This is a genomic window from Nocardia seriolae NBRC 15557 (assembly GCF_007990715.1).
Classification (GTDB): Bacteria; Actinomycetota; Actinomycetes; order Mycobacteriales; family Mycobacteriaceae; genus Nocardia; species Nocardia seriolae.
In genome coordinates this window covers 1-56,944 of record NZ_BJWY01000021.1, presented here as the reverse complement: position 1 = coordinate 56,944, position 56,944 = coordinate 1, and the positions used below count along the sequence as shown (strand labels likewise).

General features: G+C 68.8%; 57 protein-coding genes (1 of these 57 cut by a window edge). 39 read left to right on the top strand and 18 right to left on the bottom strand.

What is annotated here, in order from left to right; translation table 11 throughout:
- Positions 1-642 carry the 5' portion of a MerR family transcriptional regulator gene (locus tag NS2_RS09855; RefSeq protein ID WP_036548589.1) on the bottom strand. 300 nt of this gene lie to the left of the window's left edge, so 642 of the gene's 942 nt are visible here — the first part of the coding sequence; the start codon lies at positions 640-642; the stop codon falls past the left edge of the window.
- Between the two features lie 116 nt (positions 643-758).
- Between NS2_RS09855 and NS2_RS09850 the strand changes: the two genes are divergently transcribed.
- Together NS2_RS09850 and NS2_RS09845 are read left to right on the top strand one after the other, a co-directional pair.
- A complete protein-coding gene (locus tag NS2_RS09850; protein WP_147207134.1) occupies positions 759-4,484 on the top strand; it encodes an AAA family ATPase in 3,726 nt (1,241 codons plus the stop codon).
- 185 nt (positions 4,485-4,669) lie between these two features.
- Complete coding sequence (locus NS2_RS09845; RefSeq protein ID WP_033086084.1) at positions 4,670-5,311, top strand: HAD family acid phosphatase; 642 nt, start codon at positions 4,670-4,672, stop codon at positions 5,309-5,311.
- Between the two features lie 203 nt (positions 5,312-5,514).
- Here NS2_RS09845 and NS2_RS09840 read toward each other — a convergent pair whose 3' ends face one another.
- Positions 5,515-6,432 (bottom strand): NmrA family NAD(P)-binding protein, encoded by a 918-nt coding sequence (locus NS2_RS09840; RefSeq protein ID WP_071811709.1) that lies wholly within the window; start codon positions 6,430-6,432, stop codon positions 5,515-5,517.
- A gap of 422 nt (positions 6,433-6,854) precedes the next feature.
- Between NS2_RS09840 and NS2_RS09835 the strand changes: the two genes are divergently transcribed.
- A complete protein-coding gene (locus NS2_RS09835) occupies positions 6,855-7,568 on the top strand; it encodes a TetR/AcrR family transcriptional regulator (protein WP_231993002.1) in 714 nt (237 codons plus the stop codon).
- A gap of 182 nt (positions 7,569-7,750) precedes the next feature.
- Here the strand turns inward: NS2_RS09835 and NS2_RS09830 are convergent, their stop codons facing one another.
- A complete protein-coding gene (locus tag NS2_RS09830; RefSeq protein WP_143161249.1) occupies positions 7,751-8,005 on the bottom strand; it encodes a hypothetical protein in 255 nt (84 codons plus the stop codon).
- A gap of 231 nt (positions 8,006-8,236) precedes the next feature.
- On the opposite strand from NS2_RS09830, the gene NS2_RS09825 reads away from it, so the two are divergent.
- On the top strand, positions 8,237-9,169 hold the full coding sequence (locus tag NS2_RS09825; RefSeq protein ID WP_145961802.1) for a hypothetical protein: 933 nt from the start codon (positions 8,237-8,239) through the stop codon (positions 9,167-9,169).
- Positions 9,170-9,171: 2 nt separating this feature from the next.
- On the opposite strand, the gene NS2_RS09820 is transcribed toward NS2_RS09825, so the two are convergent.
- Both NS2_RS09820 and NS2_RS09815 read right to left on the bottom strand, forming a co-directional pair.
- Positions 9,172-9,816 carry a peptidase inhibitor family I36 protein gene (locus NS2_RS09820; RefSeq protein ID WP_052086030.1) on the bottom strand — a complete coding sequence of 215 codons (645 nt, stop codon included), beginning with the start codon at positions 9,814-9,816 and terminating at the stop codon, positions 9,172-9,174.
- Between the two features lie 178 nt (positions 9,817-9,994).
- Positions 9,995-10,384 (bottom strand): DUF2237 family protein, encoded by a 390-nt coding sequence (locus NS2_RS09815; RefSeq protein WP_033086087.1) that lies wholly within the window; start codon positions 10,382-10,384, stop codon positions 9,995-9,997.
- Between the two features lie 215 nt (positions 10,385-10,599).
- On the opposite strand from NS2_RS09815, the gene ftsY reads away from it, so the two are divergent.
- The 6 genes from ftsY to ffh all read left to right on the top strand — a co-directional run bounded on the left by ftsY (position 10,600) and on the right by ffh (position 19,262).
- Positions 10,600-12,468: a signal recognition particle-docking protein FtsY gene (gene ftsY / locus NS2_RS09810; RefSeq protein ID WP_033086088.1), complete on the top strand. Its 1,869-nt coding sequence runs from the start codon at positions 10,600-10,602 to the stop codon at positions 12,466-12,468.
- A 261-nt stretch (positions 12,469-12,729) separates the two neighbouring features.
- On the top strand, positions 12,730-14,079 hold the full coding sequence (locus NS2_RS09805; RefSeq protein ID WP_096490457.1) for an ammonium transporter: 1,350 nt from the start codon (positions 12,730-12,732) through the stop codon (positions 14,077-14,079).
- Between the two features lie 5 nt (positions 14,080-14,084).
- Positions 14,085-14,423 carry a P-II family nitrogen regulator gene (locus tag NS2_RS09800; protein ID WP_033086090.1) on the top strand — a complete coding sequence of 113 codons (339 nt, stop codon included), beginning with the start codon at positions 14,085-14,087 and terminating at the stop codon, positions 14,421-14,423.
- A gap of 255 nt (positions 14,424-14,678) precedes the next feature.
- Positions 14,679-17,126 carry a [protein-PII] uridylyltransferase gene (locus NS2_RS09795; protein WP_045436283.1) on the top strand — a complete coding sequence of 816 codons (2,448 nt, stop codon included), beginning with the start codon at positions 14,679-14,681 and terminating at the stop codon, positions 17,124-17,126.
- A 209-nt stretch (positions 17,127-17,335) separates the two neighbouring features.
- Entirely contained in the window at positions 17,336-17,644 is a 309-nt protein-coding gene (locus NS2_RS09790; protein WP_033086091.1) for a hypothetical protein, read from the top strand.
- A gap of 52 nt (positions 17,645-17,696) precedes the next feature.
- Entirely contained in the window at positions 17,697-19,262 is a 1,566-nt protein-coding gene (gene ffh, locus NS2_RS09785) for a signal recognition particle protein (RefSeq protein ID WP_045436280.1), read from the top strand.
- 48 nt (positions 19,263-19,310) lie between these two features.
- On the opposite strand, the gene NS2_RS09780 is transcribed toward ffh, so the two are convergent.
- Entirely contained in the window at positions 19,311-20,060 is a 750-nt protein-coding gene (locus NS2_RS09780; protein ID WP_033086093.1) for an SDR family oxidoreductase, read from the bottom strand.
- Positions 20,061-20,161: 101 nt separating this feature from the next.
- On the opposite strand from NS2_RS09780, the gene NS2_RS09775 reads away from it, so the two are divergent.
- Positions 20,162-21,142, top strand: coding sequence for a helix-turn-helix transcriptional regulator (locus tag NS2_RS09775; RefSeq protein WP_033086094.1), 981 nt, complete (start codon positions 20,162-20,164; stop codon positions 21,140-21,142).
- Positions 21,143-21,240: 98 nt separating this feature from the next.
- On the opposite strand, the gene NS2_RS09770 is transcribed toward NS2_RS09775, so the two are convergent.
- Positions 21,241-22,179: a hypothetical protein gene (locus NS2_RS09770; protein ID WP_033086095.1), complete on the bottom strand. Its 939-nt coding sequence runs from the start codon at positions 22,177-22,179 to the stop codon at positions 21,241-21,243.
- A 116-nt stretch (positions 22,180-22,295) separates the two neighbouring features.
- Here NS2_RS09770 and NS2_RS09765 point away from each other — a divergent pair, with 116 nt between their 5' ends.
- Together NS2_RS09765 and NS2_RS09760 are read left to right on the top strand one after the other, a co-directional pair.
- On the top strand, positions 22,296-22,688 hold the full coding sequence (locus NS2_RS09765; protein ID WP_033086096.1) for a hypothetical protein: 393 nt from the start codon (positions 22,296-22,298) through the stop codon (positions 22,686-22,688).
- Positions 22,689-22,957: 269 nt separating this feature from the next.
- The gene (locus NS2_RS09760) at positions 22,958-23,695 is read left to right on the top strand and encodes an MBL fold metallo-hydrolase (protein WP_033086097.1); all 738 of its coding nucleotides are present in this window, start codon (positions 22,958-22,960) and stop codon (positions 23,693-23,695) included.
- A 26-nt stretch (positions 23,696-23,721) separates the two neighbouring features.
- On the opposite strand, the gene NS2_RS35925 is transcribed toward NS2_RS09760, so the two are convergent.
- The gene (locus NS2_RS35925; protein WP_162836601.1) at positions 23,722-23,886 is read right to left on the bottom strand and encodes a hypothetical protein; all 165 of its coding nucleotides are present in this window, start codon (positions 23,884-23,886) and stop codon (positions 23,722-23,724) included.
- Between the two features lie 73 nt (positions 23,887-23,959).
- Here NS2_RS35925 and NS2_RS09755 point away from each other — a divergent pair, with 73 nt between their 5' ends.
- The 9 genes from NS2_RS09755 to NS2_RS09720 all read left to right on the top strand — a co-directional run bounded on the left by NS2_RS09755 (position 23,960) and on the right by NS2_RS09720 (position 29,900).
- Entirely contained in the window at positions 23,960-24,886 is a 927-nt protein-coding gene (locus NS2_RS09755) for a LysR family transcriptional regulator (protein ID WP_033086098.1), read from the top strand.
- Positions 24,887-24,935: 49 nt separating this feature from the next.
- Positions 24,936-26,036 (top strand): amidohydrolase family protein, encoded by a 1,101-nt coding sequence (locus tag NS2_RS09750; protein ID WP_033086099.1) that lies wholly within the window; start codon positions 24,936-24,938, stop codon positions 26,034-26,036.
- 250 nt (positions 26,037-26,286) lie between these two features.
- Entirely contained in the window at positions 26,287-26,433 is a 147-nt protein-coding gene (locus NS2_RS35920; protein ID WP_155239821.1) for a hypothetical protein, read from the top strand.
- Positions 26,434-26,600: 167 nt separating this feature from the next.
- Positions 26,601-27,182, top strand: coding sequence for a Uma2 family endonuclease (locus NS2_RS09745; RefSeq protein WP_071811712.1), 582 nt, complete (start codon positions 26,601-26,603; stop codon positions 27,180-27,182).
- Positions 27,183-27,624: 442 nt separating this feature from the next.
- A complete protein-coding gene (gene rpsP / locus NS2_RS09740; protein ID WP_033086100.1) occupies positions 27,625-28,071 on the top strand; it encodes a 30S ribosomal protein S16 in 447 nt (148 codons plus the stop codon).
- The gene (locus tag NS2_RS09735; protein ID WP_029930032.1) at positions 28,071-28,313 is read left to right on the top strand and encodes an RNA-binding protein; all 243 of its coding nucleotides are present in this window, start codon (positions 28,071-28,073) and stop codon (positions 28,311-28,313) included. Before rpsP ends, NS2_RS09735 begins: the two co-directional genes overlap by 1 nt.
- Positions 28,314-28,850 carry a ribosome maturation factor RimM gene (gene rimM / locus NS2_RS09730; protein WP_033086101.1) on the top strand — a complete coding sequence of 179 codons (537 nt, stop codon included), beginning with the start codon at positions 28,314-28,316 and terminating at the stop codon, positions 28,848-28,850.
- 4 nt (positions 28,851-28,854) lie between these two features.
- The gene (gene trmD / locus NS2_RS09725; RefSeq protein ID WP_033086102.1) at positions 28,855-29,571 is read left to right on the top strand and encodes a tRNA (guanosine(37)-N1)-methyltransferase TrmD; all 717 of its coding nucleotides are present in this window, start codon (positions 28,855-28,857) and stop codon (positions 29,569-29,571) included.
- A gap of 2 nt (positions 29,572-29,573) precedes the next feature.
- A complete protein-coding gene (locus tag NS2_RS09720) occupies positions 29,574-29,900 on the top strand; it encodes a DUF732 domain-containing protein (RefSeq protein ID WP_033086103.1) in 327 nt (108 codons plus the stop codon).
- A 6-nt stretch (positions 29,901-29,906) separates the two neighbouring features.
- Here the strand turns inward: NS2_RS09720 and NS2_RS09715 are convergent, their stop codons facing one another.
- Both NS2_RS09715 and NS2_RS09710 read right to left on the bottom strand, forming a co-directional pair.
- On the bottom strand, positions 29,907-31,088 hold the full coding sequence (locus NS2_RS09715; protein WP_071344441.1) for an outer membrane protein assembly factor BamB family protein: 1,182 nt from the start codon (positions 31,086-31,088) through the stop codon (positions 29,907-29,909).
- Positions 31,089-31,195: 107 nt separating this feature from the next.
- Positions 31,196-32,410 (bottom strand): outer membrane protein assembly factor BamB family protein, encoded by a 1,215-nt coding sequence (locus NS2_RS09710; protein ID WP_033086105.1) that lies wholly within the window; start codon positions 32,408-32,410, stop codon positions 31,196-31,198.
- A gap of 193 nt (positions 32,411-32,603) precedes the next feature.
- Here NS2_RS09710 and NS2_RS09705 point away from each other — a divergent pair, with 193 nt between their 5' ends.
- Entirely contained in the window at positions 32,604-35,009 is a 2,406-nt protein-coding gene (locus NS2_RS09705) for a Tex family protein (protein ID WP_052086033.1), read from the top strand.
- 231 nt (positions 35,010-35,240) lie between these two features.
- Here NS2_RS09705 and NS2_RS09695 read toward each other — a convergent pair whose 3' ends face one another.
- Together NS2_RS09695 and NS2_RS09690 are read right to left on the bottom strand one after the other, a co-directional pair.
- Positions 35,241-35,621 (bottom strand): bleomycin resistance protein, encoded by a 381-nt coding sequence (locus NS2_RS09695; protein ID WP_033086106.1) that lies wholly within the window; start codon positions 35,619-35,621, stop codon positions 35,241-35,243.
- A 206-nt stretch (positions 35,622-35,827) separates the two neighbouring features.
- Positions 35,828-36,037 (bottom strand): TOBE domain-containing protein, encoded by a 210-nt coding sequence (locus tag NS2_RS09690; protein WP_033086107.1) that lies wholly within the window; start codon positions 36,035-36,037, stop codon positions 35,828-35,830.
- Positions 36,038-36,201: 164 nt separating this feature from the next.
- Between NS2_RS09690 and NS2_RS09685 the strand changes: the two genes are divergently transcribed.
- The 10 genes from NS2_RS09685 to dprA all read left to right on the top strand — a co-directional run bounded on the left by NS2_RS09685 (position 36,202) and on the right by dprA (position 46,288).
- The gene (locus NS2_RS09685; RefSeq protein ID WP_052086052.1) at positions 36,202-37,131 is read left to right on the top strand and encodes a hypothetical protein; all 930 of its coding nucleotides are present in this window, start codon (positions 36,202-36,204) and stop codon (positions 37,129-37,131) included.
- Between the two features lie 36 nt (positions 37,132-37,167).
- Complete coding sequence (locus tag NS2_RS09680; RefSeq protein ID WP_033086108.1) at positions 37,168-38,859, top strand: alpha-keto acid decarboxylase family protein; 1,692 nt, start codon at positions 37,168-37,170, stop codon at positions 38,857-38,859.
- 310 nt (positions 38,860-39,169) lie between these two features.
- Entirely contained in the window at positions 39,170-40,234 is a 1,065-nt protein-coding gene (locus NS2_RS09675) for a hypothetical protein (RefSeq protein WP_033086109.1), read from the top strand.
- Positions 40,235-40,398: 164 nt separating this feature from the next.
- On the top strand, positions 40,399-40,740 hold the full coding sequence (rplS, locus tag NS2_RS09670) for a 50S ribosomal protein L19 (RefSeq protein WP_033086110.1): 342 nt from the start codon (positions 40,399-40,401) through the stop codon (positions 40,738-40,740).
- Positions 40,741-40,838: 98 nt separating this feature from the next.
- Complete coding sequence (lepB, locus tag NS2_RS09665) at positions 40,839-41,657, top strand: signal peptidase I (protein ID WP_373456058.1); 819 nt, start codon at positions 40,839-40,841, stop codon at positions 41,655-41,657.
- A 30-nt stretch (positions 41,658-41,687) separates the two neighbouring features.
- Positions 41,688-42,425, top strand: coding sequence for a ribonuclease HII (locus tag NS2_RS09660; RefSeq protein WP_071812325.1), 738 nt, complete (start codon positions 41,688-41,690; stop codon positions 42,423-42,425).
- Positions 42,426-42,468: 43 nt separating this feature from the next.
- A complete protein-coding gene (locus NS2_RS09655) occupies positions 42,469-42,774 on the top strand; it encodes a DUF2469 domain-containing protein (RefSeq protein ID WP_019929973.1) in 306 nt (101 codons plus the stop codon).
- An 85-nt stretch (positions 42,775-42,859) separates the two neighbouring features.
- Complete coding sequence (locus NS2_RS09650) at positions 42,860-43,216, top strand: YraN family protein (RefSeq protein WP_033086111.1); 357 nt, start codon at positions 42,860-42,862, stop codon at positions 43,214-43,216.
- A gap of 1 nt (position 43,217) precedes the next feature.
- Positions 43,218-44,726 (top strand): YifB family Mg chelatase-like AAA ATPase, encoded by a 1,509-nt coding sequence (locus NS2_RS09645; protein ID WP_036551265.1) that lies wholly within the window; start codon positions 43,218-43,220, stop codon positions 44,724-44,726.
- 341 nt (positions 44,727-45,067) lie between these two features.
- Positions 45,068-46,288, top strand: coding sequence for a DNA-processing protein DprA (dprA, locus tag NS2_RS09640; RefSeq protein ID WP_052086034.1), 1,221 nt, complete (start codon positions 45,068-45,070; stop codon positions 46,286-46,288).
- Positions 46,289-46,323: 35 nt separating this feature from the next.
- Here the strand turns inward: dprA and NS2_RS09635 are convergent, their stop codons facing one another.
- The 3 genes from NS2_RS09635 to NS2_RS09625 are packed head-to-tail and all read right to left on the bottom strand — an operon-like array spanning position 46,324 to position 50,291.
- Positions 46,324-47,721 carry an aspartate ammonia-lyase gene (locus NS2_RS09635; protein ID WP_228102892.1) on the bottom strand — a complete coding sequence of 466 codons (1,398 nt, stop codon included), beginning with the start codon at positions 47,719-47,721 and terminating at the stop codon, positions 46,324-46,326.
- 45 nt (positions 47,722-47,766) lie between these two features.
- Positions 47,767-48,789: an asparaginase domain-containing protein gene (locus tag NS2_RS09630; protein WP_052086035.1), complete on the bottom strand. Its 1,023-nt coding sequence runs from the start codon at positions 48,787-48,789 to the stop codon at positions 47,767-47,769.
- A complete protein-coding gene (locus NS2_RS09625; protein ID WP_081985683.1) occupies positions 48,786-50,291 on the bottom strand; it encodes an amino acid permease in 1,506 nt (501 codons plus the stop codon). The genes NS2_RS09630 and NS2_RS09625 overlap by 4 nt, the downstream gene beginning before the upstream one ends.
- 191 nt (positions 50,292-50,482) lie before the next feature.
- On the opposite strand from NS2_RS09625, the gene NS2_RS09620 reads away from it, so the two are divergent.
- The 5 genes from NS2_RS09620 to NS2_RS09600 all read left to right on the top strand — a co-directional run bounded on the left by NS2_RS09620 (position 50,483) and on the right by NS2_RS09600 (position 54,695).
- Positions 50,483-51,160, top strand: a complete 678-nt coding sequence (locus tag NS2_RS09620; protein ID WP_222594864.1) for a FadR/GntR family transcriptional regulator — start codon at positions 50,483-50,485, stop codon at positions 51,158-51,160.
- 419 nt (positions 51,161-51,579) lie between these two features.
- Entirely contained in the window at positions 51,580-52,503 is a 924-nt protein-coding gene (locus NS2_RS09615; RefSeq protein ID WP_052086036.1) for a tyrosine recombinase XerC, read from the top strand.
- Positions 52,504-52,522: 19 nt separating this feature from the next.
- Positions 52,523-53,314: an N-formylglutamate amidohydrolase gene (locus NS2_RS09610; RefSeq protein WP_033086115.1), complete on the top strand. Its 792-nt coding sequence runs from the start codon at positions 52,523-52,525 to the stop codon at positions 53,312-53,314.
- Positions 53,315-53,399: 85 nt separating this feature from the next.
- Entirely contained in the window at positions 53,400-54,161 is a 762-nt protein-coding gene (locus tag NS2_RS09605) for a siderophore-interacting protein (RefSeq protein WP_033086116.1), read from the top strand.
- Positions 54,162-54,332: 171 nt separating this feature from the next.
- On the top strand, positions 54,333-54,695 hold the full coding sequence (locus tag NS2_RS09600; RefSeq protein ID WP_033086117.1) for a GatB/YqeY domain-containing protein: 363 nt from the start codon (positions 54,333-54,335) through the stop codon (positions 54,693-54,695).
- Between the two features lie 222 nt (positions 54,696-54,917).
- Here the strand turns inward: NS2_RS09600 and NS2_RS09595 are convergent, their stop codons facing one another.
- From NS2_RS09595 to NS2_RS37320, 3 genes are all read right to left on the bottom strand, one after another.
- Positions 54,918-55,433 carry a DUF1990 domain-containing protein gene (locus NS2_RS09595; RefSeq protein WP_033086118.1) on the bottom strand — a complete coding sequence of 172 codons (516 nt, stop codon included), beginning with the start codon at positions 55,431-55,433 and terminating at the stop codon, positions 54,918-54,920.
- A 160-nt stretch (positions 55,434-55,593) separates the two neighbouring features.
- Positions 55,594-56,115, bottom strand: coding sequence for a M23 family metallopeptidase (locus tag NS2_RS09590; protein WP_052086037.1), 522 nt, complete (start codon positions 56,113-56,115; stop codon positions 55,594-55,596).
- A gap of 81 nt (positions 56,116-56,196) precedes the next feature.
- On the bottom strand, positions 56,197-56,322 hold the full coding sequence (locus NS2_RS37320) for a hypothetical protein (RefSeq protein WP_259466207.1): 126 nt from the start codon (positions 56,320-56,322) through the stop codon (positions 56,197-56,199).
- A 394-nt stretch (positions 56,323-56,716) separates the two neighbouring features.
- Between NS2_RS37320 and rpsB the strand changes: the two genes are divergently transcribed.
- Positions 56,717-56,944, top strand: a 228-nt coding sequence (gene rpsB, locus NS2_RS09585) for a 30S ribosomal protein S2 (RefSeq protein WP_147207135.1), incomplete at its 3' end; no start/stop codon positions are given.

The following is a 56,944-nucleotide window of genomic DNA, read 5'->3' as shown; positions in this document are numbered from 1 at the left end:
GAGGGCGTGGTGGAGACCGGTGTCATCGCCTGCCGTGCGCTGCTCGGCCTGGTATTCGGCCATGCGGCGGACGGCGGCGCGGAAGTCGTTGTCCTGTACCAGTTCGACCAGGTCCATCCAGGCCCCGACCTGCTCCGGGCTGGGGTCATCGGGTAGTTCCGGCATGCTCGAGCGAAGGAGCTCGACCACGGCGGGGTTGCCGTCGACCGCGCCGAATGTCTCGCCGACGAAATCGTGGACGATGCGGTCGCGTTCGGCTTCGGACAATTGGACCAATTTGTGCATGAATTCCATCTCCTTCTCGTCTGATTCCCGCTTGGCAACCGCGCGCAGGACCGCGCGGCGCAGCCGAAGCACGCGGATCTGTGTATCCACCGCCTCGGCGTGGGCGACGGCGACATCGGTCAGGGATGTCTCGCGGGAAAGCACCCGGCGGACGGTCGCCAGGTCCATGCCGAGTTCGCGCAGGGTGCGGACCAGTTCGAGGCGGGCGAGCGCTTCGAGGTCGTAGAGGCGGTAGCCGGCGGGGGTGTGGGTGGTCGGCGGAACGATGCCCTGGTCGGAGTAGAAACGGATGGTCTTGACCGTCAGGCCGGTTCGGTCGGCCAGGGCTCCGATGGTGTAGAGCGTTTCGTCGTCCATGGGTCCCACCTTCGTGCTTCCCCTTGGTGGAGAGTCAAGAGCAGGAATGACGCAGATGGGACGCGGGGTTCGGCATACTCGGGGCAATCGCGGGGGAGCGGGTAGTCTGAGCCGCTGTGCACCTGAAGAGTCTGACGTTGAAGGGGTTCAAGTCCTTCGCGTCCGCGACGACGTTGCGATTCGAGCCGGGGATCACCTGTGTGGTCGGGCCGAATGGGTCGGGGAAGTCGAATGTTGTCGATGCGCTCACCTGGGTGATGGGTGAGCAGGGCGCGAAGGCGCTGCGGGGCGGGAAGATGCAGGACGTCATCTTCGCCGGGACCGCGGGCCGCGCGCCGCTCGGTCGTGCCGAAGTCACGCTGACCATCGACAACTCCGACGGGGTGCTGCCCATCGAGTACTCGGAAGTGTCGATCACGCGGCGCATGTTCCGCGACGGGGCGGGCGAGTACGAGATCAATGGGAACTCGTGCCGATTGATGGATGTGCAGGAGTTGCTCAGCGACTCCGGTATCGGGCGCGAGATGCACGTCATCGTCGGGCAGGGGCAGCTGTCGGCGATTCTGGAGTCGCGGCCCGAGGATCGGCGCGCCTTCATCGAGGAGGCCGCGGGCGTGCTCAAGCACCGGCGGCGCAAGGAGAAGGCCGTCCGCAAGCTGGACGCCATGCAGGCCAATCTGGCCCGGCTCACCGACCTCACCACCGAATTGCGCAGACAGCTCAAGCCGCTGGGCCGGCAGGCCGAGGTGGCGCGCCGTGCCGCGACCGTCCAGTCCGAACTGCGTGATTCCCGATTGCGTCTCGCCGCCGACGATCTGGTGACCCGCCGCCGCGAACTGGAGAGCCAGCAGAGCAAGGAAGCCTACGCGCGCGAACAGCACGTCAATGTGCAGGCCGAGCTGGATGCCGCCAATGCCGCATTGGCACAGCAGGAATTCGAGCTGTCCAAGCTGACCCCGAGCGCCGAGGCGGCCGCCCAGACCTGGTTCCAGCTGTCCGCGCTGACCGAACGCGTCAATGCCACCATCCGCATTGCCCGCGACCGCGCCCGCAATCTCACCATCGAGCAACCGACCGGCACCGGCCGCGACCCGGAACAGCTGGAGCGCGAGGCGGATCGGGTCGAGGCCGAAGAGGCCGAACTGCGCGAAGCGGTCGAAATGGCCACCGAGACCCTGGAAGCCGCCCGCGAACAGCTGCACGAACGCGAACATGCCGCCAAGGCCGCCGAACAGGCCCACCTCGCCGCCGTGCGCGCCATCGCCGACCGCCGCGAGGGCCTGGCCCGGCTCTCCGGCCAGGTCGACACCCTGCGCATTCGCGCCCAGTCCGTGGACGGCGAGATCGCCCGCATGTCCACCGGCATCGCCGAGGCCCGCCGCCGCGGCGAGGAGGCCGATGCCGAATTCGAGGCCGTCCAGGGCGCACTCGGCGAACTCGACGCGGGCGAGGAGGGCCTCGACACCGCCTACGAACACGCCGCCCAGGCCCTGGCCCTGGCCGACCAGCGCGTCACCGAACTGCGCGAACGCGACCGCGAGGCGGGCAAACGCGTCGCCTCCCTCGGCGCGCGCATCGAGGCCCTGAACATGGGCTTGCGCCGCAAGGACGGCGCGGCCTGGCTCCTCGAACACCGCACCGAGGGCTTGCTCGGTCCCCTGTCCGGATTGCTCCGCGTCCACGGCGGTTTCGAGGCCGCGGTGGCCGCCGCCCTCGGCCCCCTGGCCGACGCCGTGGCCGCCGACACCGGCCCCTCCGCCCACGCCGCGGTCCGCGCCCTCAAGGAAGCCGACGGCGGCCGCGCCGCCCTGGTTTTCGCCGACGCCGGTGCTCGACCGTCCGCCGTGCTCGGACAGCCGGGTGGCGGCGCGCCCATCGACCCGAACGGGCCGGGTGCCTTCGCCCCGGTCGGCGGCGTGGCGGGGCAGGCTGGGATCGGATCGAATACCGGTGCGGGGCAGGACGATTCGCGACTACCGGCGGGTGCGCGGTGGCTGGTCGAGGTAGTGGACTGCCCGGCGAATCTGCGTGCGGCGATCACCGCGCTCACGGCGGGCATTGCCGTCGCCGACGATCTGGCCACCGCGGCGCGTGTCATCGCCGAGCGCCCGGAGCTGCGCGTGGTTACCCGCGAGGGTGATCTGACCGGCAGCGGGTGGGTGCTCGGCGGCTCCGATCGGGCGCCCAGTCAGCTCGAGGTGCAGGCCGAGATCGATTCGGCCAAGCAGGAATTGGAGTCGTGGCAGCGCCAGGCCGAGGAGCTGGAGGCGGCGCTGGCGGGGGCGCTGGCCGAACAGACCGACCGCAAGGAGGCCGTCGACCACGCGTTGCTGGCGCTGCACGAGTCGGATCAGGCGCTGGTCGCCATCTACGACCGGCTCGGGCGGCTCGGGCATTCGGCGCGGACCGCGCAGAAGGAATGCGACCGGCTGCTCGCGCAGCGCGCCGATGCCGAGACCGGCCGTGAGGACACCCTCGCCAAGCTGGCCGAGCTCGAGGACCGGCTGCGTCACGCGGAATCCGAACAGGCCGAGATGGATCCGGAGGCCGCGGGCACCGAGACCGCCGGATACGCCCGCGAGGAGGCCGCCGCCGCGCTCGCCGAGGCCCGCTCCATGGAGGTGGAGGCCCGGCTGGCCGTGCGCACCGCCGAGGAGCGCGCGGAATCGGTTCGCGGCAAGGCGGATTCGCTGCGCCGCGCCGCGCGCGCCGAACGCGAGAACCAGGCCCGCGCCGAACGCGCCCAGGCCGCCCGGCGGCAGGCCGCCGCCGTCGCCGCCGTGGTCGCCGAATCCGCCGAGAAGGTGGCCGCCGAACTCGAGCGGGTCGTCGCGCAGGCTTCGGCCCGCCGCGACGAATTGGTGCGCCGCCGTGGCGAATTCGCCGCCCAGGTGGACCAGACCAAGGAGCGTTCGCGTGCCCTGAACACCCAGCTCTCCCAGCTCACCGATGCCGTGCACCGCGACGAGGTGGCCCGCGCCCAGGCGGCGCTGCGCATCGAACAGGTCGAGACCAATATCGCCGAGCAATTCGGCGTCAGCCTCGACGACCTCATCGCCGAATACGGCCCGGACGTCCCCATGCCGCCCACCGCGCTGGAGCTGATGGAGTACGAGCAGGCCCGCGAGCGCGGCGAGACGGTCAGCGAGCCCCAGCCCATGCCCTACGACCGCGCCACCCAGGAACGCCGCGCCAAGCGCGCCGAGAAGGACCTGGTCACCCTCGGCAAGGTGAATCCCCTTGCGCTGGAGGAGTTCGCGGCCCTCGAGGAGCGCTACACCTTCCTCAACACCCAGCTCGAGGACGTCAAGAAGGCCCGCCAGGACCTGCTGGATGTGGTCTCCGAGGTGGATGAGCGCATCCTGCAGGTCTTCACCGAGGCCTACGAGGACGTCGAGCGCGAGTTCGAGGGCGTGTTCTCCCGCCTGTTCCCCGGCGGCGAGGGCCGGCTGCTGCTCACCGATCCCGCCAATATGCTCACCACCGGCGTCGAGGTCGAGGCCCGCCCGCCGGGCAAGAAGGTCAAGCGGCTCTCGCTGCTCTCCGGCGGCGAGAAGTCTTTGGCCGCAGTGGCTTTCCTGGTGTCGATCTTCCGCGCCCGCCCCTCCCCGTTCTACGTCATGGACGAGGTCGAGGCGGCGCTGGACGACACCAACCTGCGCAGGCTCATCGGCCTGTTCGAGCAGCTGCGCGAGAAGAGCCAGCTGATCGTCATCACCCACCAGAAGCCGACCATGGAGATCGCCGACGCGCTCTACGGCGTGAGCATGCGCGGCGACGGCATCACCCAGGTGATCTCGCAGCGCCTGCGCGGCGAGAACCTGGTCGGCGCAAGCTCGTGAGGCGCTGCGTGGCACTGTGATGCCCCGTGCGGCAACACGGCGGCCGGATCATCGCTTCCGCTTGCGACGACTGAGCTTCTGCCGGTGACGATCGATTCGAATATTCGTCTCGCTCAGCGGGATTGCGGCCCGCGACAAAGTGAAACGCCTGCGCGTCGCACAATGTGGGCGCTAGCGTCCGCCGCATGAGACGCTTCATCTCCGTACTGGCCGTCGGCATCGCCGTCGGCCTGGTCGCCCCGCTGCCCGTCGCCCTGGCCGATTCCGGATCCTCCGGATCGGCCTCGGGCTCGGGCACCGGATCCCTGTCCGGCTCCGGCGGCAGCGCCAATCTGCCGCCCTACAGCCAGTGGATCAGCGACGTCACCACGGTCGCCGCCGCCGCGAAGACCTACCTGCGCGCCGCGCTGCCCGGAACCACCAAGCCCGCCATCGTCTTCGACGTCGACAACACCGTGCTCGAGACCAGCTACCACCCGGGCCCGATCACCCCGGCCATCCCGCCCATCCTGCAACTGGCGCAGTGGGCCAAGAGTCAGGGCGCGGCCATCATCTTCGTGACCGGCCGGCCCGCGCTCATGAACTTCTACACCCAGATCAACCTGTCCTCGGTCGGCTATTCGGTGGACGGCCTCTACGGTGGCGGCCTCACCACCGGCTCCAGCGGCGCGGCCGCCCTCGCCGACTACAAGACCGCCACCCGTGCCGCCATCGAGGGCCAGGGCTACACCATCGTCGCCAATATCGGCAACAGCGCCTCCGACCTGTCCGGCGGCCACGCCCAGCAGACCTTCAAACTGCCCGACTACGACGGCGCGCTGGCCTGATCCGGTTCCCGGAGAACCTGATCGGCCCCGGCCGACCGGATCTGATGCCCGGTAAGCTGGATCGGATACCAGAGAGCAGAGTCGGATATCCGGCGAGTGGGATCGGACGTCCGGCGAGGAGGCCACCGCGCGGCTTCCTCGCCGGATTGCGGCCTGCTCGTCGGATTACGCTCTCCCGTTGGATTTCAGCCTCGGCGCGGGTCTCAGCCCTCGGCCGACAGCGATTTCAACCGCGCCGCACCGGTTTCCGCCAGCCACGCGTCGAGAGTCCGCAGCCCGGGATGGATTTCGCGCAGCGCCGCGATATCGGCGTGCCAGCCCTGGCCCTCCCGCGACAGCCGCCAAGCCGCCGCCACCTCCGGGCCCATCGCCTCGGCCTCGGCTTCCGACGCCTCCCGGTAGCGCACCGGCTGCCCGATGGCGGCGCTGATCGCCGCGGCGGCGGCCGGCATGGTGAGCGCGTCACCCGCCAATTCGAGGGTCTCGCCGTGGAATCGGGCCGGATCGTCGAAGGCCAGTTGTGCGAACACGGCGATATCGGCCACAGCGACGGCCTGGATCGGCCGGTCGGCCGGGAACAGCTGTTTGTGCACACCGTCATTGATGCCGTCCACCGGGTATCCCCGCATGAAGTAGTTCTCCATGAACCGCGCCGGACGCAGGATCGTCCAGTGCAGGCCGCTGTTCCGCAGCGCCTCCTCCACCTGCCGCTTGCCCTGCGCACCCCACTTGCCGTCATCGGTATAGGAGGCGACGGTGGTGAACACGACGAATTCCACGCCCGCCGCCTGCGCGGCCTCGATGAACCGGGTACCGCGTTCGACCTCCAAACCGACATCCCAACCGTTCGGCCCGAAGGTGGCGGGCGGCACCAGGAAGGCCGAATCCACCCCTGTCAGCGCGGCCCCCAGACCACCCGGCTCGTCGAAATCCCCGACGGCCAGTTCCGCGCCCGCCGCCGCGAGCTCCCGCGCCGCAGGCGATTCCGCATCCCGCACCAGCGCCCGCACCCGCCGCCCGACGGCCAGCAACCGCCGCGCGGTCGCGCCACCCTGCTTACCGGTCGCGCCGGTCACCAGGATCAGATCACTGCGAGTAGACGATTCATTCCGAGAAGACACTGCCGCCCGTTCGTTCGGTAGTATTCGGGTCGGTCGACCCGCATCCGGACGCTAGAACCGCCCCGTTTCCGTTGGCCAGCAACGGAAAGGACCCGCGTAACGAAATGCCCGCACCCACCCCATCCCGCCCCACATCGACGGTGCGCACCCCAGCTGCGGCGCAGCCCGGTGCAGACATGGCGAGGCCCGGCGCGGACACAGCCCGGCCTGGTGCGGACACAGCCCGGCCCGGTGCGGACACAGCCCGGCCCGGTGCGGGCCCGGCCCGGCGTGGCGCGGGCACGGCCCAGGTCGGCGTGGATGTGGCCCGGCCCGGACCGGATGTGGCTCGGCCGAGTCGGGCGGCCCGGACCGGTGCGGATATCGCGCGGTTCGGTGCCGGTCCGAATTCACGCGCCGATGCTCGTCGCAATCGGGCGTTGGTGCTCGCTGCCGCGCAACGGGCCCTCGCCCAGGGCGGCGTCTCGGTCTCGCTGGCCGAGGTGGCGCGGCGCGCGGGGGTGGGCGCGGGGACGGTCCATCGGCATTTCCCGACGAAAACCGCGCTGCTGGAAGCGGTCATGCAGCAGCGCATCGACCGGCTCACCGCGCTGGCCCACCGGCTGCGCGACGCCGCCGATCCCGGTGCGGCGTTCTTCTCCTTCTGCGCCGAGGTGATCACCTCCGCGCACCGCAATCAGGCGGTGTGCGACCTGGTCAGCAATGACGGCTGGCCGCGCGAGCTGGTTCAGGACGCGGGGGCGCGGTTCCACACCGCGCTCGACGATCTGCTCACCGCCGCGCAGCGCCGGGGCGCGGTCCGGCCCGACCTGCTCCTGAGCGACGTGCTCGCCCTGTTCACCGGATGCGTTGCCATGCAACGCCTCAGCCCCGACCCGGGACTGTCGCGACCGGTCGCCCTGGTCCTGGACTCGATGCGGGCCCGCCCCGGGGCCGTAACGAAACACCGAAACCCCGTTGCGCACGGTGACGAAACGGCCGTGCGTAACGAAACCCCCGCGCCGCACTGCCCGATCTGCGCCACCCCGGTCCGGTCGACCGGCACCGGTCGCCCGCCGCGCTACTGCTCGCCCGCCTGCCGCCAGAAGGCCCATCGCCGCCGCCACGCCGCCATGGCCACGCCTGCTGTCGGGTGACCATGGCGGCTCGCGTGTGACAACCGGAAGCGCCGGTGGTCACGTGGCCGTGATGGTCAGCGTGTAGCTCGCGGCCCCGCCGCGGGAGGTGACGAGGAAGGTCCAGCTGCCCGCGGTGATCTTCTCGAAGGTCGCCGAGGTTCCCTCCGGCACAACCGTTTTCCGGTCCGGGTCGCTGATGGTCACCCGGCGTTGTCGGATGGCGAGGTGATCGAGACCGTTACCTTCGGACCCGCCGTGAAGCCGAGGACGACGGACTTGCTCCGGCCCTCGGCCACGGTTGCGGAGAAGGTGGCGTGACCACCGCCGTCGAGGGTGATGGTGGGCCCCGGCTCCGGGTCTGCGCGCGCGGTGGCGCTGAGCGCCGCTGCCAGCAGGAACGCCGCGAGCGCCAGGCCGAGACGCAGCAGTGGATGCGGCCGGTTGGGTGTGGTCATGCTCTCCCGATCGTCGGTTCCGTACCGCGGATACACGGTCGGAGCGCCCATTCGGTTCGCCTCCGCACGGCATTCCGTGAAAGCCGTTGCGGGGCTTCGTGACCTGGGTGTGTCCGAACGGATGCGAAGGTGTGACGAGACCGGTTTCAGGCCGAAATCCACTGGTAGAAGGGCATATACGGTGTCTTTGTAACAACCCGCAAACGGGCAGCGGGGCAGTACGCTCCCTGCGTGGTGTGGGTGTCGGCCGCGACGTTCGGTGTCGCATGGTGGCTCGGTCTGTATCTGCTGGCGCGGGATCCGCGAAAGCCATTGTTACGCAGGGCTGCCAGCGGTTTGCTGGTATGTGCGGCGGCGGTGGTGGCCGATCGGCTGGCGGGTGGCGAGCCCTGGTTCGACGGCGTGCGGATCGTGCTGGTGTGCGCGCCGGTGCTGGCCTTCAGCGGAGTGTTCGTGCGGCTGTTGCCCGTTCGGGCCGTCGAACGGGTCGACCGGCTGTGGCGCGTCGGGCTGTTGCCGCTGTGCGCGCTGCTGGCCATGCCCGCGGTCGGCGGCTTCCTGCCCGCCGGCTACCTGCTCGGCGCGCTCACCCTGCTCGCGCTGCTGGGCACCATGCTGGGCATGCTCGGCCAGCACGCCGAATGGTCGGAGGACGCGCGCCGATCGGCGTCCGGACTGCTCACCGTCGGCGCGCTGCTGCTCGGGCTGAGCGCGGCGCTGATCCTGTTGGGGCTCAACGTGCTGCCGCGCACCGCCATGCTCTCGGTGCTGGCCGCCGACCTGGTGGTGCTGGGCCTGGGCATCGCCGTGCTCGACGCCTTCGACGAGGGCGAGTCCCTGCGCGCGGCCATGATCCACTCGCTGGTGGTCTCGGCGGCCACCGCGGCCGTCTTCGGCGGTCAGGCCGCGCTGGCCCTGGCGCTGGCGGGGGAGCGGCCCGCCCCGGTCGCGCTGTTCTTCGGGGCCATCGCCGCCGCCATCACGCTGCAGGTGCTCAATGCCCCGCTACAGGCCAGCGCGGATCGGCTGGCCTTCGCCTCGGACCCGCAGCTTTGCGCGGCCCGGGGCGAATTACGCAGCGCCACCGACGCTTTACTGCGCAAGAGCGGTGACACCCTGCTGCACGACAACGGCGAGACCGGGCTGCCCACCACCACCGGCTGAACTCACGGGAGCTTCAGCGAATGCGAATTCTGCCGCACCGGTGACGCCGAGATCTTCAGATTGTCGACGAACTGGAAGCTGTTGCCGGTGTAGAAGGTCTTGTCGTAGAACGCGATCATCCCGCCGGTCCGGTTCCACAGCGACACCGGGTGGGCGTCGATGCGGGTCTGGTCCAGATCCGGTGCGCTGGAACGCACCACGGTCATGTGGCCCTCGCCGTTGGGCTCGTCGAACAGGCACAGCGTGCCCAGCGGGCAGCGGTCGTACCAGGCCGACTCGACCTCCACGGTGAGCGAGCTGGTGTTCGCCAGGCTGACGAAACCGGCGGGCGTGAGCCGCTTCTCGTTCGGCGCGAACCGGGTTCCGTTGCCCCGGTAGCGGTAGTCGTCGAAAGCGGTGACGTAGTGGCCCGTGCGGTTCCACACCGACTGCGTGCTCTTGTCGATCCCGACCCAGCGCAGATCGGGCGCGCCGATCCGGAACGGCACCATCTGGCCGCCGCCATTGGGCTGGGTGAACAGGCAGATGGAGCCGTCCGGGCAGCGGTCGAAGCCGGAGGCGGCGTGCGCGGGTGCGGCCACCGCCAGGCTCGCGGCCACCGCGGCGGCCCCGACGGCGAGACCGGCCAGCCGTTTCTTGATTGACATGGAATTCCCTCCCTTTGTCGCACAGCCGGTTTCGGCTGCGCGACCAGGTTGCGAGGGCAGGCCAATCAAGCCCCAACGGCGGACTATCACCGCCGCTCAGGGCTCAGCGCACGTTGTTCGCCGCGGGCTCAGCGCACGTTGTTCGCCGCGGGCTCAGCGCACGTTGTTCGCCGCGGGCTCAGAGCAGGTCGCTGACGTCGTCGGGGACGTCGACGGCGTACTTGCGCAGGGTGTCCATCGGTACGACCTCGAGGGCGTTCTCGTGGGTGGCGGCCAGCACCACCGGCGCGGCCACCCCGTCCTCGTGGGCGTGCAGCCAGCGCACCGCCACCACGCACCAGCGGTCCCCCGGCTGCAGGCCGGGGAAATTGTTCTCGGGCCGCGGGGTGACGAGATCATTGCCGATCGACTTCTGGTGCTCCAGGAACTCCGCGGTCACCACCGTGCAGACGGTGTGGCTGCCCAAATCCTCGGGGCCGGTGCTGCAGCATCCGTCCCGGTAGAAGCCGGTGAGAGGATCGGTGCCACACTCCTCGAGCGGTCCCCCAAGCACATTTCGATCGGTCACAGGGCCGATCCTATTGTCTCGGTGTCGCATTCGCCGCTCCTTCCGCACTGTGGCACGTAGTCGAGCAGACCGGTCGGTAGTTGTTGGGATCTCCAGGCCTCGCCCCGGCGTGTCGACGCCCGCGCGGCATCGCTGTGTGATACATGACACTGCTCCTCGACGCGTCGGTAGGTGTGTGAAACCGGCAATACAACCGCCTCTGAAAGGATGGGGGCGTGACGACTGCAGAAGTTTGGATCCTCATCGCCGCGATCGCCGCGGTGCTGCTCGTGGCGCTGGTGGCCGGGTACGCCCTGAACAAGCGCCGCCGCATCTCGCTGACCCCGGAGACCACCGAGACCAAGGAGGTCACCGACCGGTCCGGCGGATACCAGGCATCGCGCGGATTCAGCTTCAGCCAGGGCAGCGCCGCGGAGAAGGCGAAAGCCCCCGCGACCAAGCCCAAGCCGGTGCCCCTCCCGCCCGAGCGCACCGACGACGAGGGCCAGCCCCACGTCGGCGACGACGCCGCCATCCCGCGCGACGCCGCCAAGCGCACCATCACCAACGTCCGCCTCCCCGATCCGGTGCAGGGCCCCGAGCCCGCCCCGGCGCAGTCCGTCACACCCGCCGATTCCACCGCCGCTGCCGGTTCCGAAACCGCCGCCGATCGGACCACCGCGTCCGAGGAGTCCGACGGCGCGACGGCCGCCGACGCCGATCGGACCGCCGCCTCCGAGACGTCCGCCGACGCGAGGAAGTCCGCCGACGCCAAGGGCGCTGCCTCCGATCGCACCGGCTCCGGAAATGCCGCCGACGCGACGGCCGCCGTGGCCGACCAGGCCGAATCCGCATACGCCGCGGACGCCGATCAGTCCGCCGCGGTCGGGAAGTCCGTCGCTGCAACGGCCGCGGGCGTGCGTGAATCCGACGCCGACGCGCGGGCCGCAGCACTCGAGGCCGCCGGGCAGGCCGGGGAGGATGCCGCCGACAAGGGGGCGGGAGAGGTTGCCGAGCAGCCGCTTTCGGAGGAGGCCGCCGCGGAGGAGGCCGCCGAGGCCGCGGTTGCCGCCGCGGAGGTCGCCGCCGGTGCGGAGGCCGCTGTTGCCGCGCACGCCGGTGCGCCTGCTGCCGCGCCCGAAACGTCCGCTCCCGCCGCGGCTCCGGCCGAAATCGCCGAGATCGAGCCCACCTCCGGCCGTCTGACCCGTCTGCGGGGGCGGTTGTCCCGGTCGCAGAACGCCGTCGGCAAGTCGCTGCTGGGTCTGCTGGGCGGTGGCGATCTGGACGAGGACTCCTGGGAGGAGATCGAGGACACCCTCGTCATGGCCGATCTGGGCACGGCCAGCACCGCGGCCATTGTGGAGCGGCTGCGCGAGGAGATGGCGTCGCGCAGCGTGCGCACCGCCACCGAGGCGCGGGCAGTGCTACGCCAGGTGCTCGTCGAGGCGCTGCGGCCGGAGCTGGATCGCTCCATCCGGGCGCTACCGCACGCCGATCACCCGTCGATCCTGCTGGTCGTGGGCGTGAACGGCACCGGAAAGACCACCACCACCGGCAAATTGGCGCGCGTGCTGGTGGCCGACGGCCGCCGGGTGCTGCTGGGCGCGGCCGACACCTTCCGCGCCGCCGCCGCCGATCAGCTGCAGACCTGGGGCGAGCGCGTGGGCGCGGAGACCGTGCGCGGCAAGGAGGGCGCGGACCCCGCGGCCGTCGCGTTCGACGCCGTGTCCGCCGGTATCGAGCGCGGCGTGGACGTGGTGCTCATCGACACCGCGGGCCGCCTGCACACCAAGACCGGCCTGATGGACGAGCTGGGCAAGGTCAAGCGCGTGGTCGAGAAGAAGGCCGCGGTGGACGAGGTCATCCTGGTGCTGGACTCGACGGTCGGCCAGAACGGCCTGATGCAGGCGCGGGTGTTCGCCGACGTCGTCGACATCACCGGCGTGGCGCTGACCAAGCTGGACGGAACCGCCAAGGGCGGCATCGTGTTCCAGGTGCAACACGAGCTCGGCGTACCGGTCAAACTGGTCGGTTTGGGAGAGGGCGCGGATGATCTCGCCCCCTTCGAGCCCGGCGCCTTCGTCGACGCCCTGCTCGGATAACAAGCCCCCACCAGCATCGTTATCGAAATCAACATCATCCTCACAATGTCGTGGTAACAGTGGCGCGGTTTCGGAAACGTGACCGCAACACTGCAATCTCATCCGTTCACCTACGCGAAACGCCGCAGGATCACGGCTGAAACACCGACTGACGAATCTCATTGCAGGCTTATTCGCAGGTTGCTGCGGGGCCCAAGATGAGGAGGACAAAAGGTGGCGTACCCCATCGTTGATTTGCCGAACTCCGGCGACACAGCATGGATGCTCGCGAGCTCGGCATTGGTGTTGTTGATGACCCCCGGGCTCGCGTTCTTCTACGGCGGCATGGTCCGTAGCAAGAACGTGCTCAATATGATCATGATGTCGATCAGTGCCATGGGCATCGTCGGCGTCCTATGGGCGATCTTCGGATTCTCGACGTCGTTCGGCAATGACAAGTTCGGTCTGATCGGCAATCCGACCCAGTTCTTCGGGCTCAAGGGTCTGATCGGCTCCGACGCCCACGCGGCCGTGGCCGCCGACCCGTCGAAGGGCGTCCAGGCCGCCGATGCGATCGGCATCCCGCTGGCGGGCAACACCGCCATCCCGATGACCGTGTTCGTGGCCTTCCAGCTGATGTTCGCGATCATCACCGTCGCCCTGATCTCCGGCGCGGTCGCCGACCGCCTGAAGTTCGGTGCGTGGGCGCTGTTCGCCGCGGTGTGGGCCACCCTCGTCTACTTCCCCGTCGCACACTGGGTCTTCGACTTCAATGCCACCGACCCCGCCACCGGTGACATCATCCACGCGGGCGGCTGGATCGCCAACAAGCTCAAGGTGATCGACTTCGCGGGTGGTACCGCCGTCCACATCAACGCCGGTGCCGCCGGTCTGGCGCTGTGCCTGGTCCTCGGCAAGCGCAAGGGCTGGCCCAAGACCCCGATGCGCCCGCACAACCTGCCGTTCGTCATGCTCGGCGCCGGTCTGCTGTGGTTCGGCTGGTTCGGCTTCAACGCCGGTTCGGCGCTGTCCTCCAACGGCATGGCGGGTACCACCTTCCTGACCACCACCTTCGCCACCTGCGCCGCCATGCTCGGCTGGCTGCTCGTCGAGAAGGTCCGTGACGGACACGCCACCTCGCTCGGTGCCGCCTCGGGCATCGTCGCGGGTCTGGTCGCCATCACCCCGTCCTGCTCCTCGGTGAACGTCCTGGGCGCGCTGGCCATCGGCCTGGTCGCCGGTGTCGCCTGCGCCCTGGCGGTGGGCCGGAAGTTCAAGCTCGGCTTCGACGACTCGCTCGACGTGGTCGGCGTCCACCTCGTCGGCGGCATCATCGGCACCCTGATGGTCGGCCTGGTCGCCACCGCGGAGGCCCCGGCCCACGTGAAGGGTCTGTTCTACGGCGGCGGCTTCGACCAGCTGTGGCGTCAGGCCGTGGGTGCCGGTGTGGTGCTGGCGTTCTCGTTCACCGTGACCCTGATCCTGGCTTTCGCCATCAAGTTCACCATCGGCCTCCGCGCCACGGAGGAAGAGGAGTTCGTGGGCATGGACGAGTCGGACCACGCTGAAACGGCATACGATTTCGCTGCTGTGGGTGGTGCGGCGCGCACCGCCGCCGTCAAGGAGGCATGACGAAAATGAAACTGATCACTGCGATCGTGAAGCCGTTCACCCTGGAGGACGTCAAGACCGGGCTGGAGCAGGCGGGCGTGCTCGGCATGACCGTCAGCGAGGTCCAGGGCTACGGCCGCCAGAAGGGCCACACCGAGGTCTACCGCGGCGCCGAGTACTCGGTCGACTTCGTCCCGAAGGTTCGGGTAGAGGTGGTCGTGGACGACGCCTCCGTCGACAAGGTCGTCGAGGTCATCGTCGAGGCCGCCCGCACCGGCAAGATCGGTGACGGCAAGGTCTGGGTGACCCCGGTCGACTCGATCATCCGGGTGCGCACCGGCGAACGCGGTTCCGACGCTCTGTAACTGAAGAACGGATCGAGCGGCGGCCCGCTCCCGCCCGAACTCGGATGGGAACGGGCCGCCGTCGTGCTCACGGGAAATTAGTCGAAACAATTGCATATCCGAGGCGTCAACGCTCATGGGTCGCGGCCCGTCTCGTTCTGGACTGAGTGGAGCGGGGGAGCGAAGCGGAGGAGCGGAGGGAGGGAAGAACGAGACCTCCAGGGCCGCGACCCCGCCGGAGCGCAGCGGAGGCAAATTAGACACAGGTGGTGGGTTGTGGGTTTTCAGCAAGCACGCGACGAGAAGGCCGGGGCCGAGAAGGTTTCGAATGGCGCTTCGGATCTGGTGAGGGCCCGCGATCAACTGCTCGGTGAGCACGGCGCGAACGGGCGTGCTTCCCGCCTGGACGCCGAGGCGTTGCGCGAGGCGCTGGTGGATCTGTTCGAACTGTGGCTGACCACCAAGGGCCACGAGGTCGGCATCACCGCCGACAGCGGGCTGGCCATCGTCGCGGTGGGCGGCCTGGGCCGCCGGGAGATGCTGCCCTACTCCGACCTGGATCTGGTGCTGCTCTACGACGGGATCGACCCCAAGCGGGTCGCCGAGGTCGCCGATCAGCTCTGGTATCCGCTGTGGGACGCCCACATCAAGCTGGATCACAGCGTGCGGACCGTCCCGCAGGCGCTGCGGGTCGCCGCCGACGATCTCACCGCCGCCCTGGGCATGCTCGAGGCGCGGCACATCGTCGGCGACGAGGGTTTGAGCAGTCTGCTGATCAGCGGCGTGCGGCGGGACTGGCGTGCCGGCGTCAGATCCCGCTTCGACGCCCTGATCGAGCAGGCCCAAACCCGTTGGCGGCGCAGCGGAGACGTGGCCCACCGCGCCGAACCCGATCTCAAGAACGGCCGCGGCGGACTGCGCGACATCCAGCTGCTCGACGCCCTCGCCATCGCACAGCTGACCGACGCCATGCCGGGGCTTGGTCCGGAAGTGCCGGGCGGCGGGCTGAAACAGGCGCATCGCCGTCTGCTGGATGTGCGCACCGAATTGCACCGGGTGGCGGGCCGGGCTCGCGACCAGTTGCGGGCCCAGGACGCGGACGAGATCGGGGCGGCCCTGCGCATCGGGGACCGCTTCGACCTGGCTCGCACGCTGTCCGACGCGGCCCGCACCGTCAACTACTCCACCGACGTCGGGCTGCGCACCGCCGGGAACGCGCTGCCCCGGCGCGGGCTCGCCCGACTGCGCCGGGTCCCGGTGCGCCGACCACTCGATGAGGGGGTGGTCGAGCATTCCGGGGAAGTGGTGCTGGCCAGGGACGCGCGGCCGCAGCGCGACCCGGGACTGGTCTTGCGGGTGGCGGCGGCATCGGCGCAGACGGGGCTGCCGATGTCGGCCACCACGCTCAACCGGCTCGGCGAGGACGCGCCCGAGCTACGCGAGCCGTGGCCCAAGGAAGCCCTCAACGACCTGCTGGTATTGCTGGGCTCGGGCCGCGGCGCCGTCGACGCCGTGGAGGCGCTGGATCGGACGGGCCTGTGGGGCAGGCTCTTTCCGGAATGGGGCGTGGTGCGTGACCTGCCGCCGCGCGACGCCATGCACACCTGGACCGTGGACCGCCACCTGATGGAGGCGGTCGCCCAGGCCGGGGCGCTGTCCACCCGCGTCGCCCGCCCGGACCTGCTGCTGCTGGGCGCGTTGCTGCACGATATCGGCAAGGGGCGCACCGAGGATCACAGCGCGGTCGGCGCGGAGCTGGCCGTCTCCATCGGAAAACGGCTGGGGCTCTGGCCTTCCGACGTGCAGACGCTCTCGGCCATGGTGCGCCACCACCTGCTGCTGCCCGACACCGCCACGCGGCGCGACACCAGCGATCCCGACACCATCAAGATGGTGATCGACGCCCTCGACGGCGACCCGCACCTGCTCGAACTGCTGGCCGCCCTGGCCGAGGCCGACGCGCTGGCCACCGGGCCCGGGGTGTGGAACGACTGGAAGTCCTCGCTCATCGGCGATCTGGTCCGCAACTGCCGCCGCGCCATGGCCGGTGAGGAGCTGCCCGAGCCGACCCCGATCCCGGACGAACTGCGCGAGCGCGCCGAATCCGGTGGCGTGCACGTGGAACTGCGGCCGGGGGAGGGGCGCTACCACCACGTCGTGACCGTGGTCGCGCCCGACAATCCGGGCCTGCTCTCCGACGCGGCCGGCGTGCTGGCGGTGCATTCGCTGCGCGTGCTGTCCGCCGAGCTGGCCAGTGTGGGCGCCTCGGCCATCGACACCTTCGTCGTCGCACCGCGATTCGGTGATCCGCCGGATCCGGGCCTGCTGCGCCAGGAGCTGATCCGGGCCATCAACGGCGATCTGGATCTGGCCTCGGTGCTGGCCCGCAAGGAGCGGGACGCGGGCGGGACCGGGCCGAGCCCGTTCGCACAGGCCCAGCCCCGGGTGTTCTGGCACGACACCGCCGAGCCCGGGCGGGTGCTGCTGGAATTGCGTGCCGAGGACCGCATCGGCCTGCTGAACCGGCTGGCGGGCGCGCTGGCCGAGGCGGGGGTGAATGTGTCGTGGGCGAAGGTGGTGACCATGGGTTCGGCGGTCATCGACTCGTTCTGCCTGGATCTGGGCGAGAGCGACACGCCGCAGCGGCGAGCGGAGATCTCGGCGGCGCTGCTGGCGGTGGTGCCGCCGCAACAACCGAAGAATCCTCTCGAATCGGACAGCTGAATCGGTTCTTCCAGCTGTTTTCTGATCGATCGCCACGGACCGGGATTAACTGGCAAACCGTACGTTTGCCAGTTAATCAGAATGTTGCAGGCAATTTGCTGTAATACCGATCGGGTGATCGGCGCCACACCCTAATATTCGCGTGCAGGTCTCCATCCAGCCGTGCCCAGCAATGGGTCAACTGTCGCGAGCATGAGGGGAGCAGGTCGGTGGCAATCGAAGTCGTATCCGCGTCGATGATGACGAGCGATTTGACCTCACACATCGCCCGCTGCGTCGGCGGCGACCGTTGGGTCGTCTCGTGGCTCCCGGGCCGCACCCTCTCCGGTCAGCAGGCGGTGACCGCCATGACCATCGCCGCCACCGTCACCGAGCACACCCCCACCGACACCGAATGGGCGATGCTCGACGGGCTCGCCCTGGAGCTCGGTCTGACCGCCCGCGAATGTGTCGGGATGGTCGCCACCGAGAAGCACGACCTGCGACGTCCGGGGCCACGGCCACGCTCACTCGAATAGCCCACTACCCTGGTATCTCGAGCGACAGTCCCTCGAGATCACAGGAGCATCGGTGTTCGAATCCCTTTCCGACCGGTTGGCCGGTGCCCTCAAGGATCTGCGTGGCAAGGGCCGCCTGTCGCCTGCGGATATCGACTCGACCGCGCGTGAGATCCGGCTCGCCCTGCTCGAGGCCGACGTGGCGTTGCCCGTCGTGCGCGGCTTCGTCGCCAAGATCAAGGAGCGCGCCCAGGGCGCGGAAGTCTCCGCGGCGCTGAACCCGGCCCAGCAGGTCGTCAAGATCGTCAACGAGGAACTCATCGCCATTCTCGGCGGCGAGACCCGGCGGCTGCGGCTGGCCAAGAACCCGCCGACGGTCATCATGCTGGCCGGTCTGCAGGGTGCCGGTAAGACCACCCTCGCGGGCAAGCTCGCCAAATACCTGAAGGGCCAAGGGCATACGCCGCTGCTCGTGGCCTGTGACCTCCAGCGCCCCGGCGCGGTCACCCAGCTGCAGGTCGTCGGTGAGCGCGCGGGCGTGCCGGTCTTCGCGCCGCACCCCGGCACCTCGATCGGCGGCGGCGACAACCCGCTGGGCGTCTCGGCGTCGGATCCGGTCGACGTGGCCCGCGCCGGTATCGAAGAGGCCAAGGCCAAGCAGTACGACGTGGTCATCGTCGACACCGCCGGTCGCCTCGGCATCGATGAGGAGCTCATGCGGCAGGCCGCGGGCATCCGCGACGCCGTCAACCCCGACGAGACCCTGTTCGTCCTCGACGCCATGATCGGCCAGGACGCCGTCTCCACCGCCGAGGCCTTCCGCGACGGCGTCGGCTTCACCGGCGTCGTGCTCACCAAGCTCGACGGCGACGCCCGCGGTGGCGCGGCCCTGTCGGTGCGTGAAATCACCGGCCAGCCCATCCTTTTCGCCTCCACCGGCGAGAAGCTCGAGGACTTCGACGTCTTCCACCCCGACCGCATGGCCTCCCGCATCCTCGGCATGGGCGACCTGCTCACCCTGATCGAGCAGGCCGAACAGGTCTACGACGCCCAGCAGGCCGAGGAGGCCGCCCGCAAGATCGGCTCCGGCGAGCTGACCCTCGAGGACTTCCTCGAGCAGATGCTGGCCATCCGCAAGATGGGCCCCATCGGCAACCTGCTCGGCATGCTGCCGGGCGCGGGCCAGATGAAGGACGTCCTCGCCCAGGTCGACGACAAACAACTCGACCGAGTCCAGGCCATCATCCGCGGCATGACCCCCGCCGAACGCGCAAACCCCAAGATCATCAACGCCTCCCGCCGCCTCCGCATCGCCAACGGCTCCGGCGTCCAGGTCTCCGACGTCAACCAACTCGTAGACCGCTTCTTCGAGGCCAAGAAGATGATGGGTGCCATGTCCCGCCAATTCGGCCTCCCCGGCGCCCGCGCCAACAAGGGCAAGGGCAAAGGCAAGAAGGGCAAAAAGGGCGGCCGCGGCCCCACCCCGCCCAAGGTGCGCGGCGGCTTCCCCGGCATGCCCGGCCTCCCGGGCATGCCCGCTGGCATGCCCGACCTCTCCAACATGCCCGCCGGCCTCAACGAACTCCCCCCGGGCCTCGAAGGTTTCGACCTCAGCAAGCTGAACTTCCCCAAGAACTGACCCGATCCCCCTGGGGCGGACGCGATCTGGCGTCCGCTTTGCCGCCCGTCACGAGAGGCCGCCATCGGCGCGGATGTTCTGCCCGGTCATCCAGCCGCTGTCGGTGTGGGCGATCAGCGCCACCAAGTTGGCGATATCGGCGGGTTTGCCGATGCGGCCCAGGGCGGTCATGGCAGCGGCCCCTTCCAATTCCTGCGGTGCGGCGTTGGCTTCCAGCAGGTCGGTGTCGGTGGGACCGGCTGAAATCGTGTTGGCGGTGATTCGGCGGGCGCCGAGCTCACGCGAGCAGATCCGGGTCAGTTGTTCGACGGCTGCTTTGCTGGCCGCATAGATGCCCTCACCGGGACTGGGCCACACGGTACCGACAGTCGACACGGTGATGATTCGACCGTTGTCGCGGAGGCGGGAGATGCCGTGCTGGATCGTCAGTAGTGTCCCGCGTGCGTTGATTGCCATGACTCTGTCCCATTCGGCAACAGTGGCTTCGGTGATCGTGGCTCGGCTGAAGACGCCGGCGTTGGCGACGACGGTGTCCAAGCCGACCGCGGCCCGGCGGAAGTGGTCGTCGACGGTCTCATACGCGGTGGTGAACTGTGCCGGATCGGAGACATCGAGCGGGACGGCGAACGAATGGCCGCCGTGGGCAGCGATCTCGGCCACGAGCGCTTCGGCGTCGTGAACATGCTTGTGGTAGGTGAACACGACGACGGCCCCATCGGCAGCGAGCCGCTGCGCAACAGTGCGGCCGATCCCGCGCGAGCCACCGGTGACCAGCGCACCGCGCCCATGCAGCGGCATCGTCGAATCTGTCGGAACCGAGGATGGTGAGGATGTCATGAGGGCACGGTGTCACCCGATGCGGTAGAAACACTTCCGCGATCGGTGACACAGTGAGGGACATGGGTGACACCACGGTCCGGCTCTTGCGGCTGCTGTCGTTGCTGCAATCGCGACGGCGGTGGACCGGTGACGAGTTGGCCGAGCGGCTCGGTGTCAGCGCACGCACCATCCGCGCCGATATCAATCGCCTGCGCGCACTGGACTACGGCGTCGACGCCTCTCCCGGTGTGGCAGGCGGCTACCGACTCCGCGCGGGCGTGATAATCCCGCCGCTGCACCTCGATGACGATGAGGCCGTGGCCACTGCGGTCGGACTTCACACCGCGGCCACCGTCGGCATGGATGGCATCGCAGAACACGCGGCCCGAGCAGCGGCCAAACTGGAGCGATTGCTCCCCTCACGCCTACGAAACCGGCTACAGACGATCAGCGCCGCGATCGAAACCGTGCCCTGCACCCGAGAACTCGTCGCGCCAGAGGTGTTCCAGGCGACCGCCGCCGCGATCGACCGCCGCGAACAGCTGCGTTTCGACTACACCGATCGCCACCGGTCCCTGTCTCGGCGTCACACCGAACCTCACCGCATGGTGCACGTCAGCGGACGCTGGTACCTCATCGGCTACGACCTAGATCGCCGTGACTGGCGCACCTACCGCGTAGACCGCATCACGCCGAAAACACCGACGGGACCACGCTTCACACCCCGCCCCCTGCCGGGGGCAGACCTCGCCGATTTCGTAACCCGCGGCCGCATGGCCGCCATGTGGGCCTACGTCGCCCAGATCTTCGTCAACGCACCGGTCGAAACGGTCGCCGCCCGAATCCCTACCGGAATCTGGTCAGTTCGCCCCCTGGATCGCCACACCAGCATCATCGAAGCCGGGTCACAAACCCCACAACTACTCGCCGCATACCTTGCCGCCATGGACCTCGACTTCCACATCGACACACACGCGTCCCCCGAACTCGCCACCGAGATAACCAAACTGGCAGCACGCTACGCCGCAGCCACCAGGAAGGCCTCACCGCCGACTCGGTGAGTCCGGCTTCGACCTCTCGAAGATGAAGTTCCCCAGGAACTGGCCCAATCCCATTGGGGCGGAAGCGATTTCGCGTTCGACTCTGGCGTTTCCGGAGGTCAGCGGCCGGTGATCCTCCGCCACCAGCGTCGGATTCCCTTGCCGGTCTGGGGTTCCGGCGACGTAACGGTCTGCTGCCGAGGTGAACGGGTGAGCGGCGACGCGTCGATGCGCGGTATCACGATGGGCTGCGGCGTCGAAGCGGGCCGAGGTGGCGGCGCGCCGTACAGGTGTGCCAGGTAGTCGGGGGTGTGGGCGCCGGCGGCGACCAGCGCGCCCGTTATCTCCGTCCAGCGCCGGTTGAGGGAATTCGCCACCGGTGTCGCGTCGCGTTCCGAGCAGAATGCGGTGTGCACGCCGGGTGGCTCGTCGCCGACATTCGGATTCGTTCCGAGCGAGAGCTGTTCGAGCACGGCGGCGAGATCACCATCCTGCGCGGCACGGATCAGACACGCCTCGAAGGACGCGACCGGCTCGGCGCGGAAGCCGAGCGGATACTCGCGCTCGACCTGCTGAGCGAAGTCGTACCAGTCGCCGCCGTAGGTCATGACCGCCGGATACCGCGGCAGGCTCGGATCCTCGTAGTCTTCGGGCACGGGCGGCCGATCGGGATGGCGGAAGTAGCCGTAGTGATGGAATTTGTCCCAGGCATAAAGCAATTGGCCCTTCCGGAACGGAGCCCACGGCAGCGTCGCCCACACCCCGGGCTCGAGCACCTCACGCAGGCGCAGGAACTGGAAGTACTCGCTGTCGTGCACATACAGATTCGCCGGATTCATCCCGCCCGTCTCGCCCAGCGCGACGATCTCCCCACCGAACGTGATCGCGACCGAATCCGGAGCCACATGCCCCGCGGTGTAGTGCCCGTGCCGCCCATCCTCCGCACTCGGAAATGTGATCACCCGCCAGCCATCGAAGAGCCACTCCCCATCCTCGGGATCCTGCGACACCTCACCCACCAACGTGCGTCCCCACTCGGCGGGAAATTCCTCGTCCACTCTCACAAGCGGAGACTGACGACCGGGCAGCAAACACCGCGAACTCGATTCGACTCTTGCGAGATCGGATGCGGCAGCTCGGCAAGCAGTTAGCTGGCTCGCCGTAGACTGCGGTCATGGGCAAGTGCGCACGTTTGCTGGCGGTGGTCGCGGCGGGCAGTGTGATGGGGACCGGCGTGGCCGATGCCGCCCCGGCCGATTGGCCGCCGCCGGTGGCCTTCGCGCAGCTGACCTACGACCTCGGCCGGTGCGGCACCGATGTCGTGAACTTGCCGTCGGGAGTGTCTGCGCGGCTGGATATCACGGTTGCCAACCAGTTCGACCCCGATGCCCGGGTCAGAATTCCCGAATTCCTCTGGATGCGGGAGCTGCCGGTGACCATTGCGCCGCAGACGATCTCGGTGCAGTTCATCGTGGAGCGTCCTGGCGTCTTCGGTTTCTCGATAGATTCTCCGATGCTCGCCGGTAGCGCCGCCGCGGGATGCCGAGGATCACTCGTCATCTCGTAAGCCACTCCGTGGGTCGGAGGAGGTTCGGTGGGGATCACCCCGCGGTGCGGGAACGCAGCCCCTTGCTAGCCGAAGCGTTTGGTTGTGGCTTCGCAGATTTCGCCGGGGGCGTGTTCCTGGATCCCGCTGGTCCGGGGCGAAGTCGACGGACATCGTGTCCTCCTAGCGGGCAGAAACCATGCCTGCGATGGGGCCCGTCATATGAGTCTCCGCGGCCTCTGCGCCGTCAGAGGAGGCGCGTACGGCCCGATGGCCGGTATGGTTTCTTTGTGAAGATCGATCAGGTTTCGGATTCGGTTCATGTGGTGGCGGGGACGAACGTCAACTGGGCGTTGATCAGTGACGAGCGCGGGGTGACGCTCGTGGATGCGGGGTATCCGAGCGATACCGAGTCGGTGCTGAAGTCGGTGCGGGAGATCGGGCGCGCGCTCGCCGATATCGCCGCCGTGGTGGTGACGCATGCGCATCTCGATCACATCGGGGCGATTCCCACCCTGGTCGACAAGCTCGGGGTGCCGGTATACACCGGCGCGGAGGAGGTGCGGCACGCCAAACGCGAGTATCTGGAGCAGATCACGCCGGTGGAGATGGTGCAGCAGTTGGGGACCCGGCGCGGGATCGTGTGGGTGAGTCAGACCGTGCGGGCGGTGATCGGGCACATCAAGATGAGTGTGCCGACTGCCGAGCCGCTGGACGCGGACACGTTGGCCGCGTTGCCGGGCGGGCTGGTCGCGATTCCGACTCCGGGGCACACCGATGGTCATACCGCGTATTTCATGCCCTCGGAGGGTGTGCTGTTCTCGGGCGACACCTTGGTCACCGGCCATCCGCTCTTGCCGGGGACCGGTCTGCAACTGCTGCCGAGCGTGTTCAACCATGACGAGGCGGGCACCCTCGCCAGCGCCCACGTGCTCGCGAAACTGGAGGCCGAGGTTCTGGTTCCCGGACATGGGCTGCCGGTCCGCCGGGACGTGACCAGCCTGCTGCGCGAGTTCGACCTGGCCTGATCGCGGCGGTCGGCCCGGTCGCGCGGTCAGCTCGGCAGGAAGGCGGCGGGGGACAGCTGCATGCGCAGGGCGCCGCAGGCGCAGCGGGTGTAGCTGACGATCCCTTCCGAGGTGCGGTGGCGTGAAAGGACTTGGAAGGGTTGGTCGATGGGCCAGCCGCAGCGCCCGCAGTGTCGAGTCGATCCGGTCATGGACCCAGTCTTCGCCGGGGCGGTAGGCTCGGTCCATCGAAAGTTTCCGTAGCCAATCGTTCGGAATATCCACATGATCGATCCTCGGCTCCAGGCCCTGCGGGTGCTGCACGAGCGCGGCACGGTGACCGCGGCCGCCGCGGCCCTGCATCTGACGCCGTCCACGGTGTCGCAGCAGTTGCGCGGGCTGGCCCGGGAACTCGATGTCGAGCTGCTTGAGCAGGTGGGCCGCAGGGTGCAGTTGACTGCCGCCGGGCACGCGCTGCTACGGCACGCGGATCTGCGTGCGGCGCAGGCGGATAGCGCGCGGGCGGAGCTGGCCGCGCACCGGGCGGGCATCGCCGGAGTGGTGCGGATCGGTGCGATGTCGACCGCGCTCACGGCGTTCGTGGCGGCGGCCGCCGCGCGGCTGCGGAACGCGAATCCGGGGCTGACCGTCGAGCTGATCGAAGACGAGAGCTTCCAGTGCTTCGAAGCCCTGCTGGTCGGCGACTGCGATATCGGGATCGTGCTGCCCGCGCCCGGCTGCCCCGCGCCCGATGATCTGCGCTTCGAACAGCATCCGCTGCTGGCGGAGCCGGTGGATCTGCTGGTGCCCGTGGGACATCCGCTCGCCGGACGGGAGAGTGTCGCCCTGAGCGAGGCGGCGGCCGAGCCCTGGATCACCGGGCGCGAACGCATCACCCATCGGCTGGTGGTGGCGGCCGCCTGCGCCGCCGCCGGATTCACGCCCCGAATCGCCGGGGAGGCAATCCATTTCCCCGGTGTCGCGGCGATGGTGGCGCACGGTTTCGGCGTCAGCCTGGTGGCCCGCCTCGCGTTCCTGCCGCCCGACCTGCCGGTGGTGCGCGTTCCGCTGCACGGCGACCCGATCCCGATCCGCCGGCATCTGACCGCGGTGCGGCGCGGTTGTACCGAGCATCCGGTGATCGCGGCCGGGCTGCAGGCGATTCGCGAGATCTGCCGCGAACGGACCGACATCACCGTGCTCGACGCCTGATGCGATAGTTGACCGGCCAGGTTCGTGATCATCCGGGCGAGGAGGGCGAATGCGACTGCATTTCCGTGGCACGGTGCTACCCGACGGTGAGGTCCGCGACCTCTGGGTGCGCGACGGCGTCATCTCCGACGAGCCGATCCGCGACGCCGACACCGTGCACGACGGCGGCTGGATCCTGCCCGGCCTGGTCGACGCGCACTGCCACGTCGGCATCAAACACGGTGGCGGACACGAGGATACGGCCGGTGCGGTCGCCCAGGCCGAAGCCGAACGCGACGCGGGCGCGCTGCTGCTGCGCGACGCGGGCTCACCCATCGACGCCCGCTTCATCGACGACCGCGACGACCTGCCCCGCATCATCCGCGCGGGCCGCCACATCGCCCGCCCCCGCCGCTACATCCGCGAACTCGGCATCGAGGTCGACGACGAACGCGACCTCCCCGACATCGTCGCCGACCAGGCCCGCCGCGGCGACGGCTGGGTCAAGATCGTCGGCGACTGGATCGACCGCTCCCTCGGCGACCTCGCCCCCCTGTGGTCCGACCCGGTCCTCAAATCCGCCATCGACGCCGCCCACCGCGAAGGCGCCCGCGTCACCGCCCACGTCTTCGGCGAAGACGCCCTCCCCGGCCTCCTCGCCGCGGGCATCGACTGCATCGAACACGGCACCGGCCTCACCGACGACACCATCGCCCTAATGGCCGCCCACCGCACCGCCCTCGTCCCCACCCTCATCAACATCGACACCTTCCCCGGAATAGCCGACGGCGCAACCAAATTCCCCGCCTACGCCGCGCACATGCGCGACCTCCACCGCCGCTCCCGCACCACCGTGGCCAAGGCCCACGAGGCGGGCGTCCCCATCTACACCGGCACCGACGCCGGCGGCTCCATCCCCCACGGCCGCATAGCCGACGAAATCACCGCCCTCGCCGAAGCGGGCTTCACCCCGCACGACGCGCTGGCCGCCTCCTCCTGGCACGCCCGCACCTGGCTCGGCCACCCCGGCATCGAACCCGGCTCCCCGGCCGATTTCGTTGTCTACCAACAAGACCCCCGCTCGAACCTCGCCGCCGTGGCCACTCCCGCCTACGTGGTTCTCCGTGGCCGCGTCTACGACCGCCGCTCGCCGGTCACCGGTTACCGTTGAAGGTTCGCGTGCTGCGTTGTGCGCCAACGAGTTAGGGTCGGGACCGTAGGGGGTTGACGATCCACGGCTCGGTACCACCGAGGAGGACGTTCATGAGTACGGTGTCCACGCCGCGTCGCGGTGCCTACGGGGTCGATACCCCGGCCCAGGCGGCCTTGATGGGCGGGCTGGTCGTGGTCGCGGTGGTCGTGGTCGTCTATCCGGTGCTCGAGGCGCTACGCGTGGTGCGGCCGGGGGCCGCCTGGTCATCGTGGACATCTTCAAGACCTCCGAGTACCGCCGGGCGCTGGCCGAATCCGGCGCGCTGGAGGTCGCCGATCGCGGGGCCGGCTGGCGGATGTGGTGGGGCGGACCCTGGGTCGCGACCCGGATCGTCAGCGCGGTCCGTTCTGCGTGATTCGGCTGCGGGGGAGACGCCGGATGCCACCGGCCTATCGATCGCGTTACTCACGCGGGCGGTGCCGCACGTGGAAGAATGTTGACTTACGACGAGTTTGGCAATCGGATCGACTCCGGAGCGGTGCCCGACAGGCGCGAAGCAGGCGGATCGGACGGAAAATGGCTATGGCCGTGGAGGTTTCGATAAATCACACCCTGGGTCCGACGACCATGGAAGGCTGGCTGGCCGAAGAGCCGCCTTCTGATGGATCTCGTCTCGAGCTGATTCTGGGGTACCTCTGCATGTCGCCCGCACCGACACTGCCACATCAACATGCCGCTTTTCGCCTCGCGATCGTGTTGGATCAGGCGATCACGGCAGCCGGGCGTTCGGACCTTCATGTCCTTCCGGCCATCGCGGTAAAGCTCAGCACGGCTTTCCGGACGGGGGTAATCCCCGATGTGGCGGTGGTGGCCGCTCCTATCGAGGGCCGGGCGAGCATTGAACCCGCCGAGTTGCTGCTGGCTGTCGAGGTGTGGTCACCCGGGAACAAGCGCGCGGAACGTGAGACGAAGATGGCGGGCTACGCGGCAGCCGGTGTCCCGTATCTGTGGATTGTCGAGCTCCCGAAGGGCAAACCGGTCAAGTTCACCGGTTATCGGCTGGTTGAGTCCGTCTACCGGCAGGAAGTACGCGTGATCGCGGGAGAGACGGTTTCGCCTCCGGCACCCGTTCCGGTCGAGGTGGTGACCGCAGCACTGCGCTGAAGCTCGCCTTCGGTCAGGGAGAGCGATTCGGCTGCGGGGCGCAAGTGAATCGGTCATGCTTCAGATGTTTGTTGTTCAACTGATGAGGAGTTGACCGTGGGGTCTATCGAAACCCTGGCTATTGCGGTGCTGGCCGGATTGATCGTGAAGGGGCTGACGTCGGGGAGTGGCGGGCCCGGGCCTGTGCAGCAGTAAGGTCTTCACGTGACTCAGCCCACCGGGTTGTTACCGGTGGGCTGTGGTGTTTTCAGGGGTGGATCGGGGCGATTTCTTCGGGGAGTGGGGGCTCTGGCAGAATGGACGACCGTCCTCATCGAGGACAGTGTCAGCCCGTCTCCGGTTCCGTACCGCGCGGCGGTCACCGCACTTGACGCAAAACCGGGTCCACCTCGTGTGGGCTGCTGAATTGCGACGTGACCAACCATTTGAAAGGCATCAGCTCATGGCTGTTCGTATCAAGCTGACCCGTATGGGCAAGATCCGCAACCCCCAGTACCGCGTCGTCATCGCCGACGCCCGTACTCGTCGTGACGGCCGCGCCATCGAGTCCATCGGCGTCTACCAGCCGAAGGAAGAGCCCTCGCTCATCGAGATCGATTCCGAGCGCGCCCAGCACTGGCTGTCCGTCGGCGCCCAGCCGACCGAGCCGGTGAAGCGCCTGCTGGAGATCACCGGCGACTGGCAGAAGTTCAAGGGCCTGCCGGGCGCAGAGGGCACCCTGAAGGTCAAGGCCCCGAAGCCGTCCAAGCTCGACCTGTTCAACGCGGCCCTGGCCGCCGCCGACAACGAGCCGGTCGCCGAGGCCGTCACCCCGAAGAAGAAGGCCGCCAAGAAGGACGAGGCCGCCGAGGCCGAGACCGCTGAGGCCACCACCGAAGCCGCCGAGTAATGAGCGCCGTTGTCGCCGATGCCGTCGAGCACCTGGTGCGCGGTATCGTCGCCAATCCCGACGACGTCCACGTCGAGCTGATCACCAGCCGTCGTGGCCGGACCGTCGAGGTGCACGTGCACCCGGATGATCTGGGCAAGGTGATCGGTCGCGGCGGTCGTACCGCGACAGCCCTGCGCACCCTGGTCGCCGGGATCGGCGGTAAGGGCATTCGCGTCGACGTGGTCGACACGGATCAGTAGATGGAACTGGTCGTCGGGCGGGTCGCCAAGTCGCACGGTGTGCGCGGCGAACTCGTCGTAGAAGTCCGCACCGACGAGCCGGAACTGCGGTTCGCGCCCGGCAGCGTCCTCAAGGGGAAGCTGCCGCGCGCCAACCGGACGCAGGAATTCGAAGTGGAGTCGGCCCGGGAGCACTCGGGCCTGCTTCTCTTGCGTCTGGATGGCATTGCCGACCGCACGGCCGCGGATGCGTTGCGGGGCTTGCTGTTCGTCGTCGATACGGCGGATCTGCCCCCGTCCGAAGATCCGGACGAATACTACGATCACGAACTCGAGGGACTGCGCGTCGAACTCACCGACGGCACCCTGGTGGGCACCGTCAACGAGGTGCTGCATTCGGCTGCGGGAGAACTGCTCTCGATCAAGGCCGGGGACGGGTTCCCGCCCGCTGGCCGCGAGATCCTGGTGCCGTTCGTGCTGGCCATGGTGCCGACCGTGTCGATCGCCGACGGCCTGATCGTCATCGATCCGCCCGAAGGCCTGCTGGACGCGGAGTAACGGCGTGCGAATCGACGTAGTCACGATCTTCCCCGAATACCTCGAGCCGATGCGAGCCGCCTTGCTGGGCAAGGCGATCGACAAGGGTCTGCTCGAGGTGGAGGTGCACGACCTGCGCCGCTGGACCCACGACGTGCACAAGGCCGTGGACGACACGCCCTACGGCGGGGGTCCCGGCATGGTCATGAAACCGACCGTCTGGGGCGACGCCCTGGACGAGGTGTGCCCGGACGACGCGCTGCTGGTGGTGCCCACCCCGGCGGGCGTGCCGTTCACGCAGGCGACCGCGCACCGGTGGTCCGCCGAGCAGCACATCGTCTTCGCCTGCGGCCGCTACGAGGGCATCGACCAGCGCGTCTTCGACGACGCGTCCCGTCGGGTGCGCGTCGAAGAGGTCAGCATCGGCGACTACGTGCTCATCGGCGGCGAGGCCGCCGTCCTCGTCATGACCGAGGCGTTCGTCCGGCTGATCCCCGGCGTCCTCGGCAATCAGCAATCCCACGAACAGGATTCGTTCTCCGGCGGACTCCTCGAAGGCCCCTCCTATACCCGACCGGTGAGCTGGCGTGGCCTCGACGTCCCGGAAATCCTGTTGTCCGGCAATCACGCCAAGATCGCGCAGTGGCGTCACGAACAGTCACTGCACCGCACCGCCGAACGCAGGCCCGATCTTCTCCCCGGTAGCCCCGATCTGCCGGGGGACCTGCGGGCGAAGGAGTAATCATGTTGAACCCCAGAGGTTTTCTCGGTGCGACCCTGATCGCGCTGGCCCTGTTCACCGCGGTGTTCGGCGGCGGCAAGGCGATCGCGGACAATCTCGACTCGCTGTTCCTGAGCCGGTTGGGCGACAAGACCGTCAGCATGCCGGGCTACGAGAACACCTCCGACGGACAGCATTTGATCGCCGAGGGCAAGGACGTGTGCGATCGCCTGCGCGCGGGCACCCCGGTCGTCGCCACCGACCAGTGGGGCTACCAGCAGCGCCTGATCTCCGCCGCCGTCGAAACCTACTGCCCCGAATTCAAGGCTTCCCAAAGGGATTTCGGCTGAGCGCGATCAGCGTACGGCCGGAATGACCGCGTAGGCGCCTTTGCGGTCGGCCACCATGACACCCCACGAAGCCGGGTAGACATTCAGCAGGGATGTGTCCAAAGGCATGGTGAGGATTGGTTTCTCGCCGGCGGCGGTCGGTCCCTCCGCGATCACCACGGTGCGCTTTCCCGTCTTGGCGTCGAAGGCGACCAGCCAGGTCTTGGAATCCGAGCGCTGAGACATCGTCGTGAGGATCGTATTGCCGATGCCGGCCGGGTTCGTGTCCACCTGCTCGCCGTCGGCCTTGATCGGGACCGTCCACCGAGCGCGACCGTCGGGCTCCTCGAGTCGGATCTCCCTGACGGCGGAGAGCTCTTCGCCCTTCAGCAACATGGCCGACCCATCGGACAGGGGAAGGCGAAAAGTGTCTTGCACGACTCCCGCGTGGCTGCCCAATGAGCGCCCGGTCGCCGTATCGACGGTCTCGAGGGTGTTCCCGGACGCGATGATGGCGATATGGCCGGGGCCGGAAACGCTGTGCAGGTAACCGAGCCGGTCGGGGACATCCCGACGCCAGATGGTCGCCCCGGTGGCCGCGTCCAGCCCCCCGATGACGAAGAGGCCGCCGGACGCCTGGCAGCGGAACATCTCCACGCCCGATTCGTCCGTGAAACCCACACCGTTCGGATCTTTCAGAAAATCGAGATCCTTCGCGATCGGCGTAGCACAACCCAGCGTGGCCGGATCAACGGTCCATAGCTGCGCACCGGTGCGTGGATCGCTGTGGACGAATTGCCCACTGGAATGGTCGTTCTCGCGCCATTCCTCGGCCGGGGTCGACCACAGCTGCGCGCCGGTGGCGGTGTCGTATGCGGTGCGGCCCGGAGTCTTCCGGTTGCCGACCAGCAGCACTCGGCCCGAATCCAGCACCTGGAACTTCTCCGTGTCGATCGGTGCGCCCGACGGCTGAATCGACCAAAGCTTGTGCCCGGAAGCCACATCCAGGCCGTCGATCCGACCGTTCGCCAAGGTGAACACCCCGGTCGCGATGGCGTCCCGGGCCTCGTTGGCATCCAGGTGCAGCTCCTTCGCGGCGGCGAGGTTCGGATCACCGGGCCGGGCGTGCGAATCGTGCGCACCGCACCCCGCCACCACCACCAGCACCGCCGCCGCGAGAGCGGCCCGCACCGCGATCTTGAAGTCCACATTTCCAACGTAACAACTGATTTCGTGAGAATTTCGTGAATATCGGGGTAACCGTCCAGAGCTGTTTTGGCACCCGAAGGGATTCGGCTGGTCTCGTCCGATGCGGGTCAGCGTGTGACCGGGATGGCCGCGTAACCGTGGTCGGGACCCGCGACGAGCAGGCCCCATGGTGCGGAACGGACCTGGGTACCCACGGCATTCAAATTCATGGTGAGAGTGGGCTTTTCACCCGCGGCCGTCGGGCCCGGGCCGACCACGACGGTGCGATGGCCGTTCTCGGTGTCGTAGGCGATCAACCAAGCCTTGTAGTCGGAGTCCGCGCGCTGCCGCATCAGCGTGAAGACGGCATTGCCACTGCTCACCATGAGTGGCTGCATCTCCTCCTTCGTGTCCAGCGGCACGGTCCATCGGGTCTTGCCGTCCGGCTCCTGGAGGCGCATCTCCTTGTCGTCGGCGATGACGTAACTGTCCAATGTGAGCGCGGACCCGTCGGCATAGGGAATGTGAAGTTCCTTGTCCGAGGACGGTTTACGGCTGCCCAGCGATTTCCCGTCCGCCATGTCGATGGTCTCGACGGTACCGCCGGTCTTGATCGTGCCGATGTGGCCGGGCCCGCGCAGGAAACTGCCCTTCTCAGGCACCTCGCGATGCCAGGCGGTCGCTCCGGTCGTGCGATCGAGTCCGCCGACGACGTAGTGGCCGTTCGGTGCCGCGCAGCGGAACACATCGACTCCGGGCCGCTCGGGGTCGAGGACGCCGGTCGGCTCGGTCAGGGTGGCCCCATCCGTATCGAACAGCGCCGGAGGGTCTTTCGACAAGGGTGTCGAGCAGCCGACCGTGCCCGGATCGACGCTCCAACGCCGCTCACCCGTGCGCGGATCGTTGTGCACGAACTGTCCGCTGGAATCATCGGCCTCGAACCACTGCTCGGCCGGGGTGTGCCACATCTGGAGCCCCGTTCCCGAGTCGTAGGCGGTCAGCCGCGGGCTGTCCTTCCACCCGACCAGCAGGACACGCCCGGAATCCAGCACCTGGATCTTGTCCTTGTCCACCGGCGTGGTGGGCGACTGAATCCACCAAAGCTTCTGTCCGGAACGACTATCCACGCCGAAGACATCACCGTTCACCACGGTGTACAACCCGTTGGCCATGACGCCGTAGGACTCGTTCGCGTCCAGGGCCAACGTTTTCACCGCGGCCAGATCGAGATCGGGGATGGACGGTTTGCCGGGATTCGTCGTGGCGTCGTCCGAACCGCAACTCACCGCCCCTGCCAGCACGGCGGCCGTGAGAGCGGCGCGAGCCGCGATCGTGGGTTTCATATTCGCAACGTAACAACTGATTGCGCGAGGATTGGGGTAACTCACCGGGTACGACCAGAGTTGTTTCGGCACTCGACGCAGGTACGCATGCATGCTGGCAACGGCTCTCAGCTGGGCGCCGAAGTCACGGAGAGGCGGGACAGTGAGTGGGGTGTGCGCCGGCTGTCAGGCGACGCCGGTAGTGTCTGCGGGCGTGACGACAGCCTCCGAAACCGTCAGCGCAGCATCCACAGGTGCCGAGAGCACCGTTCGCCTCGCCAGCGTCGGGCGGCGTATCGCCGACGAGCTGGGGGTGCGCGAGGAGCAGGTGCGCTCCGCAGTCGAGCTGCTGGACGCCGGGTCGACCGTGCCGTTCATCGCGCGATACCGCAAGGAGGTGACCGGCGGGCTCGACGACGCGCAGCTACGCACCCTCGACGAGCGCCTGACCTACCTGCGCGAACTCGACGAGCGCCGGGGCTCGATCATCGAATCCATTCGTGGCCAGGGCAAATTGGACGAGGCCCTGCACGCGCAGCTGATGCTCGCCGAGACCAAGGCCCGCCTGGAAGACATCTACCTGCCGTTCAAGCCCAAGCGGCGTACCAAGGCGCAGATCGCGCGCGAGGCCGGGCACGAGCCGGTGGCCGACGCCCTCATCAACGACCCGACCACCGATCCCGCGCAGTACAACGCCGAACAGCTCGACGGTGCGCGGGCGATTCTGGTGGAGCGTTTCGCCGAGGACGCCGACCTGGTCGGTGAACTGCGCGAGCTCATGTGGGAGCGCGGGCAGATCAGCTCGAGCGTGCGCGCGGGCAAGGAAGAGGCGGGCGCGAAGTTCGCCGACTACTTCGAATTCTCCGAGCCGTTCAGCAAGCTGCCCTCGCACCGCATTCTGGCGCTGCTGCGCGGCGAGAAGGAAGAGGTGCTCAACCTGCACCTCGAACCCGACACCGAAGAGCTCGAGGACGGCCAGCGCTCGATCTACGAGGGCCGCATCGCCATCAAGTTCGGCATCGCCGAGCAGGGCCGCGCCGCCGACTCCTGGCTGCTGGACACCGTGCGCTGGGCCTGGCGCACCAAGCTCCAGGTAAGCCTGGGCATCGACACCCGAATGCGGTTGCGGCAGTCCGCCGAACGCGACGCCGTCGACGTCTTCGCCGCCAACCTGCGCGACCTGCTGCTGGCCGCGCCCGCCGGTACCCGCTCCACCATGGGTCTGGACCCGGGCTACCGCACCGGCGTGAAGGTCGCGGTCGTGGACGCCACCGGCAAGGTCGTCGCCACCGAGGTCATCTACCCGCACAAGCCGCAGGGCCAGACCGAGAAGTCCCTGGCCGTGCTGGGCGCACTGGTCGCCCGCTTCAATGTCGAGCTCATCGCCATCGGCAACGGCACCGCCTCGCGCGAGACCGACGCCCTTGCCGCCGAACTGATCTCGCGCATCCCCGAGAACAAGCCCACCAAGATCGTGGTCTCCGAGGCGGGCGCGTCGGTGTACTCGGCCTCGGCCTACGCCTCCGCTGAACTGCCCGACATGGACGTGTCGCTGCGCGGCGCGGTCTCCATCGCCCGCCGCCTCCAGGACCCCCTGGCCGAGCTGGTGAAGATCGACCCCAAGTCCATCGGCGTCGGCCAGTACCAGCACGACATCTCCGAAACCCTGCTGGCCCGCTCGCTCGGCGCGGTCGTCGAGGACGCGGTGAACGCCGTCGGCGTCGACGTGAACATCGCCTCGGTCCCGCTGCTGTCGCGGGTGTCGGGCATCTCCAACTCGATCGCGGAAAGCATTGTCGCGCACCGCGATGCCAACGGTCCGTTCCGCAGCCGCGCCGGACTCAAGGACGTTCCGCGCCTGGGCCCCAAGGCCTTCGAGCAGTGCGCGGGCTTCCTGCGCATCCGCGAGGGCGACGACCCGCTGGACACCTCCGGCGTGCACCCCGAGGCCTACCCGGTGGTCCGGCGCATCCTCGACGCCAGCGGCAAGGGCATCAAGGAGATCATCGGCAACACCTCCACCCTGCGCGCCCTGCGCCCGGCGGACTTCACCGATGAGCAGTTCGGTGTCCCCACCGTCACCGACATCATCGCCGAGCTCGAGAAGCCCGGCCGCGACCCCCGCCCGGAATTCAAGACCGCCGAATTCGCCGCGGGCATCGAGAAGGTCGCCGACCTGAAGCCCGGCATGGTCCTCGAGGGCGTCGTCACGAATGTCGCCGCCTTCGGCGCCTTCGTCGACATCGGCGTCCACCAGGACGGCCTGGTCCACGTCTCGGCCCTGTCCCACAACTTCGTCAAGGACCCCCGCGAGGTCGTGAAGTCCGGCGACGTCGTCAAGGTCAAGGTCCTCGAGGTGGACGTCCAACGCCAGCGCATCGGCCTGTCCCTGCGCCTCGACGACGAACCCGGCAAGCCCAAGCCGGACCGCGGCGACCGCGGCCCCCGCAGCAACCAGGGCGGCGGCCAGCGCGGCGGCAACCGCGACGGCGGCAACCGCCAGGGCGGCCAGGGCGGTCAGCGTCAGGGCGGCCAGCGTCAGGGCGGCGGCAACCGCAACCAGCCCGCCCCGAGCGGCTCCATGGCCGACGCGCTCCGCCGCGCCGGTTTCGGCAAGTAACCCCGAGACCGACGAGCAGGCCCCGGAAACCCCAGGGCCTGCACCCGTTTTCAGGCCCGGTCGGTGCGGAGCGAGCCGCCGCAGTGAGGTGATCTCGCCGGAGCGTGCGGCGTGCAGCGGATCATTCCCCTTGTGCGCGCGGGGATGTCGGGGCCGGGTTTCGAGGCGGTCCAGCACCCGCAGGCCCGCCGAGCCGAGGGCGGCGCGCAACTCGCCGGGGCGCTACCGGCGTCACGACGGTCGGCCGGGCAGCGGGGAGCCGACCCGGTGGAGGGTGCCATCAGGGTCGACGTAGGCGAATTCGCGTAGGCCGTAGTCGGTGTCGACCGGTGGGACGAAGCGGCCGGGGAGGGCGGCGGCCAGCCATTCGGCGTAGAGGGCGTCGGCGTCGGAGACGTAGAGGTAGACGGCCGAGGCGGTGCGTTTCGGGTTGTGGTCGGACCATTCGGTGAGGTGTAGGGAGACACCGCCGCGGTCGGCGAAGCCGTAACGGGCGGCGCCCTCGTAGGCGTGGGCGGTGAAGCCGAGGCGGCGGTAGCGGGCCAGAGCGGCGTCGAGGTCGCGGACCGGGATGACCGGTGCGACGCGTTCGAACACGATCTCGTCGGACATCGCACCTCCGAAGGGTCGGCCATCTGGGGTCTGCCTCCCGACGGTAGCGGTCGGCACCGACAGCCGACCGACAGCCGTGGACGCAGCGGCGTCGGGGTGTGGACGATCGAACGTCCGCAGCGGTGGCGCGCGCTGTGGGGAACCCCGAATGGCCATGACGCCGAAGGCGATCCGAGTCGGGGACCGCCTTCGGCGTGCCGGGCGGGCTATTCGACGCCGAGGGAGACCTCGGTGGACTTGATGAGGACCGTCACCGGTTTGCCGTCGGCGAGAGCGAGGTCGTCGGCGGCGTCGCGGGTGATGGAGGAGGTGATCTCGTCACCGCCGGTGAGGCGGATGCGCACCACGGCCATGGCCTCGCCGCGGGTGACCTTGGTGACGGTTCCTTCGAGCTGGTTTCGTGTGCTGAGCTTCATGGTGCGGAGCCTACTGCCGGGCGGGTGCGCCGCGGCGGTGGCTGAACGGTTGCTGTGTCACGTGGTCGGAGATTGTGGTCCCTGCCTGGCGGTCCGCGGCGCGGGTAGCGTGGCTGGGGTTGGTGTTCACGCTGGAAATCGCAGGAGACGACACGGGCATGCATGTGCATCGGTGGTGGGAAGATGTCGTGGTGGCGCACGGCCGCTTGCCACTGGCATGCCTGCTGCTCGGATTCATCGTGGGATTCCTGCTGATTCGAATCAGCGTGCGGCTCATCCGCAAACAGGTGCGCTGGTGGCCGGGCAATGTGCGGGCCGGCGACGTGCACATCCACCACATGGTGTTCGGCGTGGTCCTGGTGCTGGGCTCGGGGATGGGACTGATCGCGCTCTACCAGAGCACCGTCGGCGTGATCAGCGCGCTGGCGGCGGTCTTCGGGGTCGGCGCCGCCCTGGTGCTCGACGAGTTCGCGCTCATCTACTACCTGCGCGACGTGTACTGGGAGGAGCAGGGGCGCACCTCGGTGGACGCGGTATTCGTGGCGCTCGCGGTAACGGGGCTGCTGCTGCTCGGTTTTCATCCGCTGTGGCTGCTCGACATCGGCAACGTCCGTGACTTCCGGTCCGATCCGAATGTGCCCGAGCGGTTGTTCACCGTCACCTTCGCCCTGGTGAACCTGCTGCTGGCGGCGATCGTCATTGCCAAGGGCAAGATCTGGACCGGCCTGTTCGGCATGTTCTTCCCGCCGCTGCTGGTCATCGGCGCGCTGCGGTTGAGCCGCCCGGGCGCGCCCTGGGCCCGGTGGCGCTACGGCGACGGTTCGGGGCTCATGCGCCGCGCCATGATTCGCGAACGCCGCTACCGCCGCCCGGTGATCCGCGCCAAGATCTTCGTGCAGGACCTGCTGGCGGGCAAACCCGATGCCGCCCACGTGCTGGCCGCCGCCGAGGAGGAGCTGGCCCGCACCGTGGTCCCGGCCCCGCCCGCACCTCCCTCGACCCACCTGCACTTGATCACCGGCCGCAAGCCCGCCGAACGCGCGCCGGATCCCGCGACCGCGGAACGACCCGCCGAACCGGTAGATAGCCAATAGGTTGCCGACGGCCATTCGGCGTGCCAGGCTCGAACGATGGGCTACGTTGTCGGCGACTACCTGCTCGATCGGCTGCAACAGCTCGGCGTCACCGAGATCTTCGGTGTCCCGGGCGATTTCAACCTCCAGTTCCTCGACCACGTCATCGCGCACCCCGATATTCGCTGGATCGGCAGCGCCAACGAGCTCAATGCCGGCTACGCCGCCGACGGCTACGCCCGCCTGCGCGGCATCGGCGCGGTCCTCACCACCTACGGCGTGGGCGAGCTGAGCGCGGTCAACGCCATCGCGGGCAGCTATGCCGAGCATGTGCCGGTCGTGCACATCGTGGGCGTCCCGGCCAAGGACATCCAGGCCCACCACCGCGTCATCCACCACACCCTCGGCGACGGCGACTTCCACCACTTCCGCCGCATCGCCGCCGAAGTCACCTGTGCCCAGGCCGATCTCGGGGCGGCCGACGCCTGCCAGGAGATCGACCGGGTACTGAATTCGGTCCGGGTGCACCGGCGGCCGGGGTATCTGATGCTGGCCACCGATACCGCCCGCGTCGAGGTGACCCCGCCCGCGACACCGCTGGCCCCGCCCGCCGACTTCTCCAGCGCGGGCGCGCGAGCGGCATTCGCGCGGGCCGCCCGCGAATTCCTGGGCGGGCACCGGGTAACCGTGCTCGCCGACGTCTTCGTCGACCGCGTCGGGGCGACCGACCGGTTGCGCACCCTGGTCGGCCCGTCCGCGGCGCAACCGCCCGGCCTCCCGCACGCCACCCTGGCCTGGGGTAAGACCGTGGTCGACGAATCCGCCCCGAACTTCCTCGGCATCTACACCGGCGCGGCCTCACCCCCGGAAGTCCGCGCCGCCGTCGAGGACGCCGACCGGCTGGTGACCGTCGGCGTCCAATACACCGACAGCATCACCGCGGGCTTCAGTCAGCGCATCGACCCGCGCCGCACCATCGACATCGGCCCCGAACGCACCGTCATCGGCGGAGTGGACGCCTACGCCCCGCTGTCCCTGTCGGCCGCCCTGGCCATCCTCACCGACCTCGTCCCCGAATTCGCCCCTCCCGCAGCCGTGCCCGCTCACCCCGTCGCCGCCTTCACCGCCTCGCCCGCACCAGGCGACCGCCTCACCCAGGCCGCCCTCTGGCCGCTGGTGGCCGAGGCCCTGGGCAACAACAACATCGTCGTGGCCGACCAGGGCTCGGCCTTCTTCGGCCTGGCCACCCTGCGCATGCCCACCGGCATCACCTTCCTGGGCCAGCCGCTGTGGGGCTCCATCGGTTACGCCCTGCCCGCGGCCCTGGGTGCGGGCATCGCCTGCCCCGACCGCCGCGCGGTCCTCGTCATCGGCGACGGCGCGGCCCAGCTCTCCATCCAGGAACTCGGCACCTGGATCCGTGAACAACTGACCGGCGTGATCATCCTGGTCGACAACAACGGCTACGCCATCGAACGCGCCATCCACGGCCCCGACGCCCCCTACAACGACATCGCCCCCTGGCGCTGGGCCGACCTCCCGAACGCCTTCGGCGGCGATGCGGAATCGGTGCTGACCCTGCGTGCGACCACGGTCGGCGAACTGCGCGACTGCCTCCGGGCCGCCGCCGACGAGCAGGACCGACTGGTCTTCCTGCAAGTCGTCACGGGCCCCACCGACTACCCGCCCCTCGTCTCGGACATAGCCTCCGCCCTCACTCGCGCCAACACCGGAAACGGTCGAATCTGACCGGAACGGCTTGCCGGGCAGCATGATCCGCCCGAGCGGCCGCGTCCCTCGGCGAACTTCCCTTCCGTCACCCGGGGGTTGAGCTGTGCTGCAACCCATCTCACCGAATCACGCAGCGAGCAGGACTCGTACAGCCTCGTCTCCGGCGCCGAAATCCACCCGCTGAACCGCGTTATCATCGAGGTAACCAGTCGTGGCCGGGGGTGGCGCGGCAGGGAAGGCGGTTGCCATGGATGTCCCCGAATCCCATGAGCGGCACACGCCCGCACGCGATCCGAATCGCCGTCGGGCCGGTCGAATGCTGCCGCTTATGCTGCCGCTCGTCACGATCCTGGTGGTCGGGCTGGTCGCGGGGGTGCTGCTGCTGACATCACGCCCATTCGCGGGCAGCGATCTGGCCGTCAATCTGGCCGCCGACCTGATCGGCTCGGTCGTCCTGGCGTCGGTGCTCTCGCCGGTGCTCATCGCCTTCGGCAAACGCATCGAGGGCGGATTGCTGCGCCGCGAAGGCATCCCGGACGACTTCACCGACTTCCCCTACGAGGTATACCTCGAGCGACTGCGCCACGCCCGGGCCAAGATTCGCATCATGGACACCGCCAGCGGCGTCCTGGACCCGGAGGACACCGACGAGTCCCGGGTGCGGGACTACCGCCTGGACTGCATCGCGGAACTGCGCGCGGCCATCGGGCGGGGCGTCAAGGTGGAGATCCTGCTCATCGATCCGCGTTCCGCGCCTGCGCTGCAACGCAGCCGTGAGGTGCAGGAGCACGGGCTGTCCATCGCCCAGGAGCTCAAGCACAATCTGGCCCTGCTCAACGGGATTCACCAGGACTCGGAGCTGCCGCACGCCCGCAGCATGGAGGTCCGGCTCTACGACACCTCGCCGGGTATCGCCTATTGCGGAGTCGACGACGACGCCATGATCGCCTTCTTCATGCCCGATCGCATCTCCGACGAGAGCAAGCACCTCGACTTCTCGACCAGCAGTCCGTACGGGCGGATGACCACGGAGTACTTCGAGCGGGTGTGGTCCAAGAGCACATCGTTCCTGGACTACCTGTACCCGCAGGTGCGCACCAACGGGGTGGGGTCCACCCGCCGATTGGCCTGCGCCGAGTATGCCGACAAGGTGTACCTGTCTTCGATCTGGGACGACGCGCTGGCCGACACGCTCATGAAACTCGAAATGGGGCAGCAACTCACGCTCATCCTGAACGGCGACCCCAAACTGTGCCGGGTCGAGGGCCGTTACGCGCACAACAGCGACGCGGGTGAATTGTGCGCGCAGGTCGCCCGTACCCTGCTCGAGAAGTACGGGATCGCCGATTACAAGGTGTTCGTCGAGCTCGGCCTCATCGGGGCGGAGGCGTGACCCCGATTCACGGCCGGGCCCAACCGTCTGGCACAATGCTCAGGTTGCCTTGGGCGTTGTTGTGCCCGGGCACCGCCCAAATTATCCGGAGCACGAACCGGTAGAGCATCCTTCGGGGTAGCCGCCAGGTTCCTCTGTTCGCGCGAACTCCAATAAGGACGGAAATGAACACCCTCGACTTCGTCGACGCAAGCTCGCTGCGCAGCGACATCCCGGACTTCCGCCCGGGTGACACGGTCAACGTGCACGTGAAGGTTATCGAAGGCAACAAGGAGCGCATCCAGGTCTTCAAGGGCGTCGTGATCCGCCGCCAGAACGGTGGCATCCGCGAGACCTTCACCGTGCGCAAGGTCTCGTTCGGTGTCGGCGTGGAGCGCACCTTCCCGGTGCACAGCCCCAACCTCGACAAGATCGAGGTCGTGACCCGCGGTGACGTGCGTCGCGCCAAGCTGTACTACCTGCGCGATCTGCGCGGCAAGGCCGCCAAGATCAAGGAAAAGCGCTGAGGTAGCGAAACACCTCCGCCCGAGCCGCCAGTCGACTCGACAGCGCCGAGTAGCCCGGCACCGCATGGTTCTTCGCGGTGCCGGGCTACTCTGTTCCGGTGGCAGACGAGAGCGAGTCGGTGACGATGTCTGGGTCGGGCGATGAGAACGGGGCGGACACGCCCGAGACCCCGCAGCCGAAGCCGAAGAAGAAGCAGCGCCCGTTCTGGCAGGAGCTGCCCATCCTGGTCGGTTTCGCGGCGCTCATCGTGGCGCTGCTGGTCACCTTCATCGGCCGGCCCTACGTGATCCCCTCGCAGTCCATGGAACCCACCCTGCACGGCTGTGCGGGTTGCACCGGTGACCGCATCTACGTGGAGAAGCTGAGCTACTACTTCGGCGATCCGAAGCCGGGCGACGTGGTGGTGTTCGTCGGACCGACCAGTTCGTGGAACAACCGCTACAAGTCGATCCGCTCGTCCAATACCGTGGTGCGCGGGATGCAGAACTTCCTGTCCTTCTTCGGCCTGGTGCCGCCGGACGAGAACGACCTCGTCAAGCGGGTCATCGCGGTCGGCGGGCAATCGGTGAAATGCTGTGACGCGCAGGGCCGGATCATGGTCAAGGACAGCGCGCCCGGCTCGGAGTGGAAGTCCCTCGACGAGCCGTACGTGAAGTACAACAACCCCTTCGACCCGGCGCACCCCGACAACCCCTTCGGCGCCACCGGCCGTGCCTTCCCCGAGGTCAAGGTCCCGGACGGGAACCTGTGGGTGATGGGCGACAACCGCGCCGAATCGGCCGACTCCCGCTACCACATGACCGATGAGCTGCAGGGCACCGTGCCGGTCAAGGATGTGCGCGGCAAGGCCGTGTTCAAGATCTGGCCGCCCAGCCGGATCGGTCCGGTCCGCGCGCAGGACCCCCAGACGAACTGAGAATCGCGGGATAATCGACCGGTGGGGAAGATGGCGAGCGGCGCCGCGAGCCCGAAGGCGCGCGGCGGCAAGAAGATTCAGCGCATCGAGCGCGGCGACTGGCCGCCGCGCGTGGTCATGCGGTCCGCCGGTGGTCTGCGCACGCTCGAGTCCGCGCTGATCCGCAGCGGACTCGGTCCGGTCGCTGGCGTGGACGAGGCCGGGCGCGGCTGCGCGGCCGGGCCGCTGGTGGTGGCCTCGTGTTTGCTACCGCCCAAGGCCTACACCTCGCTGGCCGGTCTCGACGACTCCAAGAAGCTCACCGCGAACGCCCGCGAGCAGCTGTTCCCGATCATCGAACGGCTGGCCCTGGCGTGGGAGGTGGTGGTGATCCCGGCCTGGGAGATCGACGCCATCGGCATTCACGTCGCCAATATCGAGGGCATGCGCCGGGCCGTGGCCGGGCTGGATCCGGTGCCCGGTTACGTGCTGACCGACGGCTTCCGGGTGCCCGGCATTCCGGTGCCGTCACTGCCCGTGATCGGCGGCGATGCCTCCGCGGCCTGCATCGCGGCGGCCAGCGTGCTGGCCAAGGTGACCCGCGATCGCATGATGGTCGAGATGGACCGGCAGTATCCCGGGTACGGGTTCGCCGCCCACAAGGGCTACAACACCCCCGAGCACAATGAGGCGCTGACCCGCCTCGGCATCACCCCCGAGCACCGTCGGTCGTGGCGAAACGTCCGGGAGACCGGCCGAGTGGCTACCGATACGGCGTATGCGGGATGATGTCTCTACACCCAGTTGGGCGACAAGGAGGACGTTCCACCCGATGAGCGCCGAGGACCTCGAGAAGTACGAAACCGAGATGGAGCTATCCCTGTACCGCGAGTACAAGGACATCGTCGGCCAATTCTCGTACGTGGTGGAGACCGAGCGTCGCTTCTACCTCGCCAATTCCGTCGAACTGCGGCCGCAGAACGCCGATGGCGAGGTGTATTTCGAGGTGCGGATGTCGGATGCATGGGTATGGGACATGTACCGGCCCGCACGCTTCGTGAAGCACGTTCGCGTCATCACCTTCAAGGACGTGAATATCGAAGAGCTGGAGAAGACCGACCTGCGGCTGCCGGAGTAATCCACAGGCCGCGGTTATCCACAGCTTCACTGTTTTCCCAGGTCGGCATGGCCGGGTCCGTTTCGGGCCCGGCCATGCTGGCTGAATGGCAGAGCATCTGGCGCTGGGAGCGCACGGGGAGGAACTGGCGGCGAGCTTTCTGGCCGACGCCGGAATGGAGATCATCACCCGCAATTGGCGGTGCCGGTCGGGGGAGCTGGACATCATCGCCCGCGACGGTGAGGTCACGGTCTTCGTGGAGGTCAAGACCCGGCGCGGCCTGACCTGCGGGCCGCCCGAGGAAGCCGTCACCTTTCTCAAACAGCAGCGCATCCGCGCCGTCGCCCAGCACTGGCTGCGCGAGCAGCCGGGCCCCTGGCAGCGCGTCCGCTTCGACGTCGTCGCGGTCCTGCTCCGCCTCGGCCGCACCCCGGAGATCCGCCTGCTGAAGGCGGTGTTCTGAAATGCCCCTCGGCAGAGCGTATTCCGTCGCGGTCAACGGCGTGGAAGGCCAACTGGTAGAAATCGAAGCCGACATCGGCCAGGGCCTCCCCTCCGTCCACCTCGTCGGCCGCCCCGACACCACCCTCCAGGAATCCCGTGACCGCGTCCGCGCGGCCGTCACCAACTCCGGCGAGATGTGGCCCGACGGCCGTGTAATCCTCGCCCTGTCCCCGGCCACGCTGCCCAAGGTGGGTTCCGTCTACGACCTCGCGCTGGCGGGCGCGGTCCTCGATGCCGCGGGTGCCATCCCGTCCAACCGCCTCTCCGAAGCCGTCCTGCTCGGCGAACTGGCCCTCGACGGCCGCGTCCGCCGGGTCCGAGGGATCCTCCCCGCGGTCCTGGCCGCCCGCACCGCGGGCCGCCGCACGGTCATCGTCCCCACCGCGGCCCTCCCCGAGGCGGGCCTGGTGGACGGCATCCGCATCCTCGGCGCCTCCACCCTCATCGAACTGCTCGACTGGTTCCGCGGCGGCGGCGAACTCACCCCACCCGAACCCATCCAGCCCCCACCCGCGGTCTCGATCGGCGACCTCCGCGAGGTGGTGGGCCAAGACGAGGCCCGCTGGGCCCTCGAGGTCGCCGCCGCCGGCGGCCACCACCTCCTCCTCACCGGCCCACCCGGCATCGGCAAAACCATGCTGGCCCAACGCCTCCCGGGATTGCTGCCGCCCCTGCGGGAGCGGGATTCCCTGGAAGTGACCGCGATCCACTCGGTGGCGGGCACGCTGTCCGACGATGCTCCGCTGATCACCGCGCCGCCCTTCGTCGCCCCGCATCATTCGTCCTCGGTGACGGCAATGATCGGCGGCGGCTCGGGCACCGCGCGGCCGGGAGCGGTCAGCTGTGCGCATCGTGGCGTCCTGTTCCTCGACGAGTGCGCGGAGATCGGCACAAAGGTGCTGGAGGCGCTGCGAACTCCCTTGGAGGAAGGCGAGGTTCGTATTGCTCGCCGCGACGGGGTGTCCCGCTTCCCCGCACGGTTCCAGCTGGTGCTGGCCGCGAATCCGTGTCCTTGCGCACCTGCCCGCGATATCGATTGCATCTGTGCGCCTTTGGCTCGTCGCCGCTATCTCGGCAAGCTCTCGGGCCCGCTGATGGATCGCATCGACCTCGCGGTCCAGATGCACGCCCAATCGGCCGGGGCCTTCACCGGCGACGAGGTCGAGAGCAGCGAGGCGGTCCGCGCCCGGGTGACCGCCGCGCGCGACGTCGCCGCCAAACGCTGGGCCGAGCTCGGGATGTCCACCAATGCCGAGGTGCCCGGACATGTTCTCCGCCAGCGGTTCCGGCTGCCGCACGAGACGCTGGCACCGGTCGAAAATGCGCTGCGCCACGGCCGCATGTCCGCCCGCGGTGCGGACCGTGCGATCCGAGTGGCCTGGACGATCTGCGATCTGCGCGGCGGTGAAACCCCGAACGGTCAGGACGTCCTACAGGCCTTGAGTTTCCGGCAGCGAAGTGGGGCATGAGCGAGCGGGCGGACAACACCGAACGCGGCAGCCCGGGATATCTCGGCTGCGCAGGACTTCGTACAGGCATCGAGCTTTCGACACAGGGGTGGGACATGAACGAGACGACGAACAACGGTGAGCCGACGCGGCCGGTCGAGGGCGGCGGATCCGCTTCGGCAGCAGCGGATGCCGAGGCTCGGGGATCGGCTGAGGCGACCGGTTCCGGTGTCGTAGGAGAAACCGGCCCCGATTCGGTGTGCGGGCGGGGCGTTGATGCCGGGCGTGTCACCGATCCGGCTCCCGAGCGCGGACTCGGTGGCCATCCCGAATACGGGCGTGGTTCCGGATGGACGGGCACGATGCACGGCGTGGCCTCGCCGTCGGGAGGTTCGGGTGGGGGCGGCGATGCCGATGAGCGGCGGTTGGCCTGGGTGTATTTGTCGCGGGTGGTGGAGGGGCCGTGTGCGCCGTTGTCGGCGTTGATCGAGTCGGTGGGGGTGGTGGAGGCGGCTCGGGCGGTGCGGGAGTGTGCGTTGCCGGAGGTGTTGCGGGGGCCTACCGAGTTGCGGCGGGGGATTTGGCGGGCGGAGGAGGATTTGGCGCTTATCGGGCGGCTCGGGGGGCGGGTGGTGACGCCGGATGATGCGGAGTGGCCTGCCTGGCGGTTGCTCGGGTTGGGGCAGTTGGATCCGGGGGTGGATGAGGATGCGGGGATGCCGTTGGTGTTGTGGGTGCGCGGGCCACGGTCGTTGTCGGAGAGCACGGAGCGCGCGGTGGCAGTGGTGGGGGCCAGGTGCAGTACCGGGTATGGGAATCATGCGACCGGGGAGATCGCGGGGGAGTTGGCGGCGCGGGGGTGGACCGTGGTGTCGGGGGCGGCGTTCGGGATCGATGGGATGGCGCATCGGGCGGCGCTCGCCGTTGGCGGGATGACGATCGCGGTGCTGGCTTGCGGGCCGGATCGGCCGTATCCCGTTCAGCACGACCAACTTCTGGCGGAGATCGCCGAAACGGGTCTGGTGGTCACCGAATACCCGCCTGGTACCTCTGCTCGTAAGCACTACTTCCTGGCCCGCAATCGTTTGATCGCCGCACTCGCCGACGGAGTCGTGGTGGTGGAGGCCGGGATTCGGAGCGGGGCCCGCAATACCGTGAAGTGGTGTCGTCGGCTGGGGCGTCCGGCCATGGCGGTGCCCGGACCGATCACCTCCGCCGCCTCGGTCGGCTGTCATCGGATGATTCGCGAGGGTGAGGCGTTCATCGTCACCCGCGCCGAAGACATCCTCGATGAGGCCGGGCCACTGCGGCTTTCGCTTCCCGGTGTGGTTCCGCCCAATCCGGAGGACAACCTCGCGGGCGACGAGGCGCTGGTCCTCGCCGCCCTGCCGGGCACCGGCTCCCGGCTGCCCCGGGGCGTGGCCGCCGACACCGGCCTGTCGCTGCCCACGGTCCGTGCCGCCCTGTCGGCGTTGGAGATAGCGGGCTTGGTCGCCTGCGACGGCAATGGCTGGTATCAGACGAATTCATCGGCGACCTCGGCCACCACCACCGTCGCCGCTCATGAACGGCATCGCTCATGAACGGCATCGGCGACCCGCGCCCGCGGGACGGCCGGTCAGTCGGGCAGGCCCGCCAACCGGTGCGGGGCGAGCAGTTCGGTCACCGTTTCGGGGGAGAGCAGGCCCAGTTCGGTGGCGACTTCGGCGACCGGCTGCCCGGTTTGCAAGGCGTGCTTGGCGATTCGGGCGCTGGCGGCGTAGCCGATGTGGGGGGTCAGCGCGGTGACGATGCCGATGGAGCGGTGCACGCCCGCTTCGAGATGCTCGCGGTGGGCGGTGATGCCGTTGACGCAGCGGGTGGCCAGGGTGTCGGCGGCGGCGGTGAGGTGCGCGGTGGTGCGCAGCAGGCTGTAGGCGATGATCGGCTCGAAGGCGTTGAGCTGGAACTGCCCGCCCTCGGCGGCCATGGTCACGGTCAGGTCCGCGCCGATGGCCTCGAAGGCGATCTGATTGACGGTCTCGGGAATGACCGGGTTGACCTTGCCCGGCATGATCGACGAACCCGCCTGCACCGGCGGCAGCGTGATCTCCCGCAGCCCGGTGACCGGGCCGGAAGCCATGAGGCGCAGATCATTACAGGTCTTGGACAGCTTCACCGCCACCCGCTTGAGGATGCCCGAGACCTGGACGAAGGCGCCGCAGTCCTGGGTCGCCTCGATGAGGTTCTCGGCCGGAACGACCTGCTCGCCGGTGAGCTCGCTCAGCCGCGCACAGGCCAGCGCCGGATACAGCGGATGCCCGTTTATGCCGGTGCCGATGGCGGTGCCGCCGAGATTGACCTCGCGCAGCAGCGCGGTGCCCTCGGCCAGCCGCGCGCAGTCCTCGCGCAGCATGATCGCGAAGGTGGCGAACTCCTGCCCGAGGGTCATGGGCACGGCGTCCTGCAGCTGGGTGCGGCCCATCTTGAGGACGTCGGCGAATTCGCCCGACTTGCGCTCGAATTCGCCCGCGAGCCGCTCCAGGGCCGCGACGAGCTGCCGAATGTGCCCGATGACAGCGAGTTTCACGGCGGTGGGGTAGACGTCATTGGTGGACTGGCCGAGGTTGACGTGATCGAGCGGATCGAGTTCGGCGTAGGCACCGAGCTCGTGACCGAGCAGCTCCAGCGCCCGATTGGCGATTACCTCGTTGGCGTTCATATTGGTCGAGGTGCCCGCGCCGCCCTGGATGGGATCGATGGGGAACTGGTCGTGCAGTGCGCCGCCACGGATTTCGGCGCAGGCCGCCTCGATGGCGTCGGCGCGGCGGTCGTCGAGCAGGCCGAGTTCGCGATTGGCCCGGCAGGCGGCCTGTTTGACCGCGGCCACGGCCGCGATCAGCGCCGGGTAGTGGCCGATGCGCTCCCCGGAGATGGCGAAGTTGTCCAGTGCGCGGGCGGTGTGAACGCCCCAGTAGGCGTCCCGGGGCACCTCGAGCGCGCCCAGCGAATCGTGTTCGGTTCGGGTCTCGGTCATTGTCGTCTCCATGCGATCGGCTTGTGGCTGGCAGGGAAGGGGGTTTCAGTTGTCGAGTTCGCCGAGCAGATTGGTGGTCATCCACCGGCGCACCTCGGCCGCGGCGAGCCCGAGGCCGGCGAGATGAGCGAGTTTGGCCAGTGCGGCCTCCCGCGTCAGGTCGCCGCCCCCGATGGCGCCCGCGGCGAGCAGCGCGCGACCCGGCCCGTATCGGCCGAGGTCCACGGTTCCGTTGTCGCAGTGGGTGATCGCCACGACGGGCGTGCCGCGTTCGCTCGCCCGGCCGATCGCCGCGACCGCGGCCTCGGACATCGGCATGGTCCCCGCTCCGTAGCATTCGAGCACCACACCGCCGTGGTAGATGCGCAGCGCGGCATCGAGCAGATCGGTGTCCATGCCGGGAAAAACGGTGAAAAGGCCGACCGGAGGGCAGGTTTCGGCCGTGCGCGCCGCGACCGGGGGAACGGTCGGCACCGGCGGCGGGGTGAGCGGGCGCACGGTGGTGAACCCGTCGTATCCGTCGCAGCTGCGTTTGCTGGCCCGCACCGCCGGATGCAGCGCCGATCCGAAGGCGATGAAGACGCCCGGAGCTGGTTGGGTGGCAATCGAATTCAGCGCCAGCATCAGATTGTCCCCGGCATCGCTGGCCGGCAGGCCCAGCGGGATCTGCGCGCCGGTCAGCACCACCGGCATCGGGAGGTCGTGCAGTTCGAACGCGAGGCGCGCGCCCGTATAGGCCATGGTGTCGGTGCCGTGGATGACGACGACGCCGTCGGGTGCGGTGGCGTCGAGCCCGGCGCGCGCCCGCCGGGCGATCCGGGCGGCGGTGCCGGAATCGGCGTCGGCGCTGTCGATGACCGGGTCGAGTTCGGTGTAGCGGAACTCGACCGGAATCCCGAACAGATCGGAGTAGGTGTCGATCAGCTCGGCGACCTCGCCGCCGATCCCGGCTCGCGGGCGCAGGCCGTCCCCGCGGTCGATCATGCCGAAGGTGCCTCCGGTGTAGAGGATTTCGACCCGCAGCGTCGAAATCTCCTGTGCCACCGTGCTGGACGCGGCGTTGGTCATAGCGCGGACCGCCCCTCCGGGGCAGCGGCCGGTGCGAGCACGTCGGAATTCAGTCGCCCGCGCACCCGGTACCAGCCCGCCACCATGGCCGCGACCACGCCGAGGAACACCACCAGGGTGATGCGCCCGATCTCGGCGTCGAAGAACATCAGCACCACGACCGCGGCCAGGAAGCCGAGGGTGAGGACATTGAGCACCGGCGCGTTGGGCAGCCGGAACTCCGGTCGCGTGTACTCGCCCCGCTCGGCGCGGCGCACGAAGACCCAGTGGCAGATCATGATCGACGCCCAGGTGCCGACAATGCCCAGTCCGGCCAGGTTCAGCACGATCTCGAAGGCCTTCTCGGGCACCACCAGATTCAGCACCACGCCCACGATGCCGACCGCGCTGGTGATCAGGATGCCGCCGTAGGGCACACCCCGGCGGTTCATGCGTGCGGCGAACCGCGGCGCGGTCCCGGCCACCGCCATCGATCGCAGTGTGCGGCCGGTCGCGTACAGGCCCGCGTTGAGGCTGGACATGGCGGCGGTCAGCACCACCAGGTTCATGACGTCACCGGCGTGCGGAACGCCGATCTTGCCCATGACCGTGACGAACGGGCTCTCCCCGGCGGAGTAGGAGGTCCACGGCAGCAGCAGCGTGAACAGCACCACCGACCCGGCGTAGAACAGCACGATCCGCCACATGATGGAGTTGACCGCCTTGGGCACCACGGCCCGCGGATTGTCGGATTCGCCCGCGGCCACGCCGATCATCTCGGTGCCGCCGAAGGCGAACACCACGCCCAGGGCGATGGTCAGCATCGGGGCCAGCCCGCGCGGGAAGATGCCGCCGTTGTCGGTGATGGTGGACAGGCCCGGGGTGTGCCCGTCGATACCGGTGCCGGAGACGATGAACCCGATGGCCACCAGCATGAACACGACGATGGTGCCGACCTTGACGAGCGCGAACCAGAACTCCAGCTCACCGAACAGCTTGACCGACACCACATTCAGCCCGACCACCACGGCCAGGGCGACCAGCGCGAGCACCCACTGCGGCACCGGCACGAAGAACGACCAGTAGTGCGCGTAGAGCGCGACCGCGGTGATGTCGGCCACCAGGGTCGTGGACCAGTTCAGGAAATACAGCCATCCCACCGAGTAGGCGCCGCACTCGCCGAGGAACTCGCGGGCGTAGGAGACGAACGCCCCGGACGAGGGCCGGTACATGACCAGCTCGCCGAGCGCCCGCACCACCATGAAGGTGAAGACGCCGCAGACGATGTAGACGATGGCCAGCGACGGGCCGGCCAGCGCCATCCGGCCGCTGGCGCCCAGGAACAGGCCGGTGCCGATGGATCCGCCGATGGCGATCATCCGCATGTGCCGCTTGCGCAGCTGCTTCTGATAGCCGAGATCACCGGCGTCGATCCGCTCGGACGGATCCGACGGCCCCGAGGGCTCGGACGGACCCGCCGGGGTGATTGTGTGCGCCGCGGACGGCGGCTGGTCGAGCTGCATGGGAAACCTTCCTCGGGCCGGATCCAGCCTCCGCGAGCGGGGGAAGCGCTCAGGCAGTAAGGCTGTCAGGCTGTAAGACAGGTGAACCGTAATTGGCGTCACACCCGGTGTCAATGGCCTGCCGGGTCACCCCGCGCACCGCCCGCGTGAGCGTTTTGCGCGGCTCGAACGGCGTCGCCCATACTGGTCGCGTGACGGTCGAAGAAGGACGGGTACAGCGCATCGGCGCTACCGAGGCGGTCTTTCGTCGACTCAAGAGCCTGATCGCCAGCGGTGAGTACGCGGTCGGTGACCGCATGCCCGGTGAGATCGCCCTGGCCAAGGAATTCGGGGTGAGCCGCCCGGTGGTGCGTGAGGCCCTGCACGCCTGCGCCATTCTCGGCCTCACCGAAACACACACCGGCCGAGGCACTTGCGTCATTTCCGCCAAGGAGAACGCGCGCCTGACCTTCGCCGGCATCGAGGCCGGGGACCTGATCGAGGCCCGCCGCCTGGTGGAGATTCCGGCCGCCGGTTTCGCCGCCGAGCGCCGCACGCCCGAGCAGCTGCAAGAGCTGTTCACCCTGCTGGACAAGCTGGCCGCCACCACCGACGCCCGCGAATGGGTCCGCCACGACGGCGAACTGCACACCGCCATCGCGGCGGCGAGCGGGAACAAGATGCTGACCTCGATGGTCGCCGACACCCGTCGCGCCCTCGACGTGCAGTCGGAATTCCTCAACCTGACCCAGGACCGCCGCGCCGACTCCGACCGCGAACACGAGGCGATCGTGCGCGCCATCCAGGCCCGCTCGCCCGAAGCGGCACGCCAGGCCATGACCGAGCATCTGGAACGAGTCGCCGAAACCCTCGCCCGCATCGACGGCTGACACCGCGGCCCCGCCGGACCGCCGCCGCGATCGAAACCTGGACCGCCGCGGATTCGAGGCCGGACCACTGCCGGTATCGCGGCCGGGCCCCTGGCTCAGGGCTGGACCGCCGGTATCGCGGCCGGGCCCCTGGCTCAGGGCTGGACCGCCGGTATCGCGGCCGGGCCCCTGATTCAGAGCTGGACCGCCGGCATTGTGGCCGGGCGGCTGCTGGTTCAGGGCAGGACCGCCGATCTTGCGGCTGGACCGCTGCTGATTCAGGGCTGGACCGCGCCGGGATCGGGGGTTGGACTGCTGCTGAAATCGGAGCTGGGCTGCTGCGGTTTCGGGGCTGGACCGTCGCCGGTGTCGGGGCCGGACCGCCGTCGGCGTCGGCGAGGGCGCTTGCCATCCGGTGGAATTCGGGACAGCGTGGGGGAATGAGTGAGCTGCCCGAGGATTTGGAGGCATTGCTGGCCGAGTACGGGCGGCATTTGCGGTTGGGGCGGAACAGATCGGCGCACACGGTGCGGGCCTATGTGGGCGATGCGCGCGCGTTGTTGGAGCATCTGCTGAACCGGGCCGTGGATTCCGGTGTGGGGGAAGTGGATCTGGCGCTGCTGCGGTCGTGGCTGGCGGCGCAGGCGGCCGGGGGAGCGGCGCGGACCACGATGGCTCGACGGGCGTCGTCGGCGCGCACCTTCACCGCGTGGCTGACGCACACCGGGCGACTGACGGTGGATCCCGGGCCGCGGCTGGGATCGGCGCGGGCGCACCGGGTGTTGCCGTCGGTGCTGGGGAAGGCGCAGGCGCGGGCGGCCATGGAGGCGGCGGAATCCGGGGCGGCGCAGCGGGATCCGATGGCGCTGCGGGATCGGTTGATCGTGGAGATGTTGTATGCCACGGGGATTCGGGTGAGCGAGCTGTGCGGGCTCGACATCGAGGATGTGGATCGGGAGCGGCGGCTGGTGCGGGTGCTGGGCAAGGGGAACAAGGAGCGGGCGGTGCCGTTCGGGGGACCCGCCGAGCAGGCCCTCGATGCGTGGTTGCGATTCGGGCGGTCGGCGCTGGCCACGCCGGAGTCGGAGCGGGCGTTGTTGCTGGGGCGGCGGGGGCGGCGGATCGATCAGCGGCAGGCCAGAACGGTTGTGCACGAGGTGGTTTCCGCGATTCCCGGGGCACCGGACATGGGGCCGCACGGATTCCGGCACACCGCCGCCACCCACCTGCTCGAGGGCGGGGCGGATCTGCGGGTGGTGCAGGAGATCCTGGGCCACGCGAGCATGGCGACCACTCAGCTCTACACGCACGTGTCCATCGACCGGCTCAAGAAGGTGCACGACCAAGCCCATCCGCGCGCCTGAATCCGAAGGTCTGAAGCTCATGTTCATTCCCGAGTCGGTCGAACTACTACCGGGCGCCGCCGACTCGCCGGTGGTGCTGCACGTCCCGCACTCCGCGCGCACGATTCCGGACGCCGTACGGGCGGACCTGCTGCTCGACGCCCGGGCTCTCGACGGTGAACTCGACGCCATCACCGACGCCCACACCGCCCGGCTGGCCGAACTGGCGGCGGATCTCGCGCCGATGCGTCCGTGGCGGTTCCTGAACCGCCTGTCGCGGCTGGTCGTCGATCCCGAGCGCTTCCCGGACGAGCGGGAGGAGATGTGCGCGGTCGGCATGGGCGCGGTGTACACCGCCACCACGGATCGGAAGCCCTTACGCGCCCCGGACTTCGATCCGAATCCCTTGCTGGACCACTACTTCCACCCCTACGCGCGGGCCATGGCGGCGCTGGTCGCCGACCGGCTCGCCGCGGTCGGCCGCGTCGTGATCATCGACGTGCACTCCTACCCGACCCGGCCCCTGCCCTACGAACTGCACGGCGATGGCCCCCGCCCACCGATCTGCCTGGGCGCGGACGCCTTTCACACACCCCCCGAACTGCTCACCCGCGCCGCGGGAGCCTTCGTCGAGTTCGGTGGCGTCGGGGTCAACAGCCCGTTCGCGGGAACCTACGTGCCACTGGACTTCTACGACAGCGAGCCGCGGGTCGCCGCGCTGATGGTGGAGATCCGCCGCGATACCTACATGACCGAGCCCGGTGGGCCGCCCGGTCCGGGAATGGATCGCCTGGCCGCGGCGCTGGCTTCTCTCATTGCCGGAATTTCATGATCAATGGCATATTGAATTTGTATCGACGATCTATCGGAGTTCGTGCTAGCGTCGCTTAGGTAAGCCTAATATTGGAGGTAGTCCCTTGGCACGCACACGCACGAAACTGGTGGTCCAGAACACGATCCGGCTGTCCGACCACCTCATCCGGGTTCGGCTCGGCGGTCCGGGTTTCGAGTCCTTCCGGCCCAACGACTTCACCGACGCCTACGTCAAGCTCGTGTTCCCGGGCGTGGACGGCGAGACCATGCGCACCTACACCGTGCGCGAAGTGGACCCGGCGGCGCAGGAGTTCGCCATCGATTTCGTCCATCACGGCGACGAGGGCGTGGCCGGTCCGTGGGCCGCAGCGGCCGAACCCGGCGACACCATCGAGCTGATGGGCCCCGGTGGCGCGTACGCGCCGCGCGCCGACGCCGACTGGCACCTGCTGGCCGGCGACGAATCCGCGCTCCCGGCCATTGCCGCAGCCTGCGCCGCCCTGCCCGCCGATGCCGTGGGCGGGGTGTTCGTGGAGGTCACGGGTCCCGCCGACGAACTCGCCTTCGTTCACCCGGAAGGCGTGGAGCTCACCTGGATTCACCGCGGCGCGGCCGAACCGGGGCAGCGGCTGGCCGCCGCCGTCCGGTCCGCGCCCTGGCGCGACGGCCGGGCGCACGTCTTCATCCACGGCGAGGCGCAGGCCGTCATGCACGACCTGCGCCCCTACGTCCGCAAGGAACGCGGCGTCCCCGCCGAGTGGGCCTCCATCTCCGGCTACTGGCGGCGCGGCCGCACCGAGGAGGGCTTCCGCCGCTGGAAGTCCGAGCTCGCCGAGCGCGAGAAGGCCGCTCCCGCAGTGGTTTAGGCCACCCACTTCAGCTGACCCGCTCGGACCGGTCGACGCGCCACTCGTAGGTGCGCCGCACGGACCCGTCGCGGGTCATGAGCGGCAGCACGAGGCGCGGCGATGTGTCTGGCGGTGATCGGCTGCGAAAAATGATCGACGCCAGCGGTTTGCCGCCGTACCGTCCCGATCATGACCACCGACCCCGCGCCCCTCCGTGACCGTCTGCGCGCCGCCCTCCCCGCAGCCATGAAGCAACGCGACCGCCCCGCCATCGCGGCCCTGCGCTCGGCCCTGGGCGCCATCGACAACGCCGAAGCCGTCGATGGCACCGACGTTCGTGCCGGTGCCATCGAGACCAGCGCCGTCGGCCCGGGTGCTGCCGAACGTGCCCGCCATGCACTCACCGAGGCCGACATCGAAGCCATCGTCCGTACCGAAATCGACGAACGCCGCCGCGCCGCAGAGGAATACGATGCCCTGTCCGGCGGAGCCGACCGCGCCGAATCCCTCCGCGCCGAAGCCGCAGTACTGGCCATCCACTTCGAGTCCTGATCGCCCGCGATCCACCCCGCCGCAGCGCACCGACGATGGGGCGGTCGTTTCAGCGAATTGCGCGCGCAGGCGACCTCCGAGTCGACCGTGCTCGCTGAATTCCGCGCGGGCGTGCGGGACGTCATCCGCCGCCGGACTTCGGGGCGGTGATATCGGTTCCGCGCGTATCTCGGCTTCGCGGAACACATTTCGCCAGGCGGAGTCCGATGTCGGCGGGTGGGGTCAGCGCGGGCGGAGGGTGTCTATGTAGCGGTGGGCGAACCAGCGTTGGATCAGGCGGACGATCGGGGCGCCGAGGCGGGTGTACCAGGCGCCTGGGCGGGAGAAGGCGGCGATGACGCCGTAGACGGAATCATCGGTGGGGTCGTATTCCACTGCGAATAGTTCTTCGCCGATTTCCGGGTGGCCCGACAGGGTGCCGTAGGCGAAACCGCGTCGGTCGGGGTCGTCGAGGACGTAGACGACTCGGCAGGGGGCGTTCACGCCGAATGGGCCCAGGTGCAGGCGGACGGTGAGTTCCGTGCCGGGTTCGAGGGTGGGGGTGGTGGCGTGCAGAAAGATGCCGGTGTCGCGTTGGATGCCGTAGGTGCGGATGTGCTCGGCAGCTTGCTCGAACAGCGCTCTCCCGGAACCGATTCGGAGGCGCAGCCGGAAATGGTCGTAACCGGGCGGGAAGTCGCCCGCGGTGCCGCCGACGTCGGCGTAGGTGAAGGGAACGGTGGCGGGCTGCTCCGGCATGGCTCCATCCTCGCCGGGCGTGGCAGGCGTCGCGACGTGAGCGTGGTCTCGCGTTCGAGCATCGCCTACCCGGGGTGATCGACCATCGGGTACCAGGGGGCGGGGAGCATTGGGCACCAGGTGTGGGTGGGCTTCAGATATCAGGGGTTGGATCTGGAATTCAGGCATGAGGGGACTCCGGGGCCAGGGGCTTCAGTCGGATGGGTGTGTGGCGGATCAGGCCGAGCGGATCGAGGTATTCGCGGTCGCGGCGGACGCCCCAGTGCAGGCAGGGCGAGCAGGGGCGGTGGCCCGGTTCCACGGTGCCGATGGGGGAACCGCGAATTACCCTGCGGCCCACCGGGACCGAGGCGGCAACCGGCTCGTAGGTGGTGCGCAGGCCGCCGGGGTGATCCAGTGAGATGACCGGCTTGCCTGCGACGGACCCGGTGAAGACGACCGTGCCGTCACCGGCGGCGAGCACGGATTGCCCCGCATCGCCGGCCAGATCGACGCCGCGATGGTCGGGCAGCCAGTCGAACTCCGGGTTGTCGAAGGGGCGCGCCACGGCCGGCCGGGGCGATAGCGGCCAATCGAAGTCGCCGATCGGCGCCGCCGTTCCCGGCGCGGCCGACACGACGGTGCACAGCACGGCGTGCACACAGACCGACAGTGCGGCGGGGCGTCCGATCGACGTGGTCATGCCGTAAGCCTGCGCGCTCGAATGTGCCCGCGCGATAGCGCTTTCGGCGAGTGTGGATAACACGACCGATTGTGAACAGCGTCAATGCCACACAATCGCGTGATGCCCGGGGTCGAGGCTGGACACGACCGCCAGTTCGGGTCCACCGTCGAGTCGCCGTAGGCCCGCGGTGCCGATGACCGGGCCGTCGGGGCCGATTTCACGCACCGCCCAGAATCCGATCGCTCGCGCGCAGAGGCGTCAGCGTCAGCCGTGCGGTCCGCGGCATCAGCCCACGATAGGTCCCTGACCTGCGCGTGGTCACCCGGTTATCACCCACCCCCAGGGGGCGATTTCAGTCTGACGCCCCGGCTGCGTAAACTGGTCCAGCGGTTTGCGTGAACGCGAACCGACTTCGCGCGCCCACTGTGAGTGTCGCCGGCTGGTCCCCCTGAATTTCTCGGAGGGTTCCGGTGGCCGTGGGCGCCAGGGCAGGGATCGCCGATTCCTGTGTCAACCAGCAACGAGAGGAAGTTACGGAGCCATGGCTGTCGTAACAATGAAGCAGCTGCTCGACAGCGGCGCGCACTTCGGTCACCAGACCCGCCGGTGGAACCCGAAGATGAAGCAGCTGCTCGACAGCGGCGCGCACTTCGGTCACCAGACCCGCCGGTGGAACCCGAAGATGAAGCGGTTCATCTTCACCGACCGCAACGGCATCTACATCATCGACCTGCAGCAGACGCTGACCTACATCGACAAGGCCTACGAGTTCGTCAAGGAGACCGTTGCCCACGGCGGCACCGTCCTCTTCGTCGGCACCAAGAAGCAGGCCCAGGAGTCGATCGCC

Excerpts from the sequence above, each read along its gene's own strand:
- NS2_RS09590 (WP_052086037.1), bottom strand. The coding sequence starts at position 56,115 with ATGACCACGTCGATCGGACGCCCCGCCGCACTGTCGGTCTGTGTGCAC.
- NS2_RS09780 (WP_033086093.1), bottom strand. The coding sequence starts at position 20,060 with ATGCCGCTGCATGGGCGCGGTGCGCTGGTCACCGGTGGCTCGCGCGGG.
- NS2_RS09805 (WP_096490457.1), top strand. The coding sequence starts at position 12,730 with ATGCTCGCGAGCTCGGCATTGGTGTTGTTGATGACCCCCGGGCTCGCG.
- NS2_RS09630 (WP_052086035.1), bottom strand. The coding sequence starts at position 48,789 with ATGACCAACGCCGCGTCCAGCACGGTGGCACAGGAGATTTCGACGCTG.
- NS2_RS09610 (WP_033086115.1), top strand. The coding sequence starts at position 52,523 with ATGTTCATTCCCGAGTCGGTCGAACTACTACCGGGCGCCGCCGACTCG.
- rpsP (WP_033086100.1), top strand. The coding sequence starts at position 27,625 with ATGGCTGTTCGTATCAAGCTGACCCGTATGGGCAAGATCCGCAACCCC.
- dprA (WP_052086034.1), top strand. The coding sequence starts at position 45,068 with ATGCACGGCGTGGCCTCGCCGTCGGGAGGTTCGGGTGGGGGCGGCGAT.
- NS2_RS35925 (WP_162836601.1), bottom strand. The coding sequence starts at position 23,886 with ATGACCGGATCGACTCGACACTGCGGGCGCTGCGGCTGGCCCATCGAC.
- NS2_RS09595 (WP_033086118.1), bottom strand. The coding sequence starts at position 55,433 with ATGCCGGAGCAGCCCGCCACCGTTCCCTTCACCTACGCCGACGTCGGC.
- rplS (WP_033086110.1), top strand. The coding sequence starts at position 40,399 with ATGAACACCCTCGACTTCGTCGACGCAAGCTCGCTGCGCAGCGACATC.
- NS2_RS09720 (WP_033086103.1), top strand. The coding sequence starts at position 29,574 with ATGTTGAACCCCAGAGGTTTTCTCGGTGCGACCCTGATCGCGCTGGCC.
- NS2_RS09615 (WP_052086036.1), top strand. The coding sequence starts at position 51,580 with ATGAGTGAGCTGCCCGAGGATTTGGAGGCATTGCTGGCCGAGTACGGG.
- NS2_RS09650 (WP_033086111.1), top strand. The coding sequence starts at position 42,860 with ATGGCAGAGCATCTGGCGCTGGGAGCGCACGGGGAGGAACTGGCGGCG.
- NS2_RS09695 (WP_033086106.1), bottom strand. The coding sequence starts at position 35,621 with ATGTCCGACGAGATCGTGTTCGAACGCGTCGCACCGGTCATCCCGGTC.
- NS2_RS09800 (WP_033086090.1), top strand. The coding sequence starts at position 14,085 with ATGAAACTGATCACTGCGATCGTGAAGCCGTTCACCCTGGAGGACGTC.
- NS2_RS09735 (WP_029930032.1), top strand. The coding sequence starts at position 28,071 with ATGAGCGCCGTTGTCGCCGATGCCGTCGAGCACCTGGTGCGCGGTATC.
- NS2_RS09820 (WP_052086030.1), bottom strand. The coding sequence starts at position 9,816 with ATGTCAATCAAGAAACGGCTGGCCGGTCTCGCCGTCGGGGCCGCCGCG.
- NS2_RS09710 (WP_033086105.1), bottom strand. The coding sequence starts at position 32,410 with ATGAAACCCACGATCGCGGCTCGCGCCGCTCTCACGGCCGCCGTGCTG.
- NS2_RS09680 (WP_033086108.1), top strand. The coding sequence starts at position 37,168 with ATGGGCTACGTTGTCGGCGACTACCTGCTCGATCGGCTGCAACAGCTC.
- NS2_RS09645 (WP_036551265.1), top strand. The coding sequence starts at position 43,218 with ATGCCCCTCGGCAGAGCGTATTCCGTCGCGGTCAACGGCGTGGAAGGC.
- NS2_RS09675 (WP_033086109.1), top strand. The coding sequence starts at position 39,170 with ATGCTGCCGCTCGTCACGATCCTGGTGGTCGGGCTGGTCGCGGGGGTG.
- NS2_RS09690 (WP_033086107.1), bottom strand. The coding sequence starts at position 36,037 with ATGAAGCTCAGCACACGAAACCAGCTCGAAGGAACCGTCACCAAGGTC.
- NS2_RS09830 (WP_143161249.1), bottom strand. The coding sequence starts at position 8,005 with ATGACCACACCCAACCGGCCGCATCCACTGCTGCGTCTCGGCCTGGCG.
- rimM (WP_033086101.1), top strand. The coding sequence starts at position 28,314 with ATGGAACTGGTCGTCGGGCGGGTCGCCAAGTCGCACGGTGTGCGCGGC.
- NS2_RS09745 (WP_071811712.1), top strand. The coding sequence starts at position 26,601 with ATGGCCGTGGAGGTTTCGATAAATCACACCCTGGGTCCGACGACCATG.
- NS2_RS09845 (WP_033086084.1), top strand. The coding sequence starts at position 4,670 with ATGAGACGCTTCATCTCCGTACTGGCCGTCGGCATCGCCGTCGGCCTG.
- NS2_RS09635 (WP_228102892.1), bottom strand. The coding sequence starts at position 47,721 with ATGACCGAGACCCGAACCGAACACGATTCGCTGGGCGCGCTCGAGGTG.
- NS2_RS09750 (WP_033086099.1), top strand. The coding sequence starts at position 24,936 with ATGCGACTGCATTTCCGTGGCACGGTGCTACCCGACGGTGAGGTCCGC.
- NS2_RS09660 (WP_071812325.1), top strand. The coding sequence starts at position 41,688 with ATGGCGAGCGGCGCCGCGAGCCCGAAGGCGCGCGGCGGCAAGAAGATT.
- NS2_RS09775 (WP_033086094.1), top strand. The coding sequence starts at position 20,162 with ATGGGTGACACCACGGTCCGGCTCTTGCGGCTGCTGTCGTTGCTGCAA.
- NS2_RS09625 (WP_081985683.1), bottom strand. The coding sequence starts at position 50,291 with ATGCAGCTCGACCAGCCGCCGTCCGCGGCGCACACAATCACCCCGGCG.
- NS2_RS09755 (WP_033086098.1), top strand. The coding sequence starts at position 23,960 with ATGATCGATCCTCGGCTCCAGGCCCTGCGGGTGCTGCACGAGCGCGGC.
- NS2_RS09600 (WP_033086117.1), top strand. The coding sequence starts at position 54,333 with ATGACCACCGACCCCGCGCCCCTCCGTGACCGTCTGCGCGCCGCCCTC.
- NS2_RS09765 (WP_033086096.1), top strand. The coding sequence starts at position 22,296 with ATGGGCAAGTGCGCACGTTTGCTGGCGGTGGTCGCGGCGGGCAGTGTG.
- NS2_RS09655 (WP_019929973.1), top strand. The coding sequence starts at position 42,469 with ATGAGCGCCGAGGACCTCGAGAAGTACGAAACCGAGATGGAGCTATCC.